The organism is Kitasatospora sp. NPDC056273, assembly GCF_042268845.1.
Classification (GTDB): Bacteria; Actinomycetota; Actinomycetes; order Streptomycetales; family Streptomycetaceae; genus Kitasatospora.
Genome location: NZ_JBHJSJ010000005.1, coordinates 1 through 57,671 on the forward strand (window position 1 = coordinate 1; position 57,671 = coordinate 57,671).

Annotated in this window: 37 protein-coding genes (1 of these 37 running past the window's edge); 22 read left to right on the top strand and 15 right to left on the bottom strand. The window is 74.8% G+C overall.

The genetic code is table 11. The annotated features are described in order from the left end of the window. Positions 1–394: IS110 family transposase (locus tag ACFCY1_RS06000; protein ID WP_375873695.1), on the bottom strand; the 394-nt coding region annotated here is incomplete at its 3' end. A gap of 239 nt (positions 395–633) precedes the next feature. Here ACFCY1_RS06000 and ACFCY1_RS06005 point away from each other — a divergent pair. The 3 genes from ACFCY1_RS06005 to gndA all read left to right on the top strand — a co-directional run bounded on the left by ACFCY1_RS06005 (position 634) and on the right by gndA (position 19,356). Then, a complete protein-coding gene (locus tag ACFCY1_RS06005; protein ID WP_375873696.1) occupies positions 634–16,224 on the top strand; it encodes an amino acid adenylation domain-containing protein in 15,591 nt (5,196 codons plus the stop codon). Positions 16,225–16,380: 156 nt separating this feature from the next. Continuing rightward, the gene (locus ACFCY1_RS06010) at positions 16,381–17,682 is read left to right on the top strand and encodes an MFS transporter (protein ID WP_074004955.1); all 1,302 of its coding nucleotides are present in this window, start codon (positions 16,381–16,383) and stop codon (positions 17,680–17,682) included. Between the two features lie 219 nt (positions 17,683–17,901). Further along, positions 17,902–19,356, top strand: coding sequence for an NADP-dependent phosphogluconate dehydrogenase (gndA, locus tag ACFCY1_RS06015; protein WP_375873697.1), 1,455 nt, complete (start codon positions 17,902–17,904; stop codon positions 19,354–19,356). 54 nt (positions 19,357–19,410) lie between these two features. On the opposite strand, the gene ACFCY1_RS06020 is transcribed toward gndA, so the two are convergent. Together ACFCY1_RS06020 and ACFCY1_RS06025 are read right to left on the bottom strand one after the other, a co-directional pair. Further along, the gene (locus tag ACFCY1_RS06020) at positions 19,411–20,772 is read right to left on the bottom strand and encodes an MFS transporter (protein WP_375873698.1); all 1,362 of its coding nucleotides are present in this window, start codon (positions 20,770–20,772) and stop codon (positions 19,411–19,413) included. A gap of 3 nt (positions 20,773–20,775) precedes the next feature. Beyond that, positions 20,776–21,126, bottom strand: coding sequence for a DUF5825 family protein (locus ACFCY1_RS06025; protein ID WP_375873699.1), 351 nt, complete (start codon positions 21,124–21,126; stop codon positions 20,776–20,778). Between ACFCY1_RS06025 and ACFCY1_RS06030 the strand changes: the two genes are divergently transcribed. Continuing rightward, a complete protein-coding gene (locus tag ACFCY1_RS06030; protein WP_375873700.1) occupies positions 21,113–21,247 on the top strand; it encodes a hypothetical protein in 135 nt (44 codons plus the stop codon). The genes ACFCY1_RS06025 and ACFCY1_RS06030 overlap by 14 nt on opposite strands. Before the next feature lie 26 nt (positions 21,248–21,273). Here the strand turns inward: ACFCY1_RS06030 and ACFCY1_RS06035 are convergent, their stop codons facing one another. From ACFCY1_RS06035 to ACFCY1_RS06050, 4 genes are all read right to left on the bottom strand, one after another. Beyond that, on the bottom strand, positions 21,274–22,011 hold the full coding sequence (locus ACFCY1_RS06035) for a class I SAM-dependent methyltransferase (protein WP_375873701.1): 738 nt from the start codon (positions 22,009–22,011) through the stop codon (positions 21,274–21,276). Positions 22,012–22,175: 164 nt separating this feature from the next. Next, positions 22,176–23,378: an MFS transporter gene (locus ACFCY1_RS06040; RefSeq protein ID WP_375873702.1), complete on the bottom strand. Its 1,203-nt coding sequence runs from the start codon at positions 23,376–23,378 to the stop codon at positions 22,176–22,178. A gap of 110 nt (positions 23,379–23,488) precedes the next feature. Continuing rightward, positions 23,489–23,734, bottom strand: a complete 246-nt coding sequence (locus ACFCY1_RS06045; protein WP_375873703.1) for a hypothetical protein — start codon at positions 23,732–23,734, stop codon at positions 23,489–23,491. Between the two features lie 231 nt (positions 23,735–23,965). Continuing rightward, a complete protein-coding gene (locus ACFCY1_RS06050) occupies positions 23,966–24,649 on the bottom strand; it encodes a DUF6308 family protein (RefSeq protein WP_375873704.1) in 684 nt (227 codons plus the stop codon). Between the two features lie 174 nt (positions 24,650–24,823). Here ACFCY1_RS06050 and ACFCY1_RS06055 point away from each other — a divergent pair, with 174 nt between their 5' ends. The 6 genes from ACFCY1_RS06055 (at position 24,824) to ACFCY1_RS06080 (ending at position 34,448) form a co-directional block, all read left to right on the top strand. Beyond that, positions 24,824–24,973 carry a hypothetical protein gene (locus ACFCY1_RS06055; protein WP_158077761.1) on the top strand — a complete coding sequence of 50 codons (150 nt, stop codon included), beginning with the start codon at positions 24,824–24,826 and terminating at the stop codon, positions 24,971–24,973. Continuing rightward, positions 24,973–27,567: a hypothetical protein gene (locus ACFCY1_RS06060; RefSeq protein WP_375873705.1), complete on the top strand. Its 2,595-nt coding sequence runs from the start codon at positions 24,973–24,975 to the stop codon at positions 27,565–27,567. Before ACFCY1_RS06055 ends, ACFCY1_RS06060 begins: the two co-directional genes overlap by 1 nt. A gap of 53 nt (positions 27,568–27,620) precedes the next feature. Beyond that, positions 27,621–28,238, top strand: a complete 618-nt coding sequence (locus tag ACFCY1_RS06065) for a hypothetical protein (protein WP_198959472.1) — start codon at positions 27,621–27,623, stop codon at positions 28,236–28,238. 1,057 nt (positions 28,239–29,295) lie between these two features. After that, positions 29,296–30,345 (top strand): hypothetical protein, encoded by a 1,050-nt coding sequence (locus tag ACFCY1_RS06070; RefSeq protein ID WP_375873706.1) that lies wholly within the window; start codon positions 29,296–29,298, stop codon positions 30,343–30,345. Positions 30,346–30,451: 106 nt separating this feature from the next. Next, positions 30,452–33,781, top strand: coding sequence for a right-handed parallel beta-helix repeat-containing protein (locus tag ACFCY1_RS06075; protein WP_375873707.1), 3,330 nt, complete (start codon positions 30,452–30,454; stop codon positions 33,779–33,781). A gap of 490 nt (positions 33,782–34,271) precedes the next feature. Next, positions 34,272–34,448: a hypothetical protein gene (locus ACFCY1_RS06080; protein WP_375873708.1), complete on the top strand. Its 177-nt coding sequence runs from the start codon at positions 34,272–34,274 to the stop codon at positions 34,446–34,448. Here the strand turns inward: ACFCY1_RS06080 and ACFCY1_RS06085 are convergent. Next, positions 34,417–35,367, bottom strand: a complete 951-nt coding sequence (locus ACFCY1_RS06085; protein WP_375873709.1) for a hypothetical protein — start codon at positions 35,365–35,367, stop codon at positions 34,417–34,419. The two genes, ACFCY1_RS06080 and ACFCY1_RS06085, sit on opposite strands and share 32 nt — an antisense overlap. Positions 35,368–35,654: 287 nt before the next feature. On the opposite strand from ACFCY1_RS06085, the gene ACFCY1_RS06090 reads away from it, so the two are divergent. Then, complete coding sequence (locus ACFCY1_RS06090; RefSeq protein WP_074004943.1) at positions 35,655–36,026, top strand: hypothetical protein; 372 nt, start codon at positions 35,655–35,657, stop codon at positions 36,024–36,026. A gap of 304 nt (positions 36,027–36,330) precedes the next feature. Continuing rightward, the gene (locus ACFCY1_RS06095) at positions 36,331–36,969 is read left to right on the top strand and encodes a sigma-70 family RNA polymerase sigma factor (RefSeq protein ID WP_074004942.1); all 639 of its coding nucleotides are present in this window, start codon (positions 36,331–36,333) and stop codon (positions 36,967–36,969) included. Between the two features lie 73 nt (positions 36,970–37,042). Here the strand turns inward: ACFCY1_RS06095 and ACFCY1_RS06100 are convergent, their stop codons facing one another. Next, complete coding sequence (locus ACFCY1_RS06100) at positions 37,043–39,871, bottom strand: BTAD domain-containing putative transcriptional regulator (RefSeq protein WP_375873710.1); 2,829 nt, start codon at positions 39,869–39,871, stop codon at positions 37,043–37,045. Between the two features lie 428 nt (positions 39,872–40,299). On the opposite strand from ACFCY1_RS06100, the gene ACFCY1_RS06105 reads away from it, so the two are divergent. Both ACFCY1_RS06105 and ACFCY1_RS06110 read left to right on the top strand, forming a co-directional pair. After that, positions 40,300–42,978: a BTAD domain-containing putative transcriptional regulator gene (locus tag ACFCY1_RS06105; RefSeq protein ID WP_375873711.1), complete on the top strand. Its 2,679-nt coding sequence runs from the start codon at positions 40,300–40,302 to the stop codon at positions 42,976–42,978. Positions 42,979–43,306: 328 nt separating this feature from the next. After that, positions 43,307–45,688 (top strand): tetratricopeptide repeat protein, encoded by a 2,382-nt coding sequence (locus tag ACFCY1_RS06110; RefSeq protein ID WP_375873712.1) that lies wholly within the window; start codon positions 43,307–43,309, stop codon positions 45,686–45,688. Positions 45,689–45,837: 149 nt separating this feature from the next. On the opposite strand, the gene ACFCY1_RS06115 is transcribed toward ACFCY1_RS06110, so the two are convergent. Further along, positions 45,838–47,115 (bottom strand): serine hydrolase, encoded by a 1,278-nt coding sequence (locus ACFCY1_RS06115; protein ID WP_074004938.1) that lies wholly within the window; start codon positions 47,113–47,115, stop codon positions 45,838–45,840. Positions 47,116–47,485: 370 nt separating this feature from the next. Here ACFCY1_RS06115 and ACFCY1_RS06120 point away from each other — a divergent pair, with 370 nt between their 5' ends. Then, entirely contained in the window at positions 47,486–48,382 is an 897-nt protein-coding gene (locus ACFCY1_RS06120; protein ID WP_074004937.1) for an alkaline phosphatase family protein, read from the top strand. A 10-nt stretch (positions 48,383–48,392) separates the two neighbouring features. Here ACFCY1_RS06120 and ACFCY1_RS06125 read toward each other — a convergent pair whose 3' ends face one another. Beyond that, positions 48,393–49,727 carry an MFS transporter gene (locus tag ACFCY1_RS06125; RefSeq protein WP_375873713.1) on the bottom strand — a complete coding sequence of 445 codons (1,335 nt, stop codon included), beginning with the start codon at positions 49,725–49,727 and terminating at the stop codon, positions 48,393–48,395. A gap of 85 nt (positions 49,728–49,812) precedes the next feature. Between ACFCY1_RS06125 and ACFCY1_RS06130 the strand changes: the two genes are divergently transcribed. Then, on the top strand, positions 49,813–50,376 hold the full coding sequence (locus ACFCY1_RS06130) for a MarR family winged helix-turn-helix transcriptional regulator (RefSeq protein WP_079272614.1): 564 nt from the start codon (positions 49,813–49,815) through the stop codon (positions 50,374–50,376). 186 nt (positions 50,377–50,562) lie between these two features. On the opposite strand, the gene ACFCY1_RS06135 is transcribed toward ACFCY1_RS06130, so the two are convergent. Then, positions 50,563–50,739 carry a hypothetical protein gene (locus ACFCY1_RS06135; protein WP_375873714.1) on the bottom strand — a complete coding sequence of 59 codons (177 nt, stop codon included), beginning with the start codon at positions 50,737–50,739 and terminating at the stop codon, positions 50,563–50,565. A gap of 9 nt (positions 50,740–50,748) precedes the next feature. On the opposite strand from ACFCY1_RS06135, the gene ACFCY1_RS06140 reads away from it, so the two are divergent. Further along, a complete protein-coding gene (locus tag ACFCY1_RS06140; protein WP_375873715.1) occupies positions 50,749–51,042 on the top strand; it encodes a hypothetical protein in 294 nt (97 codons plus the stop codon). 109 nt (positions 51,043–51,151) lie between these two features. Here ACFCY1_RS06140 and ACFCY1_RS06145 read toward each other — a convergent pair whose 3' ends face one another. Both ACFCY1_RS06145 and ACFCY1_RS06150 read right to left on the bottom strand, forming a co-directional pair. Further along, on the bottom strand, positions 51,152–52,219 hold the full coding sequence (locus tag ACFCY1_RS06145; protein WP_375873716.1) for a trypsin-like serine peptidase: 1,068 nt from the start codon (positions 52,217–52,219) through the stop codon (positions 51,152–51,154). A 397-nt stretch (positions 52,220–52,616) separates the two neighbouring features. After that, the gene (locus tag ACFCY1_RS06150) at positions 52,617–53,099 is read right to left on the bottom strand and encodes a nuclear transport factor 2 family protein (RefSeq protein WP_049657712.1); all 483 of its coding nucleotides are present in this window, start codon (positions 53,097–53,099) and stop codon (positions 52,617–52,619) included. Positions 53,100–53,199: 100 nt separating this feature from the next. Here ACFCY1_RS06150 and ACFCY1_RS06155 point away from each other — a divergent pair, with 100 nt between their 5' ends. The 3 genes from ACFCY1_RS06155 (at position 53,200) to ACFCY1_RS06165 (ending at position 54,348) form a co-directional block, all read left to right on the top strand. Next, positions 53,200–53,763 carry a TetR/AcrR family transcriptional regulator gene (locus ACFCY1_RS06155; protein WP_375873717.1) on the top strand — a complete coding sequence of 188 codons (564 nt, stop codon included), beginning with the start codon at positions 53,200–53,202 and terminating at the stop codon, positions 53,761–53,763. Positions 53,764–53,972: 209 nt separating this feature from the next. Continuing rightward, a complete protein-coding gene (locus tag ACFCY1_RS06160) occupies positions 53,973–54,116 on the top strand; it encodes a hypothetical protein (protein ID WP_158077759.1) in 144 nt (47 codons plus the stop codon). Then, positions 54,109–54,348 carry a hypothetical protein gene (locus tag ACFCY1_RS06165; protein ID WP_074004933.1) on the top strand — a complete coding sequence of 80 codons (240 nt, stop codon included), beginning with the start codon at positions 54,109–54,111 and terminating at the stop codon, positions 54,346–54,348. Before ACFCY1_RS06160 ends, ACFCY1_RS06165 begins: the two co-directional genes overlap by 8 nt. Before the next feature lie 4 nt (positions 54,349–54,352). Here the strand turns inward: ACFCY1_RS06165 and ACFCY1_RS06170 are convergent, their stop codons facing one another. Further along, positions 54,353–55,621 (bottom strand): DUF5685 family protein, encoded by a 1,269-nt coding sequence (locus tag ACFCY1_RS06170; protein WP_375873718.1) that lies wholly within the window; start codon positions 55,619–55,621, stop codon positions 54,353–54,355. A gap of 322 nt (positions 55,622–55,943) precedes the next feature. On the opposite strand from ACFCY1_RS06170, the gene ACFCY1_RS06175 reads away from it, so the two are divergent. Then, positions 55,944–56,507 (top strand): helix-turn-helix domain-containing protein, encoded by a 564-nt coding sequence (locus ACFCY1_RS06175; RefSeq protein ID WP_375873719.1) that lies wholly within the window; start codon positions 55,944–55,946, stop codon positions 56,505–56,507. Continuing rightward, positions 56,504–57,671, top strand: partial view of an MFS transporter gene (locus ACFCY1_RS06180; protein WP_375873720.1) — the 5' portion only. Its footprint extends 371 nt past the window's final position; 1,168 of the gene's 1,539 nt are visible here — the first part of the coding sequence; the start codon lies at positions 56,504–56,506; the stop codon falls past the right edge of the window. The genes ACFCY1_RS06175 and ACFCY1_RS06180 overlap by 4 nt, the downstream gene beginning before the upstream one ends.

Genomic DNA, 57,671 nt, shown 5'->3' on the forward strand with positions numbered 1-57,671 from the left:
GATCGACTGCGATCTCGCCGGCCTGGTCCAGCGGTTGCAGGTCGCGGCGCATGCGGGCGGTGTCGGCGATGACGAAGGCGTCCTTGGCGTCCGTCTTCCCGTTGCCCCGGTAGGCGGCCGAGGCGTGGTGCACGGTCCGGCCGGGGATGTAGAGCAGCTTCTGCGAGTGGTTGACCAGGAGCGCGATCCACAGCGCGGCGCCGCCCGCGTTCAGGTCCACCGCCCACGTCACCGGGTTGCCGTCGGCCAGCTCCAGGACGTCGCTGAGCAGTTCCAGCAGTTCGGCCTCGTTGTTCGGCACCCGGCGGGAGAGCACCGTCTTCCCGTCCGTGTCGATCGCCGTGCAGTGGTGCTCGGCCTTGCCCGCATCCGTCCCGGCCCACAGTTCGGGCATCCAATCCTCCTCGCTCGACGTGCCTGTTCACAGTCCCAGCAGACGACCTCGCCGACATGTCCATACGAGCGATCTTGTTCCGCGCATCCCAATCAGCGGCCGAGTCGTCGCGGGATGCCGGGCGGCCAATCTCCCTCAGCCACGGACGCGGCAATGACATGACAGCCACACCCGGCATCCCTGGGTGCCCTGATCTTACGAATGACCAGAACGATCCCACGAAGAAAGGTATGGATGTCATGGCTCAGCAGATGGAACCGACGACCGGGCAGAAGGACACGGCCGAGGGCGGTCGCGCTCCCGAGTCGGCGCAGGAACAGCTCCTGTGCGGCCTCTTCGCCGAGGTCCTCGGGCTGCCGTCGGTGGGAGTCGATGACAACTTCTTCGCCCTGGGCGGCCATTCGGTCATCGCGACCCGGCTGATCAGCCGCATCCGCAGCACGCTCGGCGCGGAGCTCGGCATCCGGGACCTGTTCCGGAACCCGACCGTGGCCCGGGTGGCGGAGAAGCTGAAGGAGGGGCGTCCGGCGCGGCCGGCGTTGGTGGCGGGGGAGCGGCCGGAGGTACTGCCGCTGTCGTTCGCGCAGCAGCGGCTGTGGTTCCTGGACCAGTTGGAGGGCGCTTCCGCGACGTACAACAGCCCGTTCGTGCTCCGGCTGCACGGGGCGGTGGACGTCGAGGCGCTGAGCGGGGCGATCGGTGACGTGGTCGGGCGGCATGAGGCGCTGCGGACGGTCTATCCGGCGGTCGACGGGCAGCCCCGCCAGGTGGTGCTGCCCGCGGGGGACGTCGAGGTGCCGTTCAGGGCCGAGCCGTGCACGGCGGAGGAGCTGGCGGAGCGGATCTCCGCCGAGGCCCTCGCCGCGTTCAACCTGTCCACCGGGCTGCCGTTGCGGGTGGTGCTGTTCCGGCTCGGCGAGGGCGAGTCGGTGCTGGTGGTGACCTTGCACCACATCGCGAGTGACGGTTGGTCGATGGAGCCGTTGTGGGAGGGGGTGGCGTCGGCGTATCGGGCCCGCCTGGCGGGGGTTGCTCCGGGGTGGTCGCCGTTGCCGGTGCAGTACGCGGATTACACGTTGTGGCAGCAGGGTTTGTTGGGTGGGGTCCTGGACCAGCAACTTGCCTACTGGTCGGAGGTGTTGCGGGATGCGCCGCAGGAGGTGGCGCTGCCGTTGGACCGTCCTCGGTCGGGGGTGGCTTCGCGTGCGGGTGGTCTGGTGGAGTTCGGGCTGGACGCGGAGCTGCACGCGGAGTTGGAGGGGTTGGCGCGTCGGCACGGCGTGACGCTGTTCATGGTCCTGCACGCGGGCCTGGCGGCTCTGTTGTCGCGCCTGGGTGCGGGGACGGACATTCCGATCGGCACGGTGGTGGCGGGGCGTTCGGACGAGGCGTTGGACGAGCTGGTCGGGTTCTTCGTGAACACGCTGGTGCTGCGGACGGATGTGTCGGGTGCGCCGACCTTCGGTGAGTTGCTGGGGCGGGTCCGGGATACGGATCTGGCGGCGTTCACCCACCAGGATCTGCCGTTCGAGCGCCTGGTGGAGGAGCTGAACCCCGTCCGCTCGGCGTCGGTCCATCCGTTGTTCCAGGTGATGCTGGTCCTGCAGAACAACAGCGAGTGCAGTCTCCAACTCCCGGGCCTGGTCGTGGAGCCGGAGTGCTCTGTGGCTGCCCCGGCCCGGTTCGACCTCAACCTGAGCTTCTCCGAGCACCATGACGCCGCCAACAGGCCGGCCGGCATCCGGGCCGAACTGCGCTACGCCGCCGACCTCTTCGACCAAGGCACCGTCACCACCTTCGCGGAGCGCCTGCGCCGGGTGCTGGCCGCCATGGTCGCGGATCCGGACGGGTCGGTGGGGTCGGTTGAGGTGTTGGTGGGTGGCGAGCGTGAGTTGGTCGTGTCGGGGTGGGGTGGTGGTGGGGGGCCGGTGCCGTCGGGGACGGTGTCGGGGTTGTTCGGGGAGCAGGTGGTGCGGGCTCCGGGTGCGGTGGCGGTGGTGGATGGTGATCGCCGTTTGTCGTACGGGGAGTTGGATGTTCTGTCGGATCGGATGGCCGCGCGGTTGGTGGAGTCCGGTCTGGAGCGGGGCGGGTTGGTCGGGGTCTGCCTGGGGCGTGGTGCGGATCTCGTGGTGGCGTTGCTGGGTGTGTTGAAGGCGGGTGGTGGTTACACGCTGTTGGATCCGGAGTTCCCGCGGGAGCGGTCGGCATTGGTGGTGGCCGAGGCGGGTGTGGGTCTGGTGGTGTCGAGTTCCGGGCTTCGGGGGTCGGTGGAGGGGATCGCCGAGCGTGTGCTGTGGATGGATTCGCCCTGGGAACCGGCGGAGGAGTCGGCGGGCGGGGTGGTGCCGTCGGTGGTGGTGGGTCCGGAGGATGTGGCGTGTGTGATGTTCACGTCGGGTTCGACGGGTCGGCCGAAGGGTGTGGTGGCGCCGCATCGGGCGTTGGTGGGGACGTATCTGGGGCAGGAGTATTGCGAGTTCGGTCCGGGTGAGGTGTTTCTGCAGTGCTCGCCGGTGTCGTGGGACGGGTTCGCGCTGGAGTTGTTCGGTGCCCTGTTGCATGGTGCGGTGTGTGTGTTGCAGCCGGGGCAGAATCCGCAGCCGGCGGTGATCGAGAAGTTGGTGGTGGAGCATGGTGTGACGATGCTCCAGTTGTCGGCGAGTCTGTTCAATTTCCTGGTGGATGAGCATCCGGGGGCGTTTGCGGGGGTTCGGACGGCGTTCACGGGTGGTGAGGCCGGTTCGGTGGCGCATGTGGCGAAGGTGCTGGGCTTGTTCCCGGGGTTGCGGGTGGGCAACGGGTACGGTCCGGCGGAGAGCATGGGCTTCACGACGTGCCACGCGGTGACCGAGGAGGATCTGGGGTCGTCGTCGTTGCCGATCGGTCGGCCGGTGGGCAACAAGCGGGTGTTCGTGTTGGACGAGTGGTTGCGTCCGGTGCCGGCGGGTGTGGTGGGTGAGGTGTATGCGGCGGGGGCCGGTCTGGCGCACGGGTATGTGGGTCGGGCGGGTCTGACGGCGGAGCGTTTTGTGGCGAATCCGCTGGGTGCGGCGGGTGAACGGATGTACCGGACGGGCGACTTGGGTCGTTGGCGTGCGGACGGGGTGCTGGAGTACGTGGGGCGTGCGGACGACCAGGTGAAGATCCGGGGCTTCCGGGTCGAGCCGGGTGAGGTCGCGGCGGTGCTGTTGGCGCACGAGGCGGTGGCGCAGGCCGCGGTCGTGGCACGCGAGGACCGACCGGGCGACAAGCGCCTGGTCGGCTACGTCGTCCCGGTGAACGGTCGGGACGTGGACGCGGCGGAACTGCGTCACTTCCTGGTCAAACGCCTGCCGCGCCACATGGTGCCGTCGGCGGTGGTGGTGCTGGAGGCGCTGCCGATCACGCCGAACGGCAAGCTGGACCAGCGCGCACTGCCCGCACCTGCCGCCACCGCCGTCGAGCCGGGCGGACGCGCACCGCGCTCGGTGCAGGAGGAACTGCTCTGCGGCATCTTCGCGGAGCTGCTGGGCCTGCCGTCGGTGGGGATCGACGACGATTTCTTCGCGCTGGGCGGGCACTCGCTCCTCGCGGCCCGGCTGATCAGCCGGATCCGCAGTACCTTCGGCGCCGAACTCGGCATCCGCGACCTGTTCGACGCCTCCACGGTCGTCGGCGTCGCCGAGAAGCTGAAGGAGGGGCGGCCGGCGCGGCCGGCGTTGGTGGCGGGTGAGCGTCCGGAGGTGCTGCCGCTGTCGTTCGCCCAGCAGCGGCTGTGGTTCCTGGATCAGCTGGAGGGCGCTTCCGCCACGTACAACAGCCCGTTCGCGTTCCGCCTGCACGGCGCGGTGGACGTGGAGGCGCTGCGTGGGGCGATCGGCGACGTGGTCGGCCGGCACGAGGCCCTGCGGACGGTCTATCCCGCGGTCGACGGCCGGCCGCGTCAGCTGGTCCTGCCCGCCCAGGACGTCCAGGTGCCCTTCACGGTCGTGGAGTGCGGGAGCGACGCGCTCGACGAGGCAGTGCGCGGGGCCGCGTTCACGCCGTTCGACCTGTCCACCGATCTGCCCGTACGGGTGGTGTTGTTCAGGCTCGGCGAGGGCGAGTCGGTGCTGGTGGTGACCTTGCACCACATCGCGAGTGACGGTTGGTCGATGGAGCCGCTGTGGGAGGGCGTGGCGTCGGCCTACCGCGCGCGCCTGGCCGGGGTTGCTCCGGAGTGGTCGCCGTTGCCGGTGCAGTACGCGGATTACACGCTGTGGCAGCAGGGTCTGCTGGGTGGGGTCCTGGATCAGCAACTTGCCTACTGGTCGGGGGTGTTGCGGGATGCGCCGCAGGAGGTGGCGCTGCCGTTGGATCGGCCTCGGTCGGGGGTGGCTTCGCGTGCGGGTGGTCTGGTGGAGTTCGGGCTGGATGCGGAGCTGCACGCGGAGTTGGAGGGGTTGGCGCGTCGGCATGGCGTGACGCTGTTCATGGTGCTGCACGCGGGCCTGGCGGCTCTGTTGTCGCGCCTGGGCGCGGGGACGGACATTCCGATCGGCACGGTGGTGGCGGGGCGTTCGGATGAGGCGTTGGACAAGCTGGTCGGGTTCTTCGTGAACACGCTGGTGCTGCGGACGGATGTGTCGGGTGCGCCGACCTTCGGTGAGTTGCTGGGTCGGGTCCGGGATACGGATCTGGCGGCGTTCACCCACCAGGACCTGCCGTTCGAGCGCCTGGTGGAGGAGCTGAACCCCGTCCGCTCGGCGTCGGTGCACCCGTTGTTCCAGGTGATGCTGGTCCTGCAGAACAACAGCGCAGTCAGCCTCCAACTCCCGGGCATCACCCTGGAATCGGAGACCTTCGACACGGCGCCGGCCCGGTTCGACCTCAACTTCGCCTTCACCGAGGCCTGGGCTGCCGATGGCACGCCCGGTGGGATCCAGGTGGAGTTGCAGTACGCCGCGGACCTCTTCGACCACGGCACGGTGGAGGTGCTGGGCCGCCGTCTCGGTTCGCTGTTGACCGCCATGGTCGCGGATCCGGAGCAGTTGGTCGGGTCGGTTGAGGTGTTGGTGGGTGGCGAGCGTGAGTTGGTCGTGTCGGGGTGGGGTGGTGGTGGGGGGCCGGTGCCGTCGGGGACGGTGTCGGGGTTGTTCGGGGAGCAGGTGGTGCGGGCTCCGGGTGCGGTGGCGGTGGTGGATGGTGATCGCCGTTTGTCGTATGGGGAGTTGGATGTTCTGTCGGATCGGATGGCCGCGCGGTTGGTGGAGTCCGGTCTGGAGCGGGGCGGGTTGGTCGGGGTCTGCCTGGGGCGTGGGGCGGATCTTGTGGTGGCGTTGCTGGGTGTGTTGAAGGCGGGTGGTGGTTACACGCTGTTGGATCCGGAGTTCCCGCGGGAGCGGTCGGCATTGGTGGTGGCCGAGGCGGGTGTGGGTCTGGTGGTGTCGAGTTCGGGGTTGCGCGGGTCGGTGGAGGGGCTCGCGGAGTGTGTGGTGTGGGTGGATGAGGAGTGGGAGCCGGCGGCGGGCGGGGTGGTGCCGTCGGTGGTGGTGGGTCCGGAGGATGTGGCGTGTGTGATGTTCACGTCGGGTTCGACGGGTCGGCCGAAGGGTGTGGTGGCGCCGCATCGGGCGTTGGTGGGGACGTATCTGGGGCAGGAGTATTGCGAGTTCGGTCCGGGTGAGGTGTTTCTGCAGTGCTCGCCGGTGTCGTGGGACGGGTTCGCGCTGGAGTTGTTCGGCGCGTTGCTGCACGGTGCGGTGTGTGTGTTGCAGCCGGGGCAGAATCCGCAGCCGGCGGTGATCGAGAAGTTGGTGGTGGAGCATGGTGTGACGATGCTCCAGTTGTCGGCGAGTCTGTTCAACTTCCTGGTGGATGAGCATCCGGGGGCTTTTGCTGGGGTTCGGACGGCGTTCACGGGTGGTGAGGCCGGTTCGGTGGCGCATGTGGCGAAGGTGCTGGGTCTGTTCCCGGGGTTGCGGGTGGGCAACGGGTACGGTCCGGCGGAGAGCATGGGCTTCACGACGTGCCACGCGGTGACCGATGCGGACTTGGCGGGTTCGTCGTTGCCGATCGGTCGGCCGGTGGGCAACAAGCGGGTGTTCGTGTTGGACGAGTGGTTGCGTCCGGTGCCGGCGGGTGTGGTGGGTGAGGTGTATGCGGCGGGGGCCGGTCTGGCGCACGGGTATGTGGGTCGGGCGGGTCTGACGGCGGAGCGTTTTGTGGCGAATCCGCTGGGTGTGGCGGGTGAACGGATGTACCGGACGGGCGACTTGGGTCGTTGGCGTGCGGACGGGGTGCTGGAGTATGTGGGGCGTGCGGACGACCAGGTGAAGATCCGGGGCTTCCGGGTCGAGCCGGGTGAGGTCGCGGCGGTGCTGTTGGCGCACGAGGCGGTGGCGCAGGCCGCGGTCGTGGCACGCGAGGACCGACCGGGCGACAAGCGCCTGGTCGGCTACGTGGTGCCGGTCGCGGGCCGGGAGATCGATCCCGACGAGCTGCGGCGTTTCGCCGTGGGGCGGCTGCCGCGTCACATGGTGCCGTCGGCGGTGGTGGTGCTGGAGGCGCTGCCGATCACGCCGAACGGCAAGCTGGACCAGCGCGCACTGCCCGCACCTGCCGCCACCGCCGTCGAGCCGAGCGGTCGGGCGCCGCGTTCCGCGCAGGAGGAGATCCTGTGCGTGGTGTTCGCGGAGGTGCTGGGCCTGCCGTCGGTGGGGATCGACGACGACTTCTTCGCGCTGGGCGGGCACTCGCTCCTCGCGGCCCGGCTGATCAGCCGCATCCGCAGCACCTTCGGCGCCGAACTCGGGATCCGCGACCTGTTCGACGCCTCCACGGTCGTCGGCGTCGCCGAGAAGCTCAAGGACGGCCGCCCGGCGCGTCCGGCGTTGGTGGCGGGTGAGCGTCCGGAGGTGCTGCCGCTGTCGTTCGCCCAGCAGCGGCTGTGGTTCCTCGACCAGCTGGAGGGCGCTTCCGCCACCTACAACAGCCCGTTCGCGTTCCGTCTCCACGGCTCGGTGGACGTCGAGGCGCTCCGCGCGGCGATCGGCGACGTGGTCGGCCGGCACGAGGCCCTGCGGACGGTCTACCCGGCGGTCGACGGCCAGCCGCGTCAGCTGGTGCTGCCCGCCCAGGACGTCCAGGTGCCCTTCACGGTCGAGCCGTGCGCGGCTTCGGAGGTGGCGGGGCGAATCGAGGCCGAGGCCTTCGCCGTCTTCGACCTCTCCGTCGAACTTCCCTTGCGGGTCGTGCTGTTCACGCTTGGCGAGGACGAGTCGGTGCTGGTGCTGACCCTGCACCACATCGCCAGCGACGGCTGGTCCTCCGGCCCGCTCTGGCAGGGGGTCACGTCGGCCTACCGGGCCCGGCTGGCCGGAGCTGCCCCGGAGTGGGAGCCGCTGGCCGTCCAGTACGCGGACTACACCCTCTGGCAGCACAACGAGCTCGGCGCGACCATGGACCAGCAACTCGCCTACTGGTCAGAGGCGTTGAGGGAAGCGCCGCAGGAGGTGGCCCTGCCCTTCGACCGGGCCCGCCCGGCTGCCGCGTCGCACGAGGGCGAGCTGTTGGAGTTCGGGCTGGATGCCGGGCTGCACGCGGAGTTGGAGGGGTTGGCGCGTCGGCACGGTGTGACGCTGTTCATGGTGCTGCACGCGGGCTTGGCGGCTCTGTTGTCGCGCCTGGGTGCGGGGACGGACCTCCCGATCGGCACAGTCGTGGCCGGGCGTTCGGATGAGGCCTTGGACGAGTTGGTCGGGTTCTTCGTGAACACGCTGGTGCTGCGGACGGATGTGTCGGGTGAGCCGACCTTCGGTGAGTTGCTGGGGCGGGTCCGGGATGCGGACCTGGCGGCGTTCACGCACCAGGACCTGCCGTTCGAGCGGCTGGTGGAGGAGTTGAACCCGGTGCGTTCGCTGGGCCGGCACCCGCTGTTCCAAGTGATGCTGGTCCTGCAGAACAACGAGGAGGGCAGCCTCCAGCTCCCGGATGTCGTGGTGAGTACGGAGTCGTTCGGGACGCCGCCTGCCAAGTTCGACCTCAACCTGACGTGCGTCGAGAACCGTGACGCCGCCAATGCGCCTGCCGGTATCACGGTGGTCCTGCAGTACGCGACCGATCTGTTCGACCAGGGGACCGCGGGTCTGGTGGCGGAGCGGTTGGTGCGCTTGCTCGGGGTGGCGGTCGGGGATCCGGAGGTTCCGGTGTCCGGCTGGGAGGTCTTCGACTCTCCCGAGCAGGAGCGGTACTTCCTCAGCCGGGCGGAGCGGGCCCGGGCCGGCGCGGTCGAGGCTGTGGAGGTGCAGGGGCATCGTGGTCCGAGGACGGCGCAGGAGGAGATCCTGTGCGCGTTCTTCGCCGAGGTCCTTGGTGTTCCGTCGGTAGGCATCGATGACAACTTCTTCGCTCTGGGCGGCCATTCGCTTCTCGCGACCCGACTGATCAGCCGCATCCGCACCACGTTGAACGCTGAGCTCGGCATCCGCGACCTGTTCCGTAACCCGACCGTCGTCGGGGTGATGGAGAAGCTGAAGGAGGGCCGTCCGGCGCGGCCGGCGCTGGTGGCGGGTGAGCGTCCGGAGGTGCTGCCGCTGTCGTTCGCCCAGCAGCGGCTGTGGTTCCTCGACCAGCTCGAAGGCGCCTCTGCCACCTACAACAGCCCGTTCGCGTTCCGCCTGCACGGCGCGGTGGACGTCGAGGCCCTGCGCGGGGCGATCGGTGACGTGGTCGGCCGCCACGAGGCCCTGCGGACGATCTACCCGGCGGTCGACGGCCAGCCCCGTCAGCTGGTGCTGCCGGCCGGTGAGGTCGAGGTGCCGTTCAGGGTCGAGCCGTGCACGGCCGACGAGGCCGCAGGGCGGATCGAGGCCGAGGCCTTCGCCACTTTCAGCCTCTCCGCTGAACTTCCGCTGCGGGTGGCCCTGTTCACCCTCGGCACGACCGAGTCCGTCCTGGTCCTGACCCTGCACCACATCGCCAGTGACGGGTGGTCCTCGGGCCCGCTCTGGTCGGGCATCGCCTCGGCCTACCGTGCCCGTCTGGCCGGCCTGGTCCCGCAGTGGGAGCCGCTGGCCGTCCAGTACGCGGACTACACGCTCTGGCAGCACAACCAGCTGGGCGAGATCCTCGACGAGCAGTTGAAGTACTGGCGTAACGCGCTGGGAGAGCTGCCGCAGGAGATGGCCCTGCCCTTCGACCGATCCCGTCCTGCCGCCGCGTCGCATGAGGGCGAGCTGTTGGAGTTCCATGTCGGCCCCGAGCTGCACGCGGAGTTGGAGGGGTTGGCGCGTCGGCACGGTGTGACGCTGTTCATGGTCCTGCACGCGGGCCTGGCGGCTCTGCTGTCGCGCCTCGGCGCGGGGACGGACCTCCCGATCGGCACGGTGGTGGCCGGGCGTTCGGACGAGGCCCTGGACGACCTGGTCGGGTTCTTCGTGAACACCCTGGTCCTGCGGACGGATGTGTCGGGTGAGCCGACCTTCGGTGAGTTGCTGGGCCGGGTCCGGGATGCGGACCTGGCGGCGTTCACGCACCAGGACCTGCCGTTCGAGCGCCTGGTGGAGGAGCTGAACCCGGTGCGTTCGCTGGGCCGGCACCCGCTGTTCCAGGTGATGCTCGTTCTGCAGAACAACGACGAGGGCACGCTCCAACTCCCGGGCCTCACCGCTCAGCCCGAGTCCTTCGGGACCCCGCCCGCGAAGTTCGACCTCAACCTGACGTGCGTCGAGAACCGTGACGCCGCCAACGCGCCTGCCGGTATCACTGCCGTTCTGCAGTACGCGACCGATCTGTTCGACCAGGGGACCGCGGGTCTGGTGGCGGAGCGGTTGGTGCGGTTGCTCGGGGTGGCGGTCGGGGATCCGGAGGTTCCGGTGTCCGGCTGGGAGGTGTTCGACTCGCCTGAGCAGGAGCGGTACTTCCTCAGCCGGGCGGAGCGGGCCCGGGCCGGTGCCGTCGAGGCTGTGGAGGTGCAGGGGCATCGTGGTCCGAGGACGGCGCAGGAGGAGATCCTGTGCGCGTTCTTCGCCGAGGTCCTCGGGGTTCCGTCGGTTGGTATCGATGACAACTTCTTCGCTCTGGGGGGGCATTCGCTTCTCGCGACGCGCCTGATCAGCCGGATCCGCACGACCCTCAACGCTGAGCTTGGCATCCGCGACCTGTTCCGTAACCCGACGGTGGTCGGGGTGATGGAGAAGCTGAAGGAGGGCCGTCCGGCGCGTCCGGCGTTGGTGGCGGGTGAGCGTCCGGAGGTGCTGCCGCTGTCGTTCGCCCAGCAGCGGCTGTGGTTCCTCGACCAGCTGGAAGGCGCCTCTGCCACCTACAACAGCCCGTTCGCGTTCCGCCTGCACGGCGCGGTGGACGTGGAGGCCCTGCGCGGGGCGATCGGCGACGTGGTCGGCCGCCACGAGGCCCTGCGGACGATCTACCCCGCGATCGACGGCCAGCCCCGCCAGCTGGTGCTGCCCGCCCAGGACGTCCAGGTGCCGTTCAGGGTCGAGCCGTGCACGGCCGACGAGCTGGCCGAGCGGATCGAGGCCGAGGCCTTCACCACCTTCAAGCTCTCGACCGAACTTCCCTTGCGGGTAGTGCTGTTCACTGCCACTGAAGGGGAATCCGTCCTCGTTTTGACCCTGCACCACATCGCCAGTGACGGGTGGTCCTCGGGCCCGCTCTGGTCGGGCATCGCCTCGGCCTACCGTGCCCGTCTGGCCGGTCTCGTCCCGCAGTGGGAGCCGCTGGCCGTCCAGTACGCGGACTACACGCTCTGGCAGCACAACGAGCTCGGCGCGACCATGGACCAGCAACTCGCCTACTGGTCCGAGGCGTTGAGGGATGCGCCGCAGGAGGTGGCTCTGCCCTTCGACCGGCCCCGCCCAGCCACCGCGTCGCACGAGGGTGAGCTGCTGGAGTTCCACGTCGGCCCCGGCCTGCACGCCGAACTGGACGCCTTGGCGCGTCGGCACGGCGTGACGCTGTTCATGGTCCTGCACGCGGCTCTGGCGGCTCTGCTGTCGCGCCTCGGCGCCGGCACGGACATCCCCATCGGCACGGTGGTGGCCGGGCGTTCGGACGAGGCCCTGGACGACCTGGTCGGGTTCTTCGTCAACACCCTGGTCCTGCGGACCGATGTTTCGGCGGAGACGACCTTCGGCGAACTGCTGGACCGGGTCCGGGATGCGGACCTGGCGGCGTTCACCCACCAGGACCTGCCGTTCGAGCGCCTGGTGGAGGAGTTGAACCCGGTGCGTTCGCTGGGCCGGCACCCGCTGTTCCAGGTGCTCCTGGTCCTGCAGAACAACGACGAGGGCACCCTCCAGCTCCCGGGCCTCACCGCCCAGCCCGAGTCCTTCGGGACCCCGCCCGCCAAGTTCGACCTCAACCTCACCTGCGTCGAGAACCGCGACGCCGCCAACGCGCCCTCCGGCATCCTCGCTGTTCTCCACTACGCCACCGACCTCTTCGACCGCGACACCATGACCCTGCTGGCGGACCGCCTGATCCGGCTGCTCGGGGTGGCGGTCGGGGATCCGGAGGTTCCGGTGTCCGGCTGGGAGGTGTTCGACTCTCCCGAGCAGGAGCGGTACTTCCTCAGCCGGGCGGAGCGGGCCCGGGCCGGTGCCGTCGAGGCTGTGGAGGTGCAGGGGCATCGTGGTCCGAGGACGGCCCAGGAGGAGATCCTGTGCGCGTTCTTCGCCGAGGTCCTTGGTGTTCCATCGGTAGGCATCGATGACAACTTCTTCGCTCTGGGCGGCCATTCGCTTCTCGCGACCCGACTGATCAGCCGGATCCGCACGACCCTCAACGCTGAGCTTGGCATCCGCGACCTGTTCCGTAACCCGACGGTGGTCGGGGTGATGGAGAAGCTGAAGGAGGGCCGCCCGGCGCGTCCGGCGCTGGTGGCGGGTGAGCGTCCGGAGGTGCTGCCGCTGTCGTTCGCCCAGCAGCGGCTGTGGTTCCTCGACCAGCTGGAAGGCGCCTCTGCCACCTACAACAGCCCGTTCGCGTTCCGCCTGCACGGCGCGGTGGACGTGGAGGCCCTGCGCGGGGCGATCGGCGACGTGGTCGGCCGCCACGAGGCCCTGCGGACGATCTACCCCGCGATCGACGGCCAGCCCCGCCAGCTGGTCCTGCCCGCCCAGGACGTCCAGGTGCCCTTCAGGGTCGAGCCGTGCACGGCCGACGAGGCCGCAGGGCGGATCGAGGCCGAAGCCTTCACCACCTTCGACCTCTCCGCCGAACTCCCTCTGCGGGTGGCCCTGTTCACCCTCGGCGCGACCGAGTCCGTCCTCGTCCTGACCCTGCACCACATCGCCAGTGACGGCTGGTCCTCCGGTCCGCTCTGGCAGGGCATCGCCTCGGCCTACCGGGCCCGCCTGGCCGGCCTCGTCCCCGACTGGGAGCCGCTGGCCGTCCAGTACGCGGACTACACCCTCTGGCAGCACAACGAGCTCGGCGACACCATGGACCAGCAACTCGCCTACTGGTCCGAAGCACTGAGGGATGCGCCGCAGGAAGTGGCTCTGCCCTTCGACCGGCCCCGCCCCGCCACCGCCTCGCACGAGGGCGACCTGCTGCAGTTCCACGTCGACCCCGAGCTGCACGCCGAACTGGACGCGGTGGCGCGTCGGCACGGCGTGACGCTCTTCATGGTCCTGCACGCGGCCCTGGCGGCCCTGCTGTCCCGCCTCGGCGCCGGCACGGACATCCCCATCGGCACCGTGGTCGCCGGACGTTCGGACCAGGCGCTGGACGACCTGGTCGGGTTCTTCGTCAACACCCTGGTCCTGCGGACGGACCTCTCGGACGCCCCCAGCTTCGGCGACCTGCTGGGTCGGGTCCGGGACACCGACCTGGCGGCGTTCACCCACCAGGACCTGCCGTTCGAGCGGCTCGTCGAGGAGCTGAACCCCGTTCGCTCCAGCTCCGTGCATCCGCTGTTCCAGGTGATGCTGGTCCTGCAGAACAACGACGAGGGCACCCTTCAACTCCCGGGCCTCACCGCCCAGCCGGAGTCCTTCGGGATGCCGCCCGTCAAGTTCGACCTCAACCTCACCTGCGTCGAGAGCCGCGACGCCGCCGGCGCTCCCTCCGGCATCCTCGCCGTTCTCCACTACGCCACCGAGCTCTTCGACCGCGACACCATGGCCCTGCTGGCGGACCGCCTGCTCCGGCTGCTGACCGCCCTGGTCGCGGACCCGGACCAGTCGATCGAGGCGGTCGACATCCTGAGCCCGGCCGAGCGCCGGCAGATCCTCGTCGAGTGGAACGACACCACGCGCGTCCCGGCGGACACCGGGCTGGCCCCGGAGGTCTTCGAGGGGCACGTCCGGCGGACGCCGGACGCGACCGCGCTCGTCTTCCAGGGCGAGGTTCTGACGTTCCGTGAGCTCAATGCGCAAGCGAACCGCCTGGCGCGGCTGCTGATCGACCGCGGGGTGGGGCCGGAGCAGTCCGTGGCCGTCCTGCTCCCGCGGGGCACGGACCTGGTCGTCTCGCTGCTGGCGATCCTGAAGGCCGGGGCCTGCTACGTCCCGGTCGACCCGGAGTACCCGGTCGAGCGGGTCGGGTACATGCTCGACAACTGCCGCCCCGGCCTGGTGATCACCGGTCGGGACACCGCCGAGCGGTTCGCCGGCCTGGCCGGGCGGGTGCCGCACCTGCTGGACCTGGCGGAGCCGTCGCTGGGCGCCGAGCTGGCCCACCGGTCCGACGCCGACGTGTCGGACGCCGACCGGCTCGCGCCCCTGCGTCCCGAGCACGCGGCGTACGCCATCTTCACCTCCGGGTCGACGGGGACGCCGAAGGGCGTGCTCGTCGAGCACCGCTCCCTCGCCAACCTCGTCCACAGCCACCGGGAGGACGTCTACCGGGCCGACATCGCCTCGGCCGGCCGTCCCCTGCGGGCCGCCATGATCGGGGCGACGACCTTCGACGCCAGCTGGCTGCTGCTCTTCTGGCTGCTGGACGGCCACGAGCTGCACCTGGTGGACGACGAGACGCGCCGGACGCCGGAGCTCCTGGTCGACTACATCGACGGCGAGCGGATCGACTACCTGGAGACGACCCCGACCTACTGCCGGCAGCTGGTCGAGCTGGGGATGCTCTCCGAGCAGCGCGCCTCCCGCCCGCGGATCGTGGACGTCGGCGGTGAGGCCGTCGACGAGGCGCTGTGGGATGTTCTGCGGCGGGCCGGGGTCACCGCCAACAACCAGTACGGTCCCACCGAGTGCACCGTGTACAGCACGAACGCCGTGATCGGCGAGTACGAGCGGCCGGTCATCGGCCGGCCGATCCGCAACACCCGGCTCTACGTCCTGGACGACCGACTGCGGGTGGTCCCGCCGGGCGTTCCCGGCGAGCTGTACATCGCCGGGGAGAGCCTCGCCCGCGGCTACCTGGGCCGGCCGGGTCTGACGGCCGAGCGCTTCGTGGCGGATCCGTTCGGTGCGGCGGGCGAGCGGATGTACCGCACCGGCGACCTCGTGCGGTGGCGCGCCGACGGCGCCCTGGAGTACGTGGGGCGTGCGGACGACCAGGTGAAGATCCGGGGCTTCCGGATCGAGCCGGGCGAGGTCGCCGCGGTGCTGATGGCGCACGAGGCGGTGGCGCAGGCCGCCGTGGTGGTGCGCGAGGACCAGCCGGGGGAGAAGCGCCTGGTGGGCTACGTGGTGCCGGCCGCCGACCGGGCGGCCGACCCGGAGGAGCTGCAGCGCTTCGCCGCGGGCCGTCTGCCGCGGCACATGCTGCCGTCGGCGGTCGTGGTGCTGGCGGACCTGCCGATGACCTCGCACGGCAAGCTGGACCAGCGGGCGCTGCCGGCGCCGGTCGCCGGTGCGGGAGGCGGCGGACGGGCCGCGCGCTCGGCGCAGGAGGAGATCCTGTGCGCGGTCTTCGCCGAGGTCCTCGGGGTGCCGTCGGTGGGCATCGACGACGACTTCTTCCTCCTGGGCGGGCACTCGCTGCTCGCGGCCCGGCTGATCGGCCGGATCCGCACCGCCCTCGGCGCCGAGATCGGCATCCGGGACGTCTTCGACGCCCCCACCGTCGCCGCGCTCGCCGGCCGGCTGGACGACGCGGGGGACGGGGACGGTGCGCTCGCCACCCTGCTGCCGTTGCGCAGGAGCAGCGGCCCGGCGGCCCGGCCGCTGTTCTGCGTGCACCCCGCGGCCGGCGTCAGCTGGGTCTACTCGGGCCTGCTCCGCCACCTCGACGGCGGCCGTGCCCTGTACGGTCTCCAGGCCCGCGGCCTGCTGGCCCCCGAGGCCGTTCCGGCCGGCCTCGACGCCATGGTCGACGACTACCTGGCGCTGATCCGCTCCGTCCAGCCGCAGGGCCCGTACGCGCTGCTGGGGTGGTCGTTCGGCGGGGTCGTGGCGCACGAACTCGCCGTCCGGTTGCAGGAGGAGGGCGAGGAGGTCGAGGCGCTCACCCTGATGGACAGCTTCCCGAGCGGGGGCGGCGGCGGATCGGCCGAACCGGCCCGGGAGTTGACCGGTGCGGAGGCCGTCCGGGCGCTCCTGGAGTCGCTCGGCCACGACCCGGAGTCCGCGCGGGCCGCGGACGGTCCGTTCGCCCTGCTCGGCGACGCCGCGCTGGAGGCGATGGCCAGGGTCTTCCTCGCGAACATCGCGGTGCTGGACTCCTTCAAGTCCCGTACGTTCAGGGGCGATGTGCTGTTCTTCGAAGCGACCCGGGAGGAGCCGCGCCCCCCGGTGCGGCCGGAGGACTGGCGGGCCCACGTCACCGGTCGGATCGAGGTGCACCGGGTGACCGGGCGGCATGGTGAAATGACGAGGCCCGATCAGCTCGCCCAGATCGGCCCCGTTCTCGCCGCCTGGCTGGCCGGCGGGCGCGACCGGTCCTAGCCGGCGGGGCCGGCGGCCCGTGCGCCGACCGGCGTACGGGCCGCGCTGCGGTCCTGCTCCCCGCGCCGGCGTCGGCCGCGGGGTGCCGGAGGGGACGCAACCAGTGGGCGGCTCCGGGCAGTTCGGATTTCCTACCGCGACAGATCGGAGCGTTCAATGGGCAACGGCACACGTGGCGGCTTGCTCCGCCGCCACCGGGACTTCCGGCTCCTCTGGTTAGGCGAGACGGCGGGGCGCTTCGGCCAGTCGGTCACGGTCCTCGCCGTTCCGCTGATCGCCGTGTCGACCCTGCACGCCGACACCTTCGAGGTCAGCCTGCTGAGCGCGGCGCCCTGGGTGCCGTGGCTGGTCATCGGCCTTCCGGTGGGCGTCTGGGTGGACCGGCTGCGGCGCAGGCAGGTGATGTTCTGGGCCAACGTCATCTGCTTCGCGCTCTTCGCCAGCGTTCCGGTCGCGGCGTGGGCCGGAGTGCTGGGGGTGACCCAACTGCTGCTCGTGGCCCTGCTCGCGGGCGCCGCCACGGTGTTCTTCCAGACCGCGTACACCGCCTACCTGCCGGACCTGGTGAAACCGGAGGACCAGGCCGAGGGCAACGCCAAGCTCCAGGGCAGCGCCTCCGCGGCGCAGATCGCCGGGCTCGGCTGCGGCGGCCTGCTCATCCAACTCGCGGGCGCCGCCAACGGGATGCTCGTCAACACGACGACCTTCCTGCTGGCGACCCTCTGCCTGGTCGCCATCCGGCACCGGGAGTCCGCGCCCGAGCGGGTCCAACGGCCGCGCGGCGCCATGGCCAAGGAGATCCGGGAGGGGCTGGGACTGCTCTTCGGCGACCCCTTCCTGCGGAGCCTGGCGCTCTTCGGAGCGGCGTCCAACCTCGCCCTGACCGGGTACCAGTCGCTCATGGTCGTCTTCCTGGTCCGTGAGGTCGGCCTGTCCTCCGGCGAGATCGGCAGCCTCGCGATGGTCAGCGGAATCGGCGGTGTGCTGGGGGCGTTCGTCGTGCGCCGGGTCAGCGCCAGGCTGGGCAGCGGACGCGCCCTGCTGGTGTTCGAGCTGGTGCTGCCGGCGCTGGCCCTGCTCATCCCGCTGGCCGGCCCCGGGTGGGGCCTGCTGATGATCGTCCTCGCCTACAGCGGGGTGGCGATCGGCATCGTGGCGGGCAACGTCATCAAGTCCGGGTTCGTCCAGAGCTACGTCCCGAGCGCCGTGCTCGGCCGGCTCGTGGCGAGCTCCGCGTTCCTCAACTACGGCACGATGCCGCTGGGCGCCCTGCTCGGGGGCGCGCTCGGCACCTGGCTCGGCCTGCGCCCGGCCCTGTGGATCCTGACCGCGGGCGTACCGGCGGCGGCCCTCTTCCTCTACTGCTCCCCGATCCGCCGCCACCGGGACCTGCCGACCGGGCAGCTGCCCGGGCACCGGCCGCAGGCCGAGCCGGAAGCGGTCGAGGCGGTGCGGTAGAGCTTGTCGCGGAAGGTTCGGGCGCCGGGTCGGGGCACCTGAACGGGGGAGTCCCCCGCGCGGCGGGCGGGTGCGGCCGGTGAGCATATAGTCCGACCGCCCGTGGCGCCGGGCCGGGTCCGCGGCGCGCGTCGGCGGGCGGACACGGCCGCCCCGGGAACCCGCGGCGCAGGCCCGCGAGCCCCGCCGGGGGACTCCCCGAGGAAGGACGTACCCGCCATGGAGGCATCGGCACAGATCGGCGTGACGGGGCTCGCGGTGATGGGCCGCAACCTGGCGCGGAACTTCGCCCGCAACGGCTACACGGTCGCGGTGCACAACCGGAGCGAGGGCCGGACCAAGTCCCTGGTCGAGGAGTTCGGCCACGAGGGCGCGTTCGTCCCGGCGTGGTCGCCGCAGGAGCTGGTGGCCGCGCTGGAGCGCCCCCGCCGGCTGCTGATCATGGTGAAGGCCGGCCGGGCCACCGACGAGGTCATCGAGGAGTTCGCCCCGCTGCTGGAGGCGGGCGACCTGCTCATCGACGGTGGCAACGCCCACTTCGCCGACACCCGCCGCCGGGAGCGGGCGCTGCGCGAGCGCGGCATCCACTTCGTCGGGACCGGCGTCTCCGGCGGGGAGGAGGGCGCGCTGCACGGCCCCTCGGTGATGCCCGGCGGCTCCGCCGAGTCCTACGCCGTCCTCGGCCCGATGCTGGAGCGGATCAGCGCCCACGTGGACGGCGACCCGTGCTGCACCCACATCGGCACCGACGGGGCCGGGCACTTCGTGAAAATGGTGCACAACGGCATCGAGTACGCCGACATGCAGCTCATCGCCGAGGCCTACCACCTGCTGCGGGAGGTCGGCGGGTACGCCCCCGCCGAGATCGCCGAGACCTTCCGGCGCTGGAACGAGGGGCGGCTCGACTCCTACCTGATCGAGATCACCGCCGAGGTGCTCGCCCACACCGACGCCGCCACCGGCGAGCCCTTCGTCGACGTCGTCCAGGACGCCGCGGAGCAGAAGGGCACCGGGCGCTGGACCGTCCAGACCGCCCTCGACCTCGGCTCCCCGGTCACCGCCATCGCCCAGGCCACCTTCGCCCGGGTCGCCTCCGCCCGGGCCGAACTGCGGGCGGCCTACCGGCCGCTGCCCGGGGGCGGCCGGCAGGAGTTGCGCCCGCACGAGGCCGAGCGCTTCACCCGGGACGTCGAGCAGGCCCTCTACGCGTCCAAGGTCATCGCCTACGACCAGGGCTGGACGATGATCCGCGACGCCGCGGCCGAGTACGGCTGGGACATCGACCTGGGGGCGGTGGCGAGGATCTGGCGCGGCGGCTGCATCATCCGCGCCGCGTTCCTCGACCGGATCCGCGCCGCCCACGCGGCCAACCCCGACCTGGTCAGCCTGCTCGCCGAGGAGGAGTTCGCGGCCGAGGTCTCCGACGCCCAGGCGGCCTGGCGCACGGTGGTGGCCGGCGCGGCCCAGCACGGCATCCCGGTGCCGGCCTTCTCCGCCGCGCTCGCCTCCTACGACACCCTGCGCAGCCCGCACCTGCCCGCCGCGCTGATCCAGGGGCAGCGCGACTTCTTCGGCGCCCACACCTACCGCCGCACCGACCGCCTGGGCAGCTTCCACACCCTCTGGGCCGAGCCCGGCCGTCCCGAGGTGCGGACGGACGGCGGGACGGCGTAGCCGGACGGCCCCGGCGCCCCGGGGGCGGGCGTCAGGGCCTCGCCGGGGCGGGCCTCAGGGCTTCTCCGAGACGGTCTTCCGCTCCGCCGCCCGCTCGATCTCCGCGAGCATGTCGCGCGGGAACCAGAGGCTGCTCGCGCCCGCGAGGGCGACGGCCGCCGCGCCGACCAGCACCGGCACGATGCCGACCCGGGAGGCGAGCCACCCGCCGACGAAGGCGCCGACGGGCAGGGTGGCGGTCAGCACGGCCTGGAGGAAGGCGTTGACGCGGCCCAGCAGGTGGGCGGGGGTGACGAGTTGGCGCCCGGTGGTCATGGCGATCGACCAGATGGTGGCCATCAGTCCGAACAGCAGCTGGTACAGGACCAGCACGGCGAAGGACAGCCCCAGGGACGCCGCCGGGATGAGGAAGAGGGCGGCGCCCGCGCCCACGGCGCACAGCCGGATGGCCCGGGCCATGCCCAGCGCCCGGGTCACCGAGGTCGCGACCAGCACGCCGGTGCCCATGCCGACGGCGTACGCCGCGTAGACCGTGCCGAGCTGCCACGGAGGCAGCTGCAGCTCCCGGTCGGCGTACAGGACGAACAGGCCGCCGCCGGCCCCGCCGCCGAGGTTGAGCCCGGCCGCGGCCAGCGCCTGGCGGCGCAGCAGGGTCTCGCGCCGGATGACCGCGAGGCCCTCCCGCAGGGCGTCGAGGCGGGAGCGCGCGCCGCTGCCCGCCTCCTGTGCGGACCGGTTCAGCGCGGCCGGCAGCGCGAGGAACAGGGCCCCGCCGACGAGGTAGGCGGCGCACTCGACCAGCAGCGCCGGGGCCGGGTCGATCAGGCCGATCAGGATGCCGCCGAGCGCCGGCCCGCCGATCAGGCCGATGGTCCGGGCCCCGGTGAGCGAGGAGTTGGCCGGCAGCAGGCGGTCCGGGGGCACCACCCGGGGCAGACAGGACTGCAGCGCGACGCCCTGCGCGGAGTTCAGCGCCCCGGAGGCGGCGGCCGCGGCGAACAGGTGCGGCCAGGTCAGGCCGTCCAGCGCGGCGGCGAGCGGCACGCTGCCGATGGCGGGGACCTGCAGCCAGGACACCGAGACCAGCATCCGCCGCAGCCGGGCCCGGTCGACGGCCACGCCGATCAGCGGGCTGAGCAGGACGCCGGGCAGGTAGGTCATCGCCATCAGCGCCGAGGCGCCCAGCGGCCCGGCGTGCAGGTGGGCGATGGCCAGCAGCGGCAGCGCCAGCGCGGTGACCTGACGCCCCACCGAGCTGGTCATCTGCTCCGTGACCAGCAGCAGCAGCGGCCGGTGCCGGCGCAGCGGTACGGATTCCGGGGCCTTGGCCTTGGCCTTGGCCGGGGTCGCGGCCGGGGTCGCGGGCGGGCCGGACTCCGGGGGTATGGACGACTCCTCGGCCGTGGAGGATCCCATGTATCAAACTCCTGTGTCGGGCACGGGCCAGTGGCGGATGCGGGGCGGGAGCGTCACCGCCCAGCCCCGGGTGACGAGCACGAGGCCCTCGGACGCCAGGACGGGCACCGCCTCACGGCCCGTACTGCTGAGGTCGTCCAGGGCGGTGGGGGTCAGGCAGGCCCGGAAGGTGGCCACCAGGTCGGGGTGGTCCAGGGCGAAGCGGGCCGAGGCGTCCGGGGCGCGGCGGTCGCGGACCTGGAGGACGTCCGGCGCCCGGATGCGCAGGCCCCACGTGCTCTCGGCGGCCCGTGGCGGGGAGTCACGGAAGTAGTCCATGCCGATGATGTTGTCGACCGTGATGACGTCGAGCAACTTGTGCTGGTGGACGAGCCGTTCGGTCTCGGACTACGCCCGGCTCGCGGCCGTGGAGAAGGCGTACGACCCGGCCGACGTCCTGCGCGGCAACCTGAACATCCGACCCGAGGACGAGTAGGGGCAGGCGGCGTCGGCGGTCCGGGCCTAGTCCGGCGCGGAACCGCCCGGCCCGGCGACCAGCCAGTGCGCGGGCAGCTCGATCCGGGAGCCGTCGGCGGCGGACTCCGTGGTGGCCAGCGGCAGTTCGCCGGTGGCGAGGACGTCGAGGCCGGCCGTGCGGAACAGCTCCGGGAAGACCGCGTCGGCGACCTCGGCGGGGGCGAGCCCGTGCGAGAACACCGGGCGCAGTTTCGGCGGCGGACCGTCCGGGGCGTGGACGAGCTCGCCCAGCACGCCCTTGGCCGCCTCGGCGAGCTCGAACACGAAGGCCCGGCCGCGGTCCCCGAGCAGGATGCGAATGGCCTCGACCACCCGTGGGCGGTCGGCCGGCTCGCTCTGGTGGATCACCCCGCGCACGTACACGTTGGCGTCGCCGAGGCGCTGGTGGAGCGCCCGGACGGCCTCGGGGTCGGTGGCGTCCAACCGGGTGAACTCGGCCCGCCCGGCCGGGTCGCAGCGCCGGGCGAGGTCCAGCGCGGCGGCGGACAGGTCGACCCCGAGGGCGAGCGGGAAGCGCTCGGCGAGGAAGCGGGTCTGGGTGCCGTTGCCGCAGCCCAGGTCGACGATGGGCAGCGCGGGGTCCGCCAGGTGCGGGCGGAGCAGCGTGAGGTGGCGTTCGGCGCTGCGGGCCGGCTCCGCGTCCCAGATCACCCCGCCCGGTTCCTCGGGCGCGTCGCGCCAGAAGCCCTCCCAGGCGTCCAGGTACCGACTCGTCACGCTCATGGCGGAGGCCTCCGGGTGGTGCGCGGGGTGTCTGGCTCGTGTCTATCGGTACCCGGCCGGGGCGGCAAGCGGGTACCGGCGGGCGGCGGCGGGCGCGCGCGGACGGCGTGCGGGGGGCGCGTACGGCGGCGCGCGGGATCGGATCGCGAGGTCGGCCCGCAGGGTCAGCCCGCGGCGCGCGCCTGCCGCAGCAGGTAGAGGCCGGAGGCGGCGGCGAGCACCGCCATGCAGGCGGCGAAGACCAGGCCCGCGTGCGTCAGGCCGAGCGGCCCGGTCAGCAGGCCCACCCCGATGACCGGGATCGAGATGCCGAAGTAGGCGACCACGAACAGCGCCGAGAGGGCGCCGCCGCGGTGCTCGGGGGGAGCGGCCGCGGCCACCTCGCCCACCGCCCCGCGCAGGCCCATGCCCTGCCCGGCGCCGCCCGCCAGGGCGCTGAGCACCAGCGGCGGCAGGCTCTCCCAGGCGAGCGAGGCGGCCAGCAGGGCCATCCCGGCGATCAGCACCAGGCAGCCCAGCGGCACCGCCCGGGCGGTGCCCAGCCGGGGCACCAGGAGCTGGCCGAGGGTGGAGGCGAAGAAGGCCGTGAAGACGACCAGGCCGACCACCGCGCGGTTGTGGACGCCCAGACCGGTGGCGAGGAAGGCGGGACTGACCGAGGTGAACAGGCCCAGCAGGGAGAAGCCGGCGAACGCGGCGATCCCGGCCGGCACGAACACCCGGCGGACCTCCGGCGGCAGCGCCGGCCGGTCGGGCCGGGCCGTGCGCAGCGGACGGGCCCCGGCGACCGTCTCCGGGAGCATCCAGGTGAGGGCGAAGGAGACCGCGAGCAGCCCCAGGTGCACGACGAACGGCAGCACCAGCGGGTACGGGGCGTACTGCGAGAGCAGGCCCGACAGCAGCGGCCCGCAGCCGAGCCCGCCCATGTTGGCGGCGGTCGCGACGAAGCCCGCGCGGGCCTGGTGCCCGGGTGGGGCGAGCTCCAGCACGTACGCCGTCCCGGTGCCGGTGAACAGGCCCGCCGAGAACCCGGACAGCAGTCGGCCCAGGCAGAGCAGGGCGACGCTGTCCGCGGTCAGGAAGACCACGGCGCTGGCGGCCGAGCAGACCAGCCCGCAGAGCAGCACGGACCGGCGCCCGACGGAGTCCGAGACGTTGCCGATCAGCAGCAGGACGCCGATGACACCGAAGGCGTACACCGCGAACACGACCGTCACCGTCAGCTCGGAGAAGCCGAGCTTCTCCTGGTACAGGCCGTAGAGCGGGGTGGGCAGCGTGGTGCCCGCCATGCAGACGGCGAACGCGGCGGCGGCGACGAGGTGGCCCACCCGGGCCGTACCAGGCCCGGCGGTCCGACGATCGGTCATTCGCCCACGATAGGCGCGCGCCCGGGAGGGGGGCCGTGCCGTGCGGGGGAGCGCTGCGCCGAATGGCCGTCCGGCCGTGCCCGGCGGCTATCGGGCGCGGGAGGGTGGGGTCAGCGGTCCGGGTGCCAGGTGGATTCGAGGGCGGTGGTGCCGTCCGGCCGGGGCACGGGGTGCCAGCGGGCGCGCAGACCGGCCGGACGGGCGGCCGGCCGGGGTGCGCCCAAGGCACCGAGCACGGTGCTGTCGAGCGGGCTGGCGGCCAGCCGGTCCAGCACCCGCGCGCAGGCGCCGCGCAGGCCGTGGCCGTGGCGGCGCGCGTCGGGGACGTCGGAATGGAAGGCAGCGAGGACGGACATGCGGCTCACCTCCGGAGCGACCTGCGGGTCGTGCAGGCGTGGTCCGTCCAGCTTCGGGCCGTCCGGGGGCACCGGGCCCCGGATTGACGGGCTATTGACGGCTGCCGACACTCCGCTGACGAACTGCTGACGCGGAGGCGGTCTCCGCACCCGCCGCCGTTGGTCCCCGCGCCCGCCGCCGTCGGTCCCGGACCCGCTCGGCGGAGGTCCGCCCGGTGGCGGGACGGGGGGTCAGCCCGTCGCCTGCCCGGCCTCGCCCTGGTGCATCCAGGCGATGACGTCCAGCACCCGCAGCACGCCGATGTCCTCGCCGATCCCGGCCTCCGTACGGAGCTCCGCCAACCGGGCGCGGAACGCCCCGCCGTCCGCGCGCAGGGCGTCGGCCAGCGCGGACCAGAAGGTGGTGTCGACCTTCGGCCGCCGGAAGAGCGCCTTCACCCGGATGTCGTAGACGGGTATCAGGTGCGGCCGCTTGCGGGCCAGCAGCTTGCCCGCGACGACGGGGCCGACCCCGTCCGGCTTGCCCGGGTACGCGGCGCGCGGGTTCGCCAGCCGGTCCCACAGCTCGGCGGCCGGCCCGCCGGGGGCGATCAGCGCGGCACTGGCCGGGTCCTCCAGTCGGGCGTCGCGGGGGATCGCGGACAGCAGCCGGCCCCAGTGCCCGTCGGGGTCGGTGAGCAGCTCGACGGCTCCGTGGGGTTCGACCGAGACGCTCAGCATGGTGATCGCGAGCAGGTCGTCGGCGGTGAAGGCGTCCGCCGTCTCCGGGCGGTCGCCGCCGCCGGCGAGCCGCTCGAAGTGGGCGCCCGTGTAGTAGTGGTCGCCCTTCGCCCGCAGCCGGGTGAAGTAGGCACGCAGCAGCCGGACGGAGGCCCCGGTGTCCCCGTACACCGGGGGAATCCACAGCGCCGTCATGAGGGACCCCCTTCGAATCCGTGCGTCCGGGGGCAGTGTGGCAGAGGGGGCCGACAATCCGGTCCGGGGGCCGCTGAACCGGGCCGGTGCCGGGGGCCGTAGGACCGTAGTGGGCGCGCAGCGGTGCGTCCGCGAAGCGGCGGGCGCGTCCGCGAGGAACCCGGGAGGAAGTGGATGCAGTCCCGACGCGACCAGGTGCGGGCGCACCCGGTCGTGCTGAACAGGCCGGTCCCGGATGCGTTGCGGGCGGAGCCCGACGCACCGGACACCCCCACCCGGCGCACCACCCGGGGCGCCACGACGGGCCCGGCGGAGGAGGAGTGATGGGCGCTGTGGAGGCCCCGGAGGCGGTCGGCGCCTCGACGCTGCGGGCGCTCGGCGCGCACTACGTGATCGCACCGCCCGGCGCGGAGGCCGACGGACTGGCCGAGGCGCTGGCGCCCGTACGCGCCCAGCCGGGGGCGCTGCTGCTGCTCGCCGCCGCCGAGGACGCGGCACCCGTCCTGCTCGCCTCGCTGGACGAACTCGCCCGGGCCGCGCGTGGGCGCGACGCCGACGTGCTGGTGCTGGCCGCCTCCGGACTGGCCGCGGTCGGCCCCGACGGCCGGCGGCCCGCCGAACTGCTCGCCCGGCGCAGCGGGTTGACCGTCGTCGCACCGGACACGGTGGTCAGCGTCGAGCCGGACGGCACCCTGCCGGCCGTGGACGGGACGTGGTGGCGCTGCCGGCCCGGCGGGGGAGCGGAGCCGCTCGGCGGCCGCTGGCCCGCCGACGCGACCATCACCCCGCTGGCCGGCGGGGCGTACTGGATCACCGACGCGGAGGTGGGACCGGTCCGCCCCGCCGTGCTGGACCGGGCCTTCGCACCGCGCGACCGGCTGCTGCTGATCGTCGGCGCGCCCGCCCGGTCACTGCCCAGCGGTGCCCAACTGGCCAGCGCTGCGACCCTGTTGAAGGAGCAGGCGCCCCATCGGGAGTACCTCGCGCTGAGTGCGCCGTGGGCCGCGCCGCTCGAACTCATCGAGACGGCCGCCGTGCTGGCGGCCTCGCTCGGGCAGGAGGTGCGGGCGGCGATCGGCGTGCCGGTGGCCAGGTCGGGCCTGCCGGGGGCGCCCGGGTGCGGCGTGCGGCACGTCCACGTGGCGCCGGACGGGGGCGAGGGCTGGGAACCGTACCTCATCGAGTTGTCCGCCCGCCCGCGCGAACGCACCGTCACCGCCGTCGGCTGGCGCGTCGGGCCCGGCCCGGGTGTGGGCCCTGGGACGGAGCGCTTTCCGGCTCTCCCCGGCCCGGGTGCGGGGCCCGGTCCGGGCCGCTTCCCGGCCTTTCCCGGCCCGCCTCCGGTGCCCGGCGCGGGGCGTTTCCCGGTCTTCCCGGGCCCGGCTGTGGGGCCTGGGGCGGGGCGTTTCCCGGCTCTCCCCGGCCCGCCCGCAGGGCCCGGAGCGGGGCGGCTTCCGGCTCTCCCCGGCCCGCCCGCGGGGCCCGGGGCGGGACGTTTTCCGGCTCTCCCCGCGCCGCCTTCGGTGCTCGGGGCGGCGCGCTACCCGGCCTTCCCCGGCTGGGAGGTGGAGGCGGTGGCGGCCGGACTGTGGCTGCGCCCGGCCGCGACCCCGGAGCGGGGCCCCCGGCTGCGTCGGCCGGACCCGGCCCAGCCCGTGCTGGTCGTGGGCACGCCGGGCCGCCCGGTTCCGGACGCGGTCTGGGACCACCTCGGTACGGTGCTGGGCTCGCTCCCGGCCGGGCCGGTACGCCTCGCGCTCGTGGTGGCGGGGGTGTTGGACGTGGAGTCTGCCGCGGTGGGGCGGTTCTGCGCGCGGCAGTACGGGCTGGACTGGGTCGGCGAGGAGGCGGTCGAGGCCGCGGAGGTGCGGGTGGCCGTGCTCGGTTCCGAGCCGGTGACGGTTCCGGAGCCCGTCGCCACGGTGCCGACTTCGGAAGGGGCGTCGGTGGCGGAGGCTCCCGGGGAGGCCCATGAGGGAACAATATTGGCCCCTGATGTCGTCGTGGAGGAGCCTGAGGAGTCGGTTGCCGAAGTCCCGCTAGCAGAGCCCGAGTTGCTGTCCGAGCCTGAGGTGGAGGAGTCGGTCGCCGAGGCCCCGGAAGTCGAGCCCGAGCCCGAGCCCGAGGTGCCCGCTGCGACGCCCCCGGCCCCGGAACCGTCCTCGGAGCCGGAGCCGTCGGAGCCCGCCACCCCCGCCGGGGACGGCGAGGCTCTGGTCGCCCAACTCGGCGCCGCCTACGAGCCCTTGGCCCGGCGGGCCGAGGACGTCGCCACCCGCCTGCCCGCCCTGCGCGCGCAGGCGGAGGACGGCGACCAGGGGCCCGAGCTGGTCGCCCTCCTGCTGCACGCCGGCGACTCCGGCCCCCTGGCTCCGCGCGCCGAACTCCTCGCGGCGGCCCGCTCCGGCGAGCCCGGCCGCTACGGCCCGTACCTGCGCTGCCTGGCCGCCGGCCTGCGGCGGCTGCCCGGGTACTACGGCGGTGTGCTGGTCGCCGGTCCGGCGCGGGCCTGCGACCTCGCCGCGTACGCCCCGGGCACGGTGCTGACCGAGCGGGCCCCGGTGACCGCCCTGGCGGTGCCCGAGGCGGACCTGGGGGAGGACGTCGGGATCGAGTTCGCCATCTGGTCCGTCGGCGGCCGCCGCAGCTCGGCCTTCGGCGAGCCGGGCGACCCGCCCATGGTGGTCTTCGTCCCGGGCGCGGAGTTCGAGGTGGTCGAGGTCCAGCCGGCGGACCCGGAGGAGGGCCGTCCGGCCCGGGTCCTGCTCCACGAGATCGGCGGCGTCCGCCCGAGCCCCGAGCGGCTGCGCACCTGGCTCGCCCGCCGCGACGCCGTCGCCCCCGCCGACCGCGTCCGCCCCGCCGACCCCTCCCGCTACGCCCTCGCCCTGGGTGTCGGCTCCGGCCCCGCCGACTGACTGTCGGTGGGGCCGGATACGGTGCGTCCCGGAGCCGGACCACAGGAGGGGTCATGGAAGCAGGGGAAGCATCCGTCGCCGCGCTGAAGGCCGTCATGTCGCCGCACGACGGCGCCGACGAGCAGGTGGACTGGGCCGCGGTGGGCCAGGCCTGGGGCGTCCGGTTCCCCGCCGACTACGTGGCGTTCATGGCCACGTACGGGGCCGGTGGAATCGACGAGGCGTTCGGTGTCCTGGCCCCCGAGGCGAGCACGGCGCCGCCCGAGGGCCCGGGCTTCGGCAGCGCGGCCGGGGAGACCGCCATCCTGCGGAGCCTCTGGTCGACCGAGGGCGGGCCGGCCGGCGTCGAGGCCGGGCCGGACTCGGTGATCGCGTGGGGGGTGAGCTGCGGGGCGGACATCCTCGGCTGGCTCACGGTCGACGACGACCCCGACAAGTGGCCGGTCCTGGTGTGGGAGCGCCACGGGTCGCCGAACTGGCAGCTCTACGACTGCGGGATGGCGGAGTTCCTGCGCCGCCTGTTCACCGAGGGCTTCGACCGCTGTCCGCTCAGCGACGCCTCCCTCTGGGGCGATCCGTCCCCGCACTTCGTCCACTGGCGTGAGGAGCGGCGCCGCATCGAGGAGCGGTTGGACCCGTACACCGGAGAGCCGCTCTCCTGGTCCTTCTGAACCACCCGGTGAACCCCGCACGGGCGGCCGGCCGTCGGACGGAACACAGGGACGTGATCGGCGGGAGGGGCGCGGGGTGGGACCCGGCCGGTGGCGGGCGCGGAGCCGGTCCGGACGGTCGGGCCTGAGGCGCGCCGATTTCGGCTGAACCGGTTCGGCCGTGCGGGCCGTAGCTCCCCACAGGAGTGTCATCGAGCACAGGGGATGCATGGTGGGCGAGGAGCAGCGCGGCGGGCCGGAGCGGAGGCCGGGCGGCTTCCGGCTCCCGGCGGTGAACTGGGCGTTGGCGGCCGAGGCGGACCAGGGGAAGCCGCCGGAGGTGCCCGTGAGCGCGGAGACGGCGGCGCCGCCCGCGCAGCCGGGCGCCGGTGGCGGTACCGGCACTGGTGCCGGTGCCGGTGTCAGCGCCGGGGCCACGGGCGCTGCGACGGGCGGGGCGCGGACCGGTCCGAAGCCCGAGGTCGGGTCCAAGCCCGCGAGCCCTGCGCCGACGGTCCCGCCCGCGCGGCTGGGTGGCGGTCCCGAGGCCGGCGCCGGGTCGAAGCCCGCGAGCCCTGCGGCGCCGGTGCCGCCCGCGAGGTCGGGCGCCGAGGCCGGTGTCAGCGCTGGGTCCAAGCCCGCGAGCCCCGCGCCGACGGTGCGGCCCGCGCAGCCGGGCGCCGGCGCCAATGGCGGTGCCAGTATCGGTGTCAGTGCCGGGGGCACCGGCGCTGCGACGAACGGGGCACGGCCCGGGCCGAAGTCCGAGGCCGGGCCCAGGTCCGCGAGCGCCGAGACGGCGGTGCTGCCCGTGCAGCCGGGCGCCGGTGTCGGCGCCGGAGTCGGTGTCAGTTCCAGGGCCACGGGCGCTGCGACGAACGGGGCGCGAACCGGACCGAAGCCCGCGTCCGGGCCCAAGTCCACGGTTGGAGCCAGGCTCCCGGCCGGGACCGGTATCGGGCCGGCGCCCCTGCCGTCCCCCGCCAAGGGCCCGACGGCACCCGTCGGCCCGGTGACCCCTGCGGGGCCCGTGGGTCCGGGGGACCCTGGGCCGCGCACCGGCCGGGTCTCCCGTCCGATGATCGCCGCGGCCGTCGCCGTCGGCCTGGTGCTGGTCGGCACCTCCGTGATGGTGACCCAGCGCAGCGGCAGCGACCCGCACGGACCGGCCCAGGCCGACGCCCCGCCCGCCAACGTCCCCGGCTTCGACGAGCACGGTGGCACCGCCGGCGGCGTCGCGCCCGACGGGCAGTCGGGCTCGGCGGCACCGCAGCCGGACGGTTCGGCCGCACCGGCGTCGGGCGACCAGGCGGCCTCGGCCCCGAACGGCACCGGCGGCGGCGCTGGTGGCGGGGCCGGCGGTGGCGGTGCCGGTGCGGCCGCTCCTCCCGGCGGCGGGGCCAACCCCGCTGGGGGCGGCGCGAGTTCGGGCGGTGGGGGCGATCGCGCGGAGGGCGGCGCGGCCGCCGCCTCGGGTGGTTCGGGCGGCGGTGGCCCGGCCGCCGGCGGCACGGGCGGCGGCGGTGCGGCCAACCCGGCGCCGAACCAGCCGGCCCCCAACCAGCCGGCTCCGAACAAGCCGGCCCCGAACCCGTCGGCGCCCCAGCAGCCCGCGCCCCCGGCGGCCAAGCCGCCCGCACCGGTCACCGTGATCGCCGGCCCGTACTGCTCGGGCGGCGGCCAGTACAAGACCAACGGCTGGTTCGACCAGGGCAGCAGCGGTTGGCGCAACAACTCCGGCGGCTACAGCGGCGACGGCTGCAACGGCACCTACGCCTCGATGCCGATGTCCGGCAACGCCAACAAGGACGACAACGGCAACTCGGTCGTCTGGACCTTCACCGTGGACAAGGTCACCAGCTGCACCTTGTCGGTCTACATCCCGGCCAGCGGCGACGTGAAGCAGGTCGGCGGCAACCCGAGCACCTACACGGTGCAGAGCGGTGGCGGCCAGGTGGGCTCGTTCACCATCAACCAGACGGCGAGCCGGGGCAGTTGGGTGAACAACGGGCCGTTCACCTACCGCGGCCCGATCTCCGTCACGCTGCACAGCCGCGGTGTGGACTGGGGCGGCTCCAGTGGCGCCCACCACGCCGCCAGCGCCGTCCGCGCCACCTGCACGGCCTGACCCCGGCACGCACCGGGGCCCGGACCCGTCGAGCCACCGAACCGCTGAGTCACCGAACCACCGAGCGACCGAACCACAACGCCCCACGACGAAGGGAACCCCAGGCATGTCGCGCCCGGTGCTGACGGTCTGCGCGGAGCAGCGGGAACCCGGCTCCTACCGGACGATCGGCGAGGCCCTCCGGGCGGCCGGCGGCGGCGCGGTGATCTCGGTCCGGCCCGGCCGGTACGACGAGAACCTGGTGCTCACCAGGGCGGTGAGCATCACCGCCGCCGACGTCCGGGGCAGTGTGCGGATCAGCCCCCGGCGCGGTTCGGTGGTCCAGGTGCTCACCGAGGCCGTCCGGTTGACCGGTCTGGTGCTCCAGGGGCAGGACGACGAGCTGCCCGCCGTCGACGTCCCGCGGGGCCGCCTCACCGTGCGGGACTGCGAGGTGATCGGCAACGCCTGGACCGCCGTGCTCACCCGCGGGCCGGGCGAACTCGCCATGTGCGGCAGCCGGGTCACCAACCCGGCCGGTGCCGGGCTGGTGGAGACCTCCACCGGCTCCAGCGTGATCGAGGACAGCGTCGTCGAGCACCTCGGCACCTCGGCCGTGGTCATCGGCGAGCGGGCCGACCCGACCGTCCGGCGCTGCGTGCTGCGCGACGCGCGCGGCAACGGCCTGTGCGCCAACGGCGAGGCGCGCGGCGTCGTCGAGGACTGCGAGATCTCCGGCACCGACAAGCCGGCCGTCGCCCTGGAGGAGCGGAGCAGCACGCGCCTGCTGCGCACCGCGATCCGGGACAGCGCGCTCGGCGTCTTCGTCGGCTCCGCCGCCCGGGTCGTGCTGGAGGACTGCACCGTCACCGCCGTGCGCGGCCACGGCTACGTCCTCACCGACGGCACCGACCCGCTGCTGCGCCGCTGCCGCGCCGTCCGCCCCCAGGGGTACGGTCTGCACATCGCGGGCCGGGCCCGGGGCACCCTGGAGGACTGCGAGGTCACCGCCCCTGCCGGGGTCGGCATTCACGTCGGCGGGTCGGCCGGGCCCAGCCTGCTGCGGACGGTGGTGCGCGACGCCGGGACCGACGGTGTCGAACTCACCGGCGGGAGCGCCGCCGAGTTCGACCGCCTGGAGGTCCGCCGCGCGGCCGGTGCCGGCATCGTGGTGCGCGACGGCGCCGACCCGCTGCTGTGCCGCGGCACCGTCACCGCCGCCGGCCGCCACGGGATCGAGGTGCTGGGCGACGGGCGCGGCCGACTGGAGGACGTCACCGTCGTCGACGCCGGACGGCACGGGGTGCGGATCGCCGACGGAGCCCACACCCACCTCGGCGGCGGCCTGGTGCGCGGCAGCGGGTCCTGCGGGATCTCGGTCGGCGCCGGGGGCGTCGCCATCCTGCGCGACGTCGAGTCCACCGGCAACGCCCTCGACGGCGCGAGCGTCGAACGCGGCGGCGAACTGGCCGCCACCCGTGCCCGGTTGGGGACCAACCGGCGGCACGGGCTGCACCTGCTGCCCGGCTCCCGGGCCACCCTGACCTCCTGTCGGCTCGGCGACAACACCGTGGACGGGCTCCGCTCCGAGTCCGCGGAGCCCGTCCGGCTCACCGACTGCACGGCCGCCGGGAACCAGGGCGCCGGGCTGTGGCAGACCGCGCCGACCGACCGCCTCGTGGTGGAGAACCTCGACAGCCGGGACAACCGCTCGCCGGACGCCCACGGCACGGCGGCCGCCACCACCGTCGCTGCGGACGCCGCCGGCGACGGTACGGAAGCCCCCGCGGAGGAGGCCGTCGGCCCGCAGGCCGTCCTCCGGGCCCTGGTCGGGCTGGAGGGCGTCAAGGAGCAGGTCGCCACCCTGGTCAACCTCGGCAAGCTGACCCGCCGCCGCGAGCAGGCCGGGCTGCCCGCCCTGCCGATGAGCCGGCACCTCGTCTTCGCCGGCCCGCCCGGCACCGGCAAGACCACCGTCGCCCGGCTCTACGGGGCGATCCTCGCCGAACTCGGCGTGCTGCGCAGCGGCCACCTGGTCGAGGTCGCCCGGGCCGACCTGGTCGCCCCGGTCGTCGGCGGGACGGCCCTGAAGACCACCGAGGTGGTCAGGGAGGCCCTCGGCGGGGTGCTGTTCGTCGACGAGGCCTACACCCTGTCGGCCGGCTCCGGCGCGGCCGGCCCGGACTTCGGCCGGGAGGCCGTCGACACCCTGGTGAAGCTGATGGAGGACCACCGCGACGACCTGGTGGTGATCGTCGCCGGGTACGAGGCCGGGATCCGCGGGTTCCTGGCCTCCAACCCGGGCCTGGCGTCCCGGTTCAGCCGCACCGTCGAGTTCCGGAACTACCGCGCCGACGAGCTCGCCACGATCGTCGAGCAGGCCGCCGGCGGACACGGCTACGAGCTCGCCGAGGGCACCCGGGAGGCGCTCGCCGCGCACTTCGACCGGATGCCCAAGGGCGCGGAGTTCGGCAACGGCCGGGCCGCCCGCAAGGTGTTCGAGGAGATGGTCGACCGGCAGGCCTCCCGGCTCGCCGAACTGGAGCAGTTCGACAACGCGGCGCTCACCCGGCTGCTGCCCGCCGACGTCGGCGAGGAGTTCGCCCCGGCCCCCGTCGGCGAGGGGCGGGCCGGGGAGCCCGGCCTGCTCGACCGGCTGCGCGCCATGGTCGGCCTCGCCGCCGCCAAGGAGCAGGTCGAGGACCTGGTCAACCTGACCCGCCAGTCCCGGCGCCGGGTCGAGGCCGGGCTGCCCGCCGCCCCCCTCGGCCACCACCTGGTGTTCTCGGGCCCGCCCGGCACCGGCAAGACCACCGTCGCCCGGCTGTACGGCGAACTCCTCGCCGAACTCGGCGTGCTGCCCTCCGGCCGGCTGGTCGAGACCGCCCGCGCCGACCTGGTCGGCCGCTACCTCGGCCACACCGCCCACCTCACCCGGGACGCCTTCGAACGCGCCCGGGGCGGCGTGCTGTTCATCGACGAGGCGTACACCCTGACGCCCCGCGACGGCAGCGGCGGGGACTTCGGGCAGGAGGCGGTGGACACCCTGGTGAAGCTGATGGAGGACCACCGCGACGAGGTCGTGGTGATCGTGGCCGGCTACCGGGAGGAGATGCGCGGCTTCCTCGCCTCCAACCCCGGCCTGGCCTCCCGGTTCTCCCGGGAGATCACCTTCGACCACTACGCGGACGAGGAACTCGTCGCCATCGTCCGGGCGCGGGCCGAGACCGCCGGCTACACCTGCACGCCGGAGACCCTGGCCGCACTCGGCACCCTGTTCGGCGCCGTCCCGCGCGACCGCTCCTTCGGCAACGGCCGGTTCGCCCGGCAGGTGCTCGAAGCGATGGTCACCCGGCAGGCGGGCCGGCTCTCCCGGGTCGACGTGGCGGACCTGGACGAACTCAGCCTGCTGCTGCCGCAGGACATCCCGGCCGAACGGCTGGGCACCTTCGCGTGACCACGCCGCCGCCCCGCCCCCGGGCGGCGGCCGACCCGGGCTCGGCCGCTGCCGCCCTCGTCCTCGGCTACCGCCCGGACCTGACCGTCGACCAGCCGGCCGAAGACCGGGAAGCCGCCGCCTCCCGCGGCCCTGGCCATCAGTACGGCCACGGCACCGTCGGCCCCGTGGCCGCTGCCACCCCGGCGGTCGTCCTCACCACGCGCCCCGCTCCACCCGACAGCGGCGCCGGCATCGAGGCGGGCCTCCTCGCCCTCACCGTCCTCGCGGCCGTCGCCCTGGCGGCGGTGGCCGCCGCCGTGGCCCCGCGCGCCCGGGGCCGGCGCCCGGGCCGTGCGGAGGCGAGCCGGTCGTCTGGCCGGGGCCGAGGGCCTGACGGGAGGAATCCGCTCGTCGTGGTGATCGGCGCCGTGGGACCATCAGGGCCCGTCGGGGACCGGACGCGCCCGGCGGGTGAGATGTCGACACGGCACGGGAACGGAGGGCCCTGATGACGGAGCGGCAGTCGCCGACGGCGAGAGAGCTGGTGCTCGGCTTCCTGTCCGCGCTCGACCGGGCGGAGGCGGCGTTGTGCGAGGCGGTGCCCCCGCTGGAGCGCTTGGCGGACGTCCTGGCGGCGGCGCGCTCGGGGCGGCTCAGCGGTGCTCGGCCATGCCGTCGCCGATGAGGGCGGCGAGTTCCAGGTAGTCGAGGCGGGCCCGGGAGCGGAGGGCGGCGGGGGCGGCAGGGAGGGTGAGGGCGGCGCGGCAGCGGGTGCGGAAGTGGGAGAGGAGGTCGCGGTCGGCGACCGGGCGGTCGGTGGGCGGGGCGGGGGTGAAGGCGGCGACCGCCCCGCGGGCCAGGCCGTGGTGGCCGAGGGCGGCGAGGTGGTCGAGGAGGGCGTCGGCGGTGCGGGCTCCGGTGGCGGAGGCCGGGGCGCAGAGGAGCAGCCGGTCGGCGTGTTCGACGGCGGCGAGCCGGACCTCGGCCGGGGCGCCGGTGGTGTCCGCGAGGACCACCGGGTAGTGGCCGTCGGCCTCGCCGAGGGCCTCCCGCAGGGCGGCCGGGTCCGGCCGTACGGACCGCAGCACCCGGCCGCCCGCGCGGCATTCGCTCCCGGCGGGCCCGGCGGTGGTGAGGACGAGCACCGGGTGGGCCCGGTGTTCCGTGAGCAGGGCGCCGAGGAGGGCGGCGGCCCCCTCGGCGGGGCCGCCCAGGACGGCGATCCGGTGGCGGGTCCGCAGCGGCGCCCGGACGCGGTCGAGCAGGCGCCGCCGCCGTGCCTCCCCGCCGCCGGGAAGGGCGAGCCGCAGGGTGCGCGGACGGTCGGAGTCGAGGCGCGGTACGGGCGGTGCGGGCAGCGGTGCGGGGGCAGGCGGGCTCGGGGGCAGGAACGGAAGCGGCGCCGCCGAGGACGGTCCGACGGCCGGCTCCCGGGTGGACGGCCGCCGTTCGGCGGGCGGGATCAGGACGGTGCCGAGCGGGTCCAGCGGGCGCGGGGGCAGCCGGGGCAGCAGGGCGACGGGCTCGGGCCAGAGGGCCGGCGAGTAGTCGGGTGCGGCCGGGGCGGTGCCGCCCGCGCCCGCGGTGCCGTCGGAGTAAGCCATCGGACGACCTCCCGGTCCCTGGTGCGCCGGACGGGTGCCTCCGGTCCGGCTGACCGTACGGTCTACCCGTACAGCCGGGAGTACGGCTGAAGGCTACCCTCCGGTTCAGCTGAACCGCTGGTGGTGGAGGGCCCGTTGAGCGGAACAGGGCGCACGGCGCGCCCCCTGTCGCTTCGGGAGGCCCGTAACGAGAAAACCCTCCGCCCGACCGGCTACCGATCGGTACCGTCATCGGGTGGCACCCGGCGTCCGCCGAGTGTCACCGAGTCGGAAGGAGCGTGAGTCCCGTGAACGGGACGGGGGAGGGCCGCGGCATGGCCGCGGACGGGCCGGAGGCGCGGGAGTTCGTCGCGGCCCTGGTGCGGGCCGGGGCGCCGAGCGCGGCCGGGCCGGCCGGGCTGGCGGTGCCCGAGGCGGCGGCGGAGCGGGTGATCGCGGTCGCCCGGCGGCTGGCGCTGCGTGCGGCGCCGGAAGAGCGGCCGCGGCCGGAGTCGGGGCTGCTGGGCGTGGCGACGGCACTGGTGGTGGACGAGCACCCGTCGGCACCGGTGTGGTCGGCGGCGGAGCGGCAGCTGTTGGCGGGCTGGGTCGCGGTGCTGATCGAGCACCGGGGCGAGGACGGGGTGCGGGAGCTGCTCGGGGCGCTCGCCGAGGGCTGACACCGCGGCCCGGTGCGGCGCTCGGCGGGGGGCCGGGCGCCGAACCGGGCGGTGGCGGAAGAAGCCGCAGCTCACGGCCGCTAACGACCGGCCAACAGTCGTCGGCGCCCGCCAACGGTGGCACTCGGGGGTGGCCCGAGTGCCCCGGGCGGGGGCGTTGGCGGATCCTTGGTGCGGACTTGGCGGGCTCCGGCAGTGTGCTGGTGCAGCCACCGCCGGGGATCTCCGGCGGTGCCCAGCACGCCCTGCCCGTGCTGCGTCCCCTGCCCGTGCTGCGCCCCCTGCCCGACCTGAGAGGTAGCGCGTGTCGAAGCCGTCCGTCGCCCAGCCCACGTCCGTCACCCCGCCGTCCGAGGGTCCGGCCGCCGCGCCGGAGGGCGCCACCGCCCCGGCCCGCCCGACCCTCGACCCCGACGTGCTCGCCGAGATCCACCGGCTGCACGGCGGCTACCTGCTGCGCGCGCTGCTGCGGGCCACCGGCGGGGACCGCGGCAAGGCCGAGGACATCCTCCAGGAGACCCTGCTGCGCGCCTGGCAGCACCCGGAGGCGCTGGCCGCCGGCGCGGAGGCGGCCCGGCCCTGGCTGTTCACGGTCGCCCGGCGGATCGCGATCGACCACTACCGGATGGCCGCCGCCCGCGCCAAGGAGGTGATCGGCGAGACGGTCGAGGACCGGCCGGTCGCCGACGACCCGTACGAGCAGGTGGTGGTGGCCCGGGACCTCGCGCTGGCACTGCGCCGGGTGCAGAAGCACCACCGCGAGGTGCTGGTCGAACTCCACCTCAAGGACCGCTCGGTGCTGGAGGCCTCGGCCCGGCTGGGCGTGCCGCCGGGGACGGTCAAGTCCCGCAACTTCTACGCGATCCGGGCGCTGCGCCCGGTGCTGGCGACGGAGCACGGGTACGCCCCGACGGTGCGCGGGGCGGCCTCGGCAGCCGGCTGACGGGGCCGTCCGGCTCTGGACGGACAGGAGCACCGGCCGACCGGGGCGCGGCCCCTCGCGCCGACCGTCCGGTTCAGTCGTCCGTCGCCCGCCGGCCGGTGCGGAGGTTGAGCGACTCCTCCAGGCTGGTGGTGAACTCGCTGCAGTGGCCCGCCTGCCGGTCGTGCGAGCGGAAGCGGTCCAGCGCCGTGCGCAGCCGGCCGCGCACCTCCGGTTCCCGTCCCCGGGCCAACAGGTAGGCGGCGTAGGACTGTTCGGCCACCGCGTGCAGGTACAGCAGGCCGGCCTCCTCGCAGGCAGCGAGCAGCCGGTGCCAGGCGAGGTCGGCGGCGTCGTCGCGGACGGTCGGCGCGAGGGCCTGCGCCTCGGTCAGCAGCGACCAGAGGTGGACCTGGGTGACGGGCGTGGCCGGCAGCAGCTCGCGGGCCTCCCGGGACCGGCGCTGGGCGCCCTCCCGGTCCCCGGCGGCCAGGCTCACCCAGCCCTGGTGCACCTTGGCGTCGACCAGCCGGCGGCGGTCGCCGGACTCCAGCGCGAGCGCCGTGGCGGCGGCGGCCAGCCGCTCGGCCTCGGCGGCGTGGCCGAGCATCGCGGTGACCAGCGCCAGCGTGGCGAGCGCTCGGACGTGCGCGGACGCGGCGGCGGGCCCGGTGGCGGACTCGGCCGCGGCGACCGCCTTCCGGGCCGCCTCCGCGGACTCCTGCCGGCGTTCCAGCGCGACCAGGGCCTGCGCCCGGCAGTTGAGCAGCAGCGCGACCGCGACCGGGTCGCCGCAGCGTTCGGCCGCGGCCTGCCCCAGCCGGGCGCTGGCGAGCCAGTCGGTGAAGCGGCTGGCGCCGTAGTAGAGCGAGCCGCAGGTCAGCGCGAGCCGCCAGGCCCGGGCCGGGTCGGTGTCGGGGGACGCGACCAGCGCGGAGACCGCCGGCTCCTCGGCGTCGAACCAGTCGAGCGCGGTGCGGATGTCGCCGACGGCCGGGAGGGCCTGCGCCGGACCGGCGGGCGGGGCGGTGTCCTCCTGGCCGGGGTCGAGGAAGGACCCGCAGTGCCCGAGGGCCGTGAGGTAGTGGTCGGCCAGGCGGTCGCGCAGCAGCCGCCGGTGCTGCTCGGGCCGTTCGGCGAGCAGCCCGGCGCCGTACAGCCGGACCAGGTCGGTACGGGCGTGGCGGCCGGGGGCGGTGCCGGTGAGCAGGTGGTGGGAGGCCAGCTCGCCGAGCACCCGGTGGGCGGTCGCGGTGTCGCTGCCGAGCAGGGCGGCGCCCGCCGGGGTGTCCACCTCGCGGCCGGGGTGGGCGGCCAGGGCGGTGAGCAGTTCGGCCGCGGGTCCGGAGAGCCGGCGGTGGGTCAGCCCGAGCCGGCCCGCGACGGAGAGCGTGCCGTCCGCGTCCAGGACGGCCAGCCTGGTCCGTTCGTCGGCGAGTTCGGCGACCAGCCCGGCGATCGTCCGGTCCGGCCGGTCGGCCAGGCGGGCGGCGGCGATCCGCAGGGCGAGCGGCAGGTGGTCGCAGAGCCCGGCGAGGCGGGCGGCGGCCTCCGGCTCGGCGCGCAGCCGCTCGGGCGTCAGGGCGCGCTCCAGCAGGTGCAGGGCGTCGTCCTCGGGCAGCGCGGCCAGGCGCAGCAGGGTGGCCCCCTCGACGGCGACCAGGCCCTCCAGCGAGCCCCGGCCGGTGACCACGGCGGTGCCGGCCGGGCCGGCGGGCAGCAGGTCGGCGACCTGGTCCGCGTCGGCGGCGTCGTCCAGCAGCACCAGCAGCCGCCGGCCCCGGGTGCGCTCGCGGTAGAGCGCGGCCCGGGCGGCGCGCCCCTCGGGGATGCCGTCCTCCGGTACGCCGAGCGCGCGCAGGAAGCCGGCCAGGACGGCCTCGGGCCGGGCGGGGCCGTCCGGGGCGAGGCCGTGCAGTTCGGCGTGGAGCAGTCCGTCCGGGAAGCGGTCGGCGGCCCGGTGCGCCCAGGTGGTGACCAGCGCGCTCTTGCCGACCCCGGCCGGGCCGACCACCAGCACCGGGCCGTCCCCGGCGCGGCCGGTCCCGCAGGCCAGGTCGAGGCGGGCCAGGTCGGTGGTGCGGCCGACGAAGTCCGGGTGGCGGCGGGGGAGTCGGCGCGGCACCGGCGCGGGCTGCGGGGCCGCTCCGGGGGCCGGCGCAGCGGCGGGCGGCGGCTCCGCCGTACGGTCGTCGGCCAGCACCTCGGCGAGCGCCGCGCGCAGCGCCGGGCCGGGGTTGATGCCCAGTTCGTCGTCCAGCCGGATCCGGGCCTGGTGGTAGGCGGTCAGCGCCTCCGCGGACCGGCCCGCCTGGTGCAGGCAGCGCATCAGCATGGCCACCAGCTCCTCGCGCAGCCCGTCCAGCCGCACCCCGTGCTTCAGCAGCGGCACGGCCGAGGCCCCGGCGCCCTGGCCCAGCCGCAGCCCGGCCCAGCAGAGCAGGGCGGCGGTGCGGGACTGCCTCAGCCGGTCCACCGCGGCGTCCCGCAGGGGGGTTTCGGGCAGGTCGGCCAGCGCCTCGCCGCGCCACAGCCGCAGCGCCTCCTCCAGCAGCGCGACCGCCGTGGCGCAGTCGCCGAGGCCGGCCTGCCCCTCGGCCTCGCCGGCGAGCTCCTCGAAGCGCAGCGCGTCCACGGCGTCGGCCGGCCCGGTCAGCAGGTAGCCGGAGTCCCGGGTGTGCAGCTCGAACGGGGTGTCGGCGAGCACCTTCCGCAGCGCGGCGACGTGCCCCTGCACGGCCGCCCGGGCGGTGGGCGGCGGCTGCTCGTCCCAGAGCAGCTCGCACAGCTGGTCCATGGTGACCACGAGCCCCAACCGCAGCGCCAGCATCGCCAGGACGGCCCGCCGCTGGGCACCCGCCACGCTCGCGAAGCCGTCCGCCCCGACCCGCAGCTCCACCGGCCCGAGCAGCCGAATCCGCACCGGTACCCCCCACCTCGCCCCAAAACCGCACATCACACCCGAAGCGGCCATCGGCCCTCGGGGTGGAGCAGTGTAGTGCGAGAACCTGTCCGGTCCACGCCGGACGGCTGCTCCCGCCCTCGGACGCCCGCCCGCGCGGGGCGCCCACCCCCGGTCCGACCGGGCTCCACGGGGCACCCCTGAGAGGGATGCCGATGGGGCCGGTGACGGTTGCACCGGACGGCCGACGCGGGGTCGTGCCGCCGTGCCCGGCCCGTCCGGAGCGGCGGACGCGGGGCCGTGCCGCGGTGGCCGCCCGGCCAGGAGCCGCGGACGCGACGCCGGTGTCGTAGCGGCCCGGTACCGTACGGCCGACGTCAAGGGCCCGGTCGGCCCTATCCTCGAACCAGCCGGGGAGTCGACGGATGGTGGGGGAGGGGAACGGGCGCGTGCACATCGATCTGCTCGGGCCGGTGGTGGTGCGGCGGGAGGACGGGACGGCGGTGACGCCCTCGGCCCCCAAGCGCCGGGCGCTGCTGAGCGCGCTCGCCGTACGGCTGAACCGGACGGTGGCCACCGAGGAGCTGATCGAGCTGGTCTGGGAGGGCTGCGCGCCGCCCACCGCGCGGGCCGCCCTGCAGGGCCACGTCGCGGCGGTGCGCCAACTGCTGGACGGCTCCGGGCTGGAGCTGGGCACCCGGGGGGCCGGCTACCTGCTGGCCGGTGAACCCGACCGGGTCGACGTGCTGCGCTTCGGCCGGCTCTGCGAACAGGCCGGCGTGCTGCTCCCCGAGCCCGCCGCCCCGCTGGACGGTGCCCCGCCGGGGACCGCCCCGCCGGAGCCCGCCCCGATGGAGGCCACGCCGGTGGAGACCGCGCCGGCGGACGGCGCCCCGCCCCTGCTGCGCGCCGCGCTGGACCTGTGGCGCGGCCCGGCGCTCGCCGACTGCGGCTCCGCCCTGCTGCGCGAGCGGACCCTCCCGTACCTGACCGACCTGCGGCTGCGCGCCCTGGAACGGCTGGCCGACGGCCTGCTCCGGGCCGGCCGGGGCGGCGAACTGGCCGCCGAACTCGCCGAGGCCGCCGACGGCCACCCCGCCCGGCAGACGCTGACCGCCCGGCTGGTGCGCTGCCTGGAGCAGGACGGGCGGAGCTCCGAGGCGCGGGAGCGCTACGAGCGCGCGGTGGCCCGGCTCTCCCGGCCGCCCGGCCCGGAGCTGCGCCTGGCCGGCGAGCAGTCCGGCGTCCGACCCGCCGCCGACCGCCGGTTCGTCGGCCGGACGGACGAACTCGCCCGGCTGGACCAGGTGGTGCCCGCCGCCCGGGACGGCCGCCCGATCCTGGTCACCGGCCCCGCCGGGGTCGGCAAGACCAGCCTGGTCCGGCAGTGGACGGCCCGGCGCGGCGACGCCTACTTCCCGGACGGCGTCCTCCACGCCGAGCTGCGCGGCTTCGACCCGGACGGGCCGCGCGAACCCGCCGAGGTGCTCGGCGAGTTCCTCACCGCGCTCGGTACGGCCCCGGACGCCCTGCCCCGCGACCCCGAGGACCGCGCCCGCCGCTACCGCGAACTGGTCGGCGGCCGAAGGATGCTGGTCGTGCTGGACGACGCCGCCTCCTACGAGCAGCTCGCCCCGCTGCTGCCCGACCCGCCGGCCACCGACAGCGAGCCCGCCCCGGTCGCGATCGTCACCAGCCGCAGCCGGCTGCGCCACCTGGTGGTCCGCACCGGCGGCATCCCGCTGCCGCTGGGCGTGCTCGGCCCCGAGGAGGCCGCCGCCCTGCTCGCCCGCATCCTCGGCGAGGACCGCACGGCCGGTGAGCCGGAGGCGGTCGCGGAACTCGCCGAGCGCTGCGACCGCCTGCCGCTCGCGCTGCGCCTGGCCGCCGCCCGGCTGGCCGCCCGGCCCGACTGGTCCGTGGCCGACCTCGCCGCCGAACTCGCCGACGAGCAGACCGGTCCGGCCGCCCTCTCCGGCACCGGCACCGCCGGCGGCCCGCTCGGCCTCACCGCCGCGCTGGACCGGACGTACCGCACACTGGCGCCCGACGCCGCCCGGCTGTTCACCCTGCTCGGCCTGCACCCCGGCGCGGAACTCGACACCGCCACCGCCGCCGCCCTCGCCGACCTCCCGCCCGCCGCCACCCGCACCCTGCTGACCCGGCTGGACGCCGTCCACCTGCTGGAGGAGAGCGGCCCCGGCCGGTACGCCCGGCGCGAGCTGGTCCGCCGCCACGCCGCCGCGCAGGCCGCCGAACTCACCTGCGACGAACGGTTCCTCGCCCTCGACCGGCTGATCGCCCACTACCTCGACGTCACCGCCGGCTGGACGGCCGGGGGCGCGGCGACCGTGGGCGCGGGGGCCTGGTTCCGCCGCGAGGAGAGCGCCCTGCGCGCGGTGGTGGTCTGCGCCGAGCAGCAGGGACGGCCCGCCGCGGCCTGGCAACTCGCCCACCGGGCCTGCCGGTTGTACGAGACCACCGGCCACGACCGGACGCACTGGCGGGCCGTGGTCGAGGCCGGGCTGCGCGCCGCCCACACCGACCGGGACGAGGCGGCGGTGGCCCGGCTCGCCACCGACCTCGCCGTCCTGCACGTCGACCGCGCGGCCCACCGCACCGCCGCCGACACCCTGGAGCGGGCCGTCGCGGCCGCCGACCGGTCCGGCGACGCGGCGCTGCGCCACCACTGCCGCAGCCGGGTGGCCGCCGCCCTGCTGCGGGCCGGCCGGTACGAGCGGGCGGTGCCCATGCTCGGCGACCTGGTCGCCGCCGCCCGCACCCCCGCCACCGACCACCTGCTGGTCCGCGCGCTCACCGACCTCGCCGACGCGCTGGTCCTGGCCGACGACCCCGGGCCCGCGCTGCGCCACGCCGACGAGGCGGTGCGCGCCGCCACCGCCCGCTCCGGCGGCGCCGAGGCCGTCCTCGCCACCCACAGCAGGGCCCGCGCCCTGCACGCGCTCGGCCGCCGGGACGCCGCGCTCTCCTCGGCCCGGCTCGCCGTCGCCCTCGGCCGCACCGTCGGCGACCCGGCCCTCGAAGCCCGCTCCCACAACCTGCTCGCCGACCTGCTGGACGCCCTCGGGCGCACGGTCGAGGGCGCGGAGGCGAGGCGGCCGGCGTAGCGGCCCGGCGCAGGAGGCCGGGGTGGAGGTCCGGCGCAGGGGTCCGGCATGGACCGCGGCCGGCCGCCGGTGGCGGGAAACCGCTGTTCGACCAGCGGAACCACAGGCGGAACTACCGGCGTCCCGCCCCTCGCGGAACCGCCCCCGCCCCGCCGCCCCGCCCGTACCCGTCCCTCCTGACCTGGGCAGATGCCCCGGGAGAGGGCGGAATAGGTGGAACCTGTCCGCCGGGGCATACTTCTGCCTGGAGCGCACCGCAGCGAACCGCCGGAGGCGACTCCAGGCAGAAGTGCGGAACTGCGCAGGACCGAGCGAGTGGGGGCGGGGCATGGCGGCCGGGGGCGGCACGGACACGGACGCGAACGAGTTCAGCCGCCTGCTGGCCGGGCACCGGGTGGCGGCGGGCCTGACCCAGGAGGAGCTCGCCGCGGCGGCCGGGGTCAGCCTGCGCGCCCTCGGGGACATGGAACGCGGCCGCACCCGCGGACCGCAGCGGCGCACCGTACGGGCCCTGGCCGAGGCGCTCGGGCTGGACGGTGCGCAGGCGGACCTGCTGGACCGGGCCGCGCAGTCCGGACGCCCGCGCGGGGCGCGGCCGGTCCCGACGCCCGCCGGTGGCCGGGCCCGGCCCGGCCGGCCGGCCCCGCGCGAAGCCTCCGCCGACTCCACCGCCCGCGCAGCCGGCGCCCGCGACGACGCCCCGCCCGCGATCCCCGCGGAGCTCGGCCAGAGCGCCCTCGCGCTGCCCCGCGACATCGCCGACTTCACCGCCCGCGAGGACGCCCTCGCCCTGCTCGCCCGCCTCGCGGAGGACGAGCGCCCGGCCCACCCGCGCGTGGTGCTGGTCAGCGGTCAGCCCGGCCTCGGCAAGACCTCCTTCGCGCTGCACGCCGCCCACGCCCTGGCCGGGCGCTTCCCGGACGGCCAGCTCTCCCTCGACCTCGGCGGCATGTCCCCGCAGCCGCTGCCCGCCCGGGACGCGCTCGGGCAGGTGCTGCGCGCCCTGGGCGTCGCCGACGCCGCGGTGCCCGCCGGGACGGAGGAGCGGGCCGGCCTCTACCGGGCGCTGGTCCGTGAGCGGCGGCTCGTGCTGGTGCTGGACAACGCCGCCGACGAGAGCCAGGTGCGCCCGCTGCTGCCCGGCTCCGGCCCGGCCGTGACCATCGTGACCAGCCGCAACGTGCTGCCCGGCCTGGAGTCGGTGCACCGGCTGAGCCTGGACGTGCTGGCCCCGGCCGAGGCGGCCGGGCTGCTGGCCCGGATCGCCGGCCGCGAGCGGATCGAGGCGGCGCCCGACGCCACCGCCGAGCTGGCCAGGCTCTGCGGCTACCTGCCGCTCGCGCTGCGGATCGCCGGGCAGCGCCTGGTCGCCCGCCCGCAGCAGCCGGTCGCCCACCTGGTGCGCCAGCTCGCCGCCGAGGAGAACCGGCTGGACCTGCTGGAGACCGGCGACCTGGCCGTCCGCCCGGCCTTCGAGCTGTCCTACCGGCGGCTGCCCGCCGAGTCCCAACTCGTCCTCCGCCGCTGCGCGTTGACCGCCGGCCAGGACTTCACCGCGGAGATCGCCGCGGCCTACGCGGGCCGGTCGGCGGCCCGCACCGAACTGGTGCTGGAACAGCTCGTCGACGCGGGGCTGATGCAGGCGGCCACCCCGGACCGCTACCGCCTGCACGACCTGGTGCGGCTCTACGCCGGCGAGCGGCTGGCCGCCGACGAGACGGGCCAGGAACTGGCCGAGGCCCGCACCCGGGCCGGCCGCTGGATCCTCGGCCGGGCGGCCGAGTACGGCCTGCGGTTCGACCCCGACCACGCCACGGACGCGACCGGCACCGGTGGCACCGCCCCCGCGCACCTCACCGAGGCGGCCGCCTGGCTGGAGTACGAGCACCCGGAGTGGCTGGCCGCCCTGCAGCAGGCCCAGCGGGCCGGCCGCCACCGGGAGGTGGTGGACACCGCCGAGGCGATGCACTGGTTCTCCGACCGGCTGCTGAGCTGGGGCATCTGGGCCGAGGTGTTCCAGCTCTCGGCGGACGCCGCCCGCGCGATCGGGGACGAGCGGGTCGAGGCGGTGCACGTCAACTACCTGGCCTGGACGTACGTCACCTGCCTGCACCGCTACCAGCGCGGCATCGAACTGGCCACCGAGGGGCTGGAGCTGGCCCGCGCGGTGGGCGACCGGGAGCAGCAGGGCTGGGCGCTGACCTACCTGGCCTCGGGCCTGCGCTACCTCCAGCGGCACCGCGAGGCGACCGACGCCTTCCACCGGGCCGCGGACGCCTTCGCCGAGGTGGCCAACCGCTCCGCGATGATCGGCCGGCTGGTCACTCTGCGGGGCGCCGCCAACTGCCTGCGGGAGTCCGGCCGGGCGGAGGAGGCGGTGGAGTCGCGCCGGCGGGCCCTGGCCGGGGCGCTGGAGCTGGTGGAGCGCTGGTCCTCGCCGCTGATCCACCTGCTGGCGGCCATGACCGCGCACGAACTGGGCCTGGACCGCGCGGCACTGAAGCGCTGGCCGGCCGCCGAGAAGGCCTACCGGCAGGCCCTGGTGCACTTCGAGGCGGTGGGCCGCCCGGACAGCATGACCAAGACGCTGACCGAGCTGGGCACCGCGCTGATCGAGCAGGGCCGCGCCGAGGAGGCCCGCGAGCTGCTCACCGAGGCGCTCACCGACCTCAGTGCGGAGGGCCCCAGGGCGGCGGGCGCCCGGCACTGACCGGTTCCCTCCGGGGGCCGTGTCCGGCACTGACCGGGTGCCCCTCCGGAGGCCGCGTCCCGTCACGCCGAGCGCCCGCCCCCGGCCGGACCGGAGCGGGCCGGAGGCGGGAGCGGGCGAGGGAGCGGGCGCGGGCCGTACGGCCGGTGTCAGATCCGGGTGTCCTCCACCACCGGCAGCGTGTCGACCGGGGCCGAGCCGACCGGGGCCGAGGCCGGCGCGAAGGCCGTCCGCGGGGCGACGGTGGGCTGCTTGCCGCAGAAGGCCGGCTCCAGGGTGTTCATCAGGCCCTGCGTCACCGCGCCGTTGTTGGAGGCGTTGGCGAAGACCACCACGCTGCGCCGCCCGTCCGGGGTCGTGAAGGACTGGGTGTTGAAGCCCTGCACGATGCCGCCGTGGCCGTACACGTCCCCGCAGGAGAGCGAGATGCGGCGCAGGCCCAGACCGTAGGCGATCTTCGCGGTGGGCGTGGGCAGGGCGGCGGTCATCTGCTGGAGCGAGGCGTCCGAGACGAGCCCGCCCTTGCCGCCGGCCATCAGCGCGGTGAGGAAGCGGTCGAGGTCCCCGGCGTCGGAGATGACGGCCCCGGCGGCCCACACCCAGGAGCCGGTCTGCGCGGTGGAGTCCAGCAGCGGCTTGGTGCGGTCGTCGTTGGTGAGGTAGCCGGTGACGTGGGTGCCGGTGATGCCCTGGTCGGGCACCACGAAGGAGGTCTTGTGCAGGCCGAGCGGCTGGATGATCCGCTCGTTCAGCACCTCCGGGAAGGTCTGGCCGGTGAGGTGCTCGACGGCCAGGCCCATCAGCACGTAGTCGGTGTTGGAGTAGGAGTAGCGGCTGCCGGGGGTCGACTGCAGGCCGTGCCTGACCGACATCGCGACCAGCGCGCGCGGGTCGTACACGGTGCTGCGGATGCGCGCCTCGAACGCGCTGGTGGTCTCCTCGCCGGCCTGCTCCAGCAGGTCGTTGGTGTGGTCGTAGACGCCGGCCCGGTGCTCCATCACCTGGCGGCCCGTCATGGTCCAGCTCTCCGGCAGGGTGTCCGCGGGCAGGTACTCGCGCAGCGGCCGGTCGAGGTCGATCCGGCCCTCCTGCGCCAGCTGCATCACGAGAACGGCGGCGAACATCTTGCTGTTGCTGCCGACCCGGAACCTCCACGAGGAGTTCATCGGGGTCCCGTCCAGGTCGGCCAGGCCGACGTTCACCGAGCGGGTCCGGTCGACGGCGCCGTGGTCGCTGATCACCGCGAAGGCGCCCGGGGCGCCGGCCGCGGTGGTGGCCTGGAGGGCGGTGCGCACACCGGTGAGGTCGGGGGCGGTCGGGTCGGTGGTGTCCTGGCCGGCGGCCGCGGCGGGCAGGGCACCGGTCGCCACCAGGACGGCGCCGGCGGCGGCCACCGCGAGCGGACGCAGAAGGCTGGTCTTCGCCATGTTCCTCGGTTCTCTCGTGAGCTGACGCGGCGTCGGACCGCGCCGTTCGAAGATCACTATCACCGGACCGGGCGGTTGCTGGCAATGTGAACCGGTTCGCCCGCATTTCGCGTTGTCAGTGGCGGTTTCGGCGCGTCGGGGCGGTGGCACCGTTCGTTTCCCGCTCCGGGGCCAAGGTTTCACCTGCCGTCGTCTGCCCGCGTCACCCCGGGGGCCCCATGCTGTTCGGGCGCTTCCGCGCACTCCGGTGCGCCCGCCGCGCCGGCCCTCCCCTCACCGACCACGGAGCTTCCCCACGCCCCGGCCGGGCCGGCGGGGCCGGGGCGGCGTCCTGCTGCCCGCCGGGCCGTCTCCTAGCCGAGGAATTGTCATGACTTCGTCCACAAAGCCCCTGAACCCCCGCTCCCGCCGCACCGCGACCGCGATCGGCTCCGCCGTCGCCCTGCTCGCCGCCTCCGCCGGCCTCTGGGCGGCCACCGCCCCCACCGCCCAGGCGGCCGCGCTGCCCACGCCCGACCACATCGTCGTCGTGGTGATGGAGAACCACGCCTACACCCAGGTCATCGGCAGCAGCAGCGCCCCGTACCTCAACAACACCCTGAAGGCGGGCGGCGCCAACCTCACCCAGTCCTTCGGCATCACCCACCCGAGCGAGCCGAACTACTACGCGCTGTTCTCCGGCTCCACCCAGGGCACCGTCGACGACAGCTGTGTGACGGTCGGCGGCTTCCAGGCGGCCAACCTGGCCTCCGAGGTCATCGCCGCCGGCAAGACCTGGGGCAGCTACAACGAGTCCCTGCCCAGCCAGGGCAGCACCGTCTGCAGCAGCGGCAGCTACGCCCAGAAGCACAACCCGTGGTTCGGCTTCGGCAACGTCCCGGTCAGCTCGGCGAAGACCTTCGCCCAGTTCCCGACCGACTACAGCACCCTGCCGAACGTCTCCTTCGTGGTGCCGAACCTCTGCAGCGACATGCACGACTGCTCGGTCGGCACCGGCGACACCTGGATCAAGAACAACCTGGGCGCCTACGCCACCTGGGCGCAGACCCACAACAGCCTGCTGGTCGTCACCTTCGACGAGGACAACAAGCTGTCCGGCAACCGCATCCCGACCCTGGTCTACGGCGCCCACGTGACGCCCGGCAGCAGCAGCGCCACCACCTACAACCACTACAACGTGCTGCGCACCCTGGAGGACCTGGCCGGCACCACCGGCCACGCGGGCAACGCGGCCTCCGCCGCCGACATCACCGGCATCTGGAACTGACCCGCGGTGATCAGCCCTTGACCCCGGTTCGGGTTCGCGCCCGCGCCTGATCCCGAGCCCGGGCCGGTGGCCGTTCGGTCGGCGGCCCGGGCTCGGACGCGGCCGTCCGCCGGGCGCCGTACCGCCGGACGCCGGGCACCGCCGCCGTGCCCGCGCAGACCGCCGTCACCAGCCCCGCCGCCGCCAGCAGCGGCACCCGGTCGCCCCAGGCCCCGGCGGCCAGCGGGGCCAGGACGTAGCCGAGCGGGGCGGCGGCCAGCGAGAGCAGCCAGTCGTACGAGGTGACCCGGGCCAGCGTCCCGGGCGGGAAGTCCTGCTGGACCACCGTCTCCCAGAGCGGGTTGAGGAAGCCCAGCCCGGCCATCGCCACCGCCTGCGCGGCCACCGCGACCGGCGCCGGGGCGGGGAGGGCGAGCGCGAGCAGCGGCAGCCCGTACAGCGCGAGGGCGAGGTTGCCGGCCAGCACCGGGCGGCGGGGCCGCAGCCGGGCGGCGACCAGCGAGCCGACCAGCAGGCCCACCGCGCCAGCCTGGGTCAGCGCCACCCAGGCGCCGTCCCCGCCGAGCCGGGTGGCGGCGATCAGCGGGCCGAGGGTGAGCAGCACGGCGCTCGCGCCGTTCCACACCCCGTGGGCGATCAGGCTGGTCCAGTACCAGTCCCGGGAGCGCACCTCGCTCCAGCCCTCGGCGAGGTCCCGGCGCAGCGAGCGCGGGGCGTCGGGCACGGTGTCGTCGGGTGCGGGGTCGTCGGGTGCGGGGTCGCCGGTCGCGCGGTCGACGCGGAGCCGGGCGAGCAGGGCGGCGCTCAGGACGAAGGAGGCGCCGTCCAGGACGAACGCCCAGCCCGGTCCGGCGGTGTACACCAGCAGTCCGGCGAGCGCCGGGCCGCCGAGCCGGGCGGCGCCGGTCGCGGTGCCGAGCAGGGCGTTGGCCCGCAGCCGCAGCTCGCCCCGGACGGTGGCCGCGACCAGCGGCGAGGCGGTGGGCATGGCGAAGGCGGAGGCGATGCCGCCGACGGCCGAGGCGGCCGCGACGTGCGGCAGACGGGGGTGTCCGTCGAGCAGTTCCAGGCCGACGAGCAGCTGGGCGAGGGCCCGGACGAGGTCGGTGCCGAGGGCGACCAGCCGGGGATCGAAGCGGTCCCCGACCACTCCGCCGACCGGTAGGAGGAGCAGCTTCGGCACCATCGCGCAGCCCAGGACCAGGGCGAGCGCGGCGGCCGAGCCGGTGGCGCGGGTGATGGCGATGGCGAGCGCGGCCGGGACGACGGCGTCGCCGAGCGTGGAGACCGTCCGGCCGATGAAGAGCAGGCGGAAGCCGCTCAGGCTCAAGGGGTGTGCTGTCACGCGCCGCACTGTATTTCGGTGTCGAAATTTCGGCAACGAATATTTTGACGCCGTCGTTTCTGTGGCGGTTTGTAGACTCCTTCCCATGGCCGAGCACCCTTCCGAACAGCACACTCCGCCCCGCGGCCGGACGGGGCCCCACGACCGGACGGAGCCCCGCGACTGGACGGACGGTCACGTCGACCGCTGGCAACCGGTGCTGCCCGACCTCGACCCGGTCATCGAGGCCTCCGTCACCCGGATGTGGCGGCTCACCCGCCACCTCGGCCGGGTCCGCGAACAGGGCGTCGCCGACTACGGCCTGCACAAGCACGAGTTCGACACCCTGCACGTGCTCGCCGGCCGCGGCGGCCACGCCGCCCCCTCCGACCTGCGGGCCGACCTCAACCTCGCCCCGGCCTCGGTCACCGGCCGGCTGGAGACCCTGGAGCGGCGCGGCTTCGTCCTGCGCACGCCGTCCACGGAGGACCGCCGGAAGGTCGACATCGTCCTGACCGAGGCCGGGCGCGCCGCCTGGCGCAAGGCCCTGGACGTGGTGGGCCGGGAGGAGCAGCGGCTGCTGGGGGTGCTGTCCGAGGAGGAGCGGCGCACACTGGCGGACCTGCTGCGGAAGGTGATGCTCGCTCAGGAGACCACGCCGGAAGGCTAGACGTCCGCCACCGCTCCCGTACCGGGGTCGACCCGTGGCGCCCGCCCCTGGTATCGATGGGGGCGGGCGATTCGAACGAGTGCCGGTGCCGGACGGTGTGGGGGCGCGGCCCCGGGACGGGCGGGGCTACCCCGTACCGGCGATCACGCCCTGGCAGGACGGCCTGCCGCAGTTCGCGCTGACCGACTACGGGTGCAGCGCCGAGTGCGCACTGGAGCGCACGTGCTCGGTGTGCGGGCGGTTCATGGAGCGCGGGCCGGTGTGGCGGGTGGTCGGCGCCGCCGAGAGCGCGGCGATCGCCGGGGCGCTCGCGGCCGGGCAGCCGTACCGCAACCTCGCGCCCACCATGGAGGGCCCGGCCACCGGGCCTGCATGCTGTACGCCGCCATGGTCTGCCCGTACCTGGCCCGCCCCAACGCCCGGCGGCGGGCGGGTTCGGCGGGCTCGGCGGGCTCGGGGGATCCGGCCGACGAGCTGACCTCGGCCGCCGTCCGGGGTGCGGTGCGCGGCGGCACGGGCGCGGTGGTCGGGTTCGGCGACTACGAGTACGCCGTCACCGGGGCTCAGGTGCTGTTCCGCTTCCTCGACGTGGTCGGGTTCCTGCCGCACGAGTCGGCGGACGAGCACCTGGCCGAGCTGCGCGCCGAGTTGGCGAAGCCCTCGTAGCGTTGGTGGCCCTCCCGGCTTTCGTGGCGCTCGTGGCGCTCGTGGCCCTCGCGGCCCGGTGGCCCGGTCGGCGGGAGGTGCCGGCCGGGCCGGGGCGTGGGCCGGAGGGTCAGAGCGCCCGGCTCTGCGCCCAGTTGTACAGGCGGTGGGCGCTGTCCCCGAGGCGGGTGGCGTACAGCGTGTTGGCCGTGCCGCCCGCGAGCTCCTCGGAGGTGGTGGTGACGCCGACGAGGGTGCCGGTCCCGGTGGCCGGGTCGAAGCGGGCGAAGTGGGGGCCGCCGCTGGCCCCGTGGGACATGTCGCAGGACTCGCCCCACAGGACCGGGGCCTGGGGGCCGGGGCGGGCCGGTCCGGCGCAGTGGATCATGCGCGAGCCGGAGTACGTGGCGGCGGGGTTGTTCAGCCGGTCCTTGGGATAGCCGAAGGTGTGGACGAACTCGCCCTCGGTGGGCGGGGTGAAGGCGATCCGCTGGGCACCGGTGACGTCGGCGATCCGCCGCCCCTCGGCCGAGGGGTTCGCCACCAGGACCCCGGTGTCGTAGCCGGCCACGGCGACGTCGTTCGAGGTCGTCCCGCCACGATCGGCGTCCCAGCGGGAGGAGGTGGCCATGGTCCTGATGCTGAAGCCGCCGAGCGGCTTGGTCCCGTTGCGGTAGCCGGGCACGAAGTAGAGGTTGTGGTTCCAGGTGTCGGCGGTCGCGGGGGCCCCGACGCCCCGCAGGCAGTGCGCCGCCGTGAGGAGGGTGCTGCGGTTGGCGCTGTTGACGACGGTCGCGGTGCAACTGCCGTCGTAGCCGTCGGAGAAGGTGAAGAAGAGCCGGCCGACGCTCCGGTCCACCGCTCCGCCGTGGGTCCACACGGCCCCGGGGTCCGGGGTGTCCGCGGGCAGCGGCCGCGGGTCGTCCGGAGTGTTGTCGTCCTCGGGCAGGGGCGTGATCTCGGGGACCAGGGCGCCCGCCAGCTTCATCCGGTCGGGCGTCCAGTAGGCGTCGATCCGGCCGCGCTCCTGCGCGGTCGTGGCGCCGGCGTGCGTCGTGACGGTCTCCCGCTCCGCGGCGAGGGCCGTGTTCGGCAGCAGCACCGCCGCCGTGGTCGCACTCAGCAGGAGGGCGCCCACGGCGGCGAGCCTGCGGGGCATGGCGCGGTCGGTGGTCGGTGTTCCGGGTGTCTTCGGCATGCACGGCACCGTAGGCACGGGATGTCAGGCTCCCGTGTGGATCGGGTCTCGGCCGGCCGTCGAAACGATCAGGTTCCGGTAACGGCGTCCCGGTTCTGTACCGGTGGCCGCCGCGCCGCCTGAGCCGGCATCAGGGCCGGTAGGAGGGAAGGTCCTTGACGGTGGACACCTGGGTCGGCGCGGCCGAGCCGTCGGCGGGCAGGGTGCTGATGCCGTCCGGGGTGCGGACCGCGATGGTCCTGCCGTCGGGGGATCAGGCCAGGTCGCGGACGACGGTGCCGAAGTCGACGTCGACCTCGACGAGGAGCTTCGCGGGGCGGGGTCAGCGGCGGATGCGGGCCGTGTCACAGCCGTGGAACAGGACGGGCGCGCGCCGTGGCCCGCGCGGGGTGCCGGTTCAGAGGCCGAGGTCGGTGAGGCCCGGGTGGTCGTCGGGGCGGCGGCCGAGCGGCCAGTGGAACAGCCGCTCCGCGGCGGTGATCGGCAGGTCGTTGATCGAGGCGTGCCGCTCGGCCATCAGGCCGTTCCGGTCGAACTCCCAGTTCTCGTTGCCGTAGGAGCGGTACCAGTGGCCGTCGCCGTCGTGCCATTCGTAGGCGAAGCGGACCGCGATGCGGTCCCCGCCGTACGCCCAGAGCTCCTTGATCAGGCGGTAGTCCAGCTCGCGCTGCCACTTGCGGGTGAGGAAGTCGGCGATCCGGTCGCGGCCGGTGAGGAACTCGGAGCGGTTGCGCCAGCGGCTGTCCGGTGTGTAGGCGAGGGCGACCCGCCGGGGGTCGCGGGTGTTCCAGGCGTCCTCGGCGGCCCGGACCTTCCGGTGGGCGGTCTCCTCGGTGAACGGGGGCAGGGGCGGGCGCTGCTCGGTGCCGGTCTCGGGCATGGATGCTCCTCGGAATGGGCGTTCCGTCGGTGAGAACGATCGTTCTCGCTGTTGTGGCTACAGTAGGAGAACCATCGTTCTCACGCAAAGGGCACGGCAGATGGAGCAGGAAGACCCGCGGACCCGGATCCTCGACGCGGCCGAGGAGCTGTTCTACGGGCAGGGCGTCCAGTCGGTCGGCATGGACGCCGTCCGGGCCGCCTCCGGCGTGACCATGCGCCGCCTGTACCAGCACTTCCCGTCCAAGGGCGAGCTCGTCGAGGCCTACCTGCTGCGCCGCGACGGCCGCTGGCGGGCGAACCTCGCCGTGTACGTCTCGCGTACCGGAGGCTCCCCGAGGGAGCAGCTGCTCGCGGTCTTCGACTGGCTCGGCCGGTGGTTCGCCGAACCCGGCTTCCGGGGCTGCGCCTTCGTCAACTCGCTCGGCGAACTCGGTGCCGTCAGCCCCGCGGTGGTGGCCGCCGCCCGGCACCACAAGGAGGAGTTCGGCGGCTACCTCGCGGGTCTGGTCGAGGCCGCCGGAGCCCCGCCCGCCACCGCCGTCCACCTGGCCCTGCTGGCCGAGGGGGCGATCACCAGCGCGGCCGTCCACGGGGATCCGACGGCCGCCGCCGACGCCAGGGAGGCCGCCCGGCTGCTGCTGGACGCGGCACCGGCCCGGTAGCCGGCGGCCCCGGCGCGGATGCCGACCGTCCGGCCCGCGGCCGTCACCAGGGCTGTGGAGCAGGTGAGTTGTGGCACCGGGTGGTACCGGGTGGTGCTGGTGGGGCGTCGTCGGATGCGAGCGTTCCGGGCCGAACCGCACCGGGCGCGTGCTTTTCGCTCGAACGCGCGTTTATCGCCCATTGATCGACACCGCCTAGCCTCGGGTGCATGGACGAGAGAACGGCCGAGCGGCCGGGGGCGTTGCCCGAGGGGCGGATGACGGAGCAGGACACCGAGCGGTTCCGGCAGCTGCTGGCGCGGCTGGAGGACTCGCTGGCGGTGGACCGGAAGACGGCGCGGCGCGATGCCTGAGTGCGCCGAGCCGGGCCCGGTGGCGGTGCTGCCGGTGGCGGTCCCGCCGGTCGAGGTCCTGCCGCTCTGGCGGCGGGGCGAGGCCGGGCAGGACCGGAACGCGGACCGGCCCGGGGTGCTGCGGGGGCACCCCGGGCCGGTGGCGGCCGGTCGGTCCGGTCGGTCCGCTCAGGACGGTCAGGCCGGCCGGTCCGGTCAGGACGGGAGGGCCGGCGCGGAGCCGGCGGGCTGACCGGTCAGCTGCAGCCGCAGTCGCAGCAGCAGCCGTCGCAGCAGTCGCACCCGTCGCAGCAGTCCCCGTCACAGCAGTTGCAGCAGTCGCCGCAGCCGGGGTCGCCGCAGTCGCAGCAGTCGTGGCGCTGGCAGAAGCCCTCGCGGCGCTCGCGGCTGAACGGGTCCTCGTGGTCGCAGCAGAGCAGCTGGCAGGTGCAGGCCATCAAGGCCCACATCGCGCACCCGGCGAGCAGGTTGCGGGGGTTCGGCGGCTTCTGGCCGGGCGGGGTGAAGCCCGGGCCCTGCGGCACCCACGGCGGGATCGGCGCCTGGCCCGGCGGCGTCTGCGGCGGCGCCTGGTGCGGGTGCTCGCCCGTGGTGGTGCCCGCAGTGGCGCCCGCGGTGTCCGGGCGGCGGCAGCTCGCCGTGTGCCGGGCGCGCCCGAAGACCCGCTCCACCGCGCGGTCGGTCTCGTGTCCGAGCAGGACGTGCACGAGGGTGCGGTCGGTCAGGTCGACCTCGCGCAGCGCGAGCCGGATGCCGTGGACGGCGTCACGGCAGAGCCGTTCGGCCTCGGCGCGGTCGGTGCCAGTGGCGGTCAGCGGGTTCCAGGCGCCCGAGGCCGCGTCGGCGGCCTGGTCCTCGGCGGCGTCGAGGAGGTGGGCGAGCCGGCCGAACAGCCGCCCGGCCTCGGCGAGCGGGGCGGCGTTGCCGGGGCGCCCGGCGATCACGGCGGTGTGCGCGAAGGCGGCCGAGGTGGCGGTCTCGGTGGGCTCGGTGACCAGCAGGACGGAGCCGCCGGGGCGCAGCGAGCGCTCCAACTCGCCCTGCCGGGAGGCGGCGTCGAGCAGTACGGCGGTGTCGAAGCCGACGGCCGAGGCGCTGCCCGCGCTCTGCCGGTCCCAGCGCCGGGTGACGGCCCGGGCTCCGGCGGCGACCGGGCGGCGGGCGAAGACGCCGTCGCGGTCCTCGACGTGGTCGCGGATCTTGACCGAGGCGAGCGCCAGCGAGACGGCGGCGGCGAGCCGGGCGCCCTCGCCCTTGGCGACGGAGGCGGTGCGCATGCCGCGCAGCGGGCACGGTCCGGCGGTGCGGCGCCAGGAGGAGTCCTCCCGGGCGGCCTGGGCCTCGACCAGGACGGAGATGATCAGACCGTCGTAATTAGTCGCCGTCCGGGCGAGCTGTCCGTGGTCGTCCCGCAGCGCGAGGCAGAGCCCGCACAGGTGGGCCATCCAGGAGGTCTGCAGGCGCTCGGACAATCGATGCCTACACGGTCTGATGATGCCGAACACGCTGGTCCCCCTCGCCTTACGGGCCGCCGACCGGCCACGATTCGCCGCACATCATATGATCAGCGCCCCTCCTGGCAGCCGAGGTCCCGTCAAGCCGCCGCCCGACGGCCGGGCGCGCACCCCGCCCGGCGTCCGCGTGCGCACCACGCCCCGCCCCGGCGTCCGCGCGCACCTCGCCCCGCCCCGGCGTCCGCGCGCACCTCGCCCCGGCTCGGGGCGCCGCGTGCGCCGGGGCGGGGCTGCCGCCCGAAGGCTTCCGACGATCCGGGCCCCGGGTCCGACCCCGGTGAGTGGATCTCATATCCGGGATAGCATCGCGAATATGGGAATCGACGCGGCCGCCGACGAGCGGCTGGCACAACGACTCGCCGAGCTGAGGCTGGAACGCGGGTGGACCTTGGAGGAGTTGGCACGGCTGGCGGACGTCAGCCGGTCGACGCTGTCCCGGGTGGAGCGGGCGGAGGTCAGTCCGACGGCCGCGCTGCTCGGGCGGCTCTGCGCCGTGTACGGGCGGACCATGTCCCGGCTGCTCGCCGAGGTGGAGTCCGGTCCGGCCCGGCTGGTGCGGGCCGGGGAGCAGCAGGTGTGGCGGGACGGGACGACCGGGTTCGTCCGCCGGTCGGTCTCGCCGCCGCACGGCTCGCTGCGCGCGGAGATCATCGAGGGCCGGCTGCCGGCCGGCGCGGACATCGCCTACGACCGCGCCTGCACGCCCGGCCGGGAGCACCACCTCTGGCTGCTGGAGGGGCACCTGGAGCTGACCGTGGACGGTGAGCCGCAGCCGCTCGGCCCCGGCGACTGCCTGCGCTACGTCGGCAGCACCAGCCGCTTCCGCAGCCTCGGCCCGGGCGAGGCCCGGTACGCGCTGGTGGTGGTCGAGCCGTGAGCGCCGCCACCGGGCCGATAGCGAAGGAGCCCGAGGAGAGCCCCGGGAACGGCGGGGCGCCCCAGGAACCCGGGAAGCCCGGGGGACCCAAGGAGCGCTTCGACGCCGCCGGGCGCCGGGTCCTGCTGGTCTGCGTCGCGGGCGGCTTCACCACGCTGCTCGACCAGTCCGTCCTCAACACCTCCATCCCCGCCCTGCGCGAGACCCTGCACGCCGGGCCCGCCGATCTCCAGTGGATCGTGGCCGGCTACTCGCTCGCCTTCGGCCTCGCGCTGATCCCCGGCGGGCGGCTGGGCGACGTCAAGGGCCGCAAGTGGTTCTTCGTCACCGGCCTCGCCCTGTTCACCCTGGTCAGCCTGGTCTCCGCGACCGCCACCGAGCCCGGGGTGCTGATCGCCGCCCGGCTGCTCCAGGGCGTGGGCGCCGGCCTGGTCAACTCCCAGATGATCGGCACCCTCCAGGACGTCTTCGACGGCCAGCTGCGGGCCCGCGCCCTCGGCATGTACGCCGTCACCGGCGGCCTCGCCTTCACGCTCGGCCCGCCGATCGGCGGCGCGGTGCTGGCCCTGGCCGGCCCCGAGCACGGCTGGCGGCTGACCTTCCTGCTCAACGTCCCCTTCGGCCTGGCCACCGTCGCCCTGGCGGCCCGCCACCTGCCGAAGCCCCGCCCCAGCGCCCGGAACGCCGACCTCGACGTCCTCGGCCTGCTGCTGGTCGGGGCGCTCACCCTGGCCCTGATGCTGCCCTTCGTCCGGCCGCCCGGCTGGACCGGCTGGCTCGCCTTCGCCGCCGCCGCCCTGCTGCTGCTCGGCGCGCTCGCCTGGTGGCAGCGGCGCTACGCCCGGTCCGGCGGCCACCCGCTGATCCACCCGGCCCTCACCCGCTCCGCGCCGTACGCGCTCGGGACGGCCACCGCGATGGCCCAGTTCGGCTCCTCGCTCGCCGCCTCGCTGGTCCTGACCATGTTCCTCCAGGACGGCCTCGGCCTCTCCCCGATGGGCGCCGCGCTGGTCGCGCTGCCCTCCGCCGTGGCCATGGGCGTGGCCTCCGCGCTCGCCTGGCGGGTCGTCCAGCGCTACGGCCGACGCACCGTCACCGTCGGGATGGTCGGCTCCGCGCTCGCCATGCTGCTCAGCGGACTGCTCGCGCACTGGGCGCCCGCCG

What these genes read in the sequence shown, in the direction of transcription:
- ACFCY1_RS06005 (WP_375873696.1), top strand. Translation starts at nt 634, where the DNA reads ATGGCTCAGCAGATGGAACCGACGACCGGGCAGAAGGACACGGCCGAG.
- ACFCY1_RS06010 (WP_074004955.1), top strand. Translation starts at nt 16,381, where the DNA reads ATGGGCAACGGCACACGTGGCGGCTTGCTCCGCCGCCACCGGGACTTC.
- gndA (WP_375873697.1), top strand. Translation starts at nt 17,902, where the DNA reads ATGGAGGCATCGGCACAGATCGGCGTGACGGGGCTCGCGGTGATGGGC.
- ACFCY1_RS06020 (WP_375873698.1), bottom strand. Translation starts at nt 20,772, where the DNA reads ATGGGATCCTCCACGGCCGAGGAGTCGTCCATACCCCCGGAGTCCGGC.
- ACFCY1_RS06030 (WP_375873700.1), top strand. Translation starts at nt 21,113, where the DNA reads ATGACGTCGAGCAACTTGTGCTGGTGGACGAGCCGTTCGGTCTCGGAC.
- ACFCY1_RS06035 (WP_375873701.1), bottom strand. Translation starts at nt 22,011, where the DNA reads ATGAGCGTGACGAGTCGGTACCTGGACGCCTGGGAGGGCTTCTGGCGC.
- ACFCY1_RS06040 (WP_375873702.1), bottom strand. Translation starts at nt 23,378, where the DNA reads ATGACCGATCGTCGGACCGCCGGGCCTGGTACGGCCCGGGTGGGCCAC.
- ACFCY1_RS06045 (WP_375873703.1), bottom strand. Translation starts at nt 23,734, where the DNA reads ATGTCCGTCCTCGCTGCCTTCCATTCCGACGTCCCCGACGCGCGCCGC.
- ACFCY1_RS06050 (WP_375873704.1), bottom strand. Translation starts at nt 24,649, where the DNA reads ATGACGGCGCTGTGGATTCCCCCGGTGTACGGGGACACCGGGGCCTCC.
- ACFCY1_RS06055 (WP_158077761.1), top strand. Translation starts at nt 24,824, where the DNA reads ATGCAGTCCCGACGCGACCAGGTGCGGGCGCACCCGGTCGTGCTGAAC.
- ACFCY1_RS06060 (WP_375873705.1), top strand. Translation starts at nt 24,973, where the DNA reads ATGGGCGCTGTGGAGGCCCCGGAGGCGGTCGGCGCCTCGACGCTGCGG.
- ACFCY1_RS06065 (WP_198959472.1), top strand. Translation starts at nt 27,621, where the DNA reads ATGGAAGCAGGGGAAGCATCCGTCGCCGCGCTGAAGGCCGTCATGTCG.
- ACFCY1_RS06070 (WP_375873706.1), top strand. Translation starts at nt 29,296, where the DNA reads ATGATCGCCGCGGCCGTCGCCGTCGGCCTGGTGCTGGTCGGCACCTCC.
- ACFCY1_RS06075 (WP_375873707.1), top strand. Translation starts at nt 30,452, where the DNA reads ATGTCGCGCCCGGTGCTGACGGTCTGCGCGGAGCAGCGGGAACCCGGC.
- ACFCY1_RS06080 (WP_375873708.1), top strand. Translation starts at nt 34,272, where the DNA reads ATGACGGAGCGGCAGTCGCCGACGGCGAGAGAGCTGGTGCTCGGCTTC.
- ACFCY1_RS06085 (WP_375873709.1), bottom strand. Translation starts at nt 35,367, where the DNA reads ATGGCTTACTCCGACGGCACCGCGGGCGCGGGCGGCACCGCCCCGGCC.
- ACFCY1_RS06110 (WP_375873712.1), top strand. Translation starts at nt 43,307, where the DNA reads ATGGCGGCCGGGGGCGGCACGGACACGGACGCGAACGAGTTCAGCCGC.
- ACFCY1_RS06115 (WP_074004938.1), bottom strand. Translation starts at nt 47,115, where the DNA reads ATGGCGAAGACCAGCCTTCTGCGTCCGCTCGCGGTGGCCGCCGCCGGC.
- ACFCY1_RS06120 (WP_074004937.1), top strand. Translation starts at nt 47,486, where the DNA reads ATGACTTCGTCCACAAAGCCCCTGAACCCCCGCTCCCGCCGCACCGCG.
- ACFCY1_RS06130 (WP_079272614.1), top strand. Translation starts at nt 49,813, where the DNA reads ATGGCCGAGCACCCTTCCGAACAGCACACTCCGCCCCGCGGCCGGACG.
- ACFCY1_RS06140 (WP_375873715.1), top strand. Translation starts at nt 50,749, where the DNA reads ATGCTGTACGCCGCCATGGTCTGCCCGTACCTGGCCCGCCCCAACGCC.
- ACFCY1_RS06145 (WP_375873716.1), bottom strand. Translation starts at nt 52,219, where the DNA reads ATGCCGAAGACACCCGGAACACCGACCACCGACCGCGCCATGCCCCGC.
- ACFCY1_RS06150 (WP_049657712.1), bottom strand. Translation starts at nt 53,099, where the DNA reads ATGCCCGAGACCGGCACCGAGCAGCGCCCGCCCCTGCCCCCGTTCACC.
- ACFCY1_RS06155 (WP_375873717.1), top strand. Translation starts at nt 53,200, where the DNA reads ATGGAGCAGGAAGACCCGCGGACCCGGATCCTCGACGCGGCCGAGGAG.
- ACFCY1_RS06160 (WP_158077759.1), top strand. Translation starts at nt 53,973, where the DNA reads ATGGACGAGAGAACGGCCGAGCGGCCGGGGGCGTTGCCCGAGGGGCGG.
- ACFCY1_RS06165 (WP_074004933.1), top strand. Translation starts at nt 54,109, where the DNA reads ATGCCTGAGTGCGCCGAGCCGGGCCCGGTGGCGGTGCTGCCGGTGGCG.
- ACFCY1_RS06175 (WP_375873719.1), top strand. Translation starts at nt 55,944, where the DNA reads ATGGGAATCGACGCGGCCGCCGACGAGCGGCTGGCACAACGACTCGCC.